This is a genomic window from Saccharopolyspora sp. NPDC003752, assembly GCF_053605825.1.
This window is the reverse complement of the sequence record NZ_JBSGJZ010000051.1, coordinates 1-55,744: the sequence shown is the minus strand read 5'-3', so window position 1 is coordinate 55,744 and position 55,744 is coordinate 1. Positions and strand designations below refer to the sequence as shown.

General features: G+C 70.3%; 53 protein-coding genes. 24 read left to right on the top strand and 29 right to left on the bottom strand.

Going from position 1 to position 55,744, the window contains the following annotated elements; translation table 11 throughout:
* Window positions 1–135: 135 nt before the first annotated feature.
* On the bottom strand, window positions 136–756 hold the full coding sequence (locus ACWEV3_RS38425; protein WP_452618619.1) for a TetR/AcrR family transcriptional regulator: 621 nt from the start codon (window positions 754–756) through the stop codon (window positions 136–138).
* A 124-nt stretch (window positions 757–880) separates the two neighbouring features.
* Between ACWEV3_RS38425 and ACWEV3_RS38420 the strand changes: the two genes are divergently transcribed.
* The 9 genes from ACWEV3_RS38420 (at window position 881) to ACWEV3_RS38380 (ending at window position 10,701) form a co-directional block, all read left to right on the top strand.
* Complete coding sequence (locus tag ACWEV3_RS38420) at window positions 881–1,891, top strand: ABC transporter ATP-binding protein (protein ID WP_452618618.1); 1,011 nt, start codon at window positions 881–883, stop codon at window positions 1,889–1,891.
* Window positions 1,888–2,871: an ABC transporter ATP-binding protein gene (locus ACWEV3_RS38415; RefSeq protein WP_452618617.1), complete on the top strand. Its 984-nt coding sequence runs from the start codon at window positions 1,888–1,890 to the stop codon at window positions 2,869–2,871. Before ACWEV3_RS38420 ends, ACWEV3_RS38415 begins: the two co-directional genes overlap by 4 nt.
* Window positions 2,868–4,376, top strand: coding sequence for an ABC transporter substrate-binding protein (locus tag ACWEV3_RS38410; RefSeq protein ID WP_452618616.1), 1,509 nt, complete (start codon window positions 2,868–2,870; stop codon window positions 4,374–4,376). Before ACWEV3_RS38415 ends, ACWEV3_RS38410 begins: the two co-directional genes overlap by 4 nt.
* The gene (locus tag ACWEV3_RS38405) at window positions 4,373–5,353 is read left to right on the top strand and encodes an ABC transporter permease (RefSeq protein WP_452618615.1); all 981 of its coding nucleotides are present in this window, start codon (window positions 4,373–4,375) and stop codon (window positions 5,351–5,353) included. The genes ACWEV3_RS38410 and ACWEV3_RS38405 overlap by 4 nt, the downstream gene beginning before the upstream one ends.
* 4 nt (window positions 5,354–5,357) lie before the next feature.
* Window positions 5,358–6,215, top strand: coding sequence for an ABC transporter permease (locus ACWEV3_RS38400; protein WP_452618614.1), 858 nt, complete (start codon window positions 5,358–5,360; stop codon window positions 6,213–6,215).
* 211 nt (window positions 6,216–6,426) lie between these two features.
* Complete coding sequence (locus ACWEV3_RS38395) at window positions 6,427–7,959, top strand: acyl-CoA carboxylase subunit beta (protein WP_452618613.1); 1,533 nt, start codon at window positions 6,427–6,429, stop codon at window positions 7,957–7,959.
* A 16-nt stretch (window positions 7,960–7,975) separates the two neighbouring features.
* Window positions 7,976–9,151 (top strand): CaiB/BaiF CoA transferase family protein, encoded by a 1,176-nt coding sequence (locus tag ACWEV3_RS38390; protein ID WP_452618612.1) that lies wholly within the window; start codon window positions 7,976–7,978, stop codon window positions 9,149–9,151.
* Window positions 9,148–10,470, top strand: coding sequence for an acetyl-CoA carboxylase biotin carboxylase subunit (locus tag ACWEV3_RS38385; RefSeq protein WP_452618611.1), 1,323 nt, complete (start codon window positions 9,148–9,150; stop codon window positions 10,468–10,470). The genes ACWEV3_RS38390 and ACWEV3_RS38385 overlap by 4 nt, the downstream gene beginning before the upstream one ends.
* 15 nt (window positions 10,471–10,485) lie before the next feature.
* Entirely contained in the window at window positions 10,486–10,701 is a 216-nt protein-coding gene (locus ACWEV3_RS38380; RefSeq protein WP_452618610.1) for a biotin/lipoyl-binding carrier protein, read from the top strand.
* A 158-nt stretch (window positions 10,702–10,859) separates the two neighbouring features.
* Here ACWEV3_RS38380 and ACWEV3_RS38375 read toward each other — a convergent pair whose 3' ends face one another.
* Window positions 10,860–11,651 (bottom strand): mechanosensitive ion channel family protein, encoded by a 792-nt coding sequence (locus ACWEV3_RS38375; protein WP_452618609.1) that lies wholly within the window; start codon window positions 11,649–11,651, stop codon window positions 10,860–10,862.
* A gap of 205 nt (window positions 11,652–11,856) precedes the next feature.
* Between ACWEV3_RS38375 and ACWEV3_RS38370 the strand changes: the two genes are divergently transcribed.
* A complete protein-coding gene (locus tag ACWEV3_RS38370; RefSeq protein ID WP_452618608.1) occupies window positions 11,857–12,237 on the top strand; it encodes a hypothetical protein in 381 nt (126 codons plus the stop codon).
* A 74-nt stretch (window positions 12,238–12,311) separates the two neighbouring features.
* Here the strand turns inward: ACWEV3_RS38370 and ACWEV3_RS38365 are convergent, their stop codons facing one another.
* From ACWEV3_RS38365 to ACWEV3_RS38335, 7 genes are all read right to left on the bottom strand, one after another.
* Window positions 12,312–15,557, bottom strand: coding sequence for a carboxyl transferase domain-containing protein (locus ACWEV3_RS38365; protein WP_452618607.1), 3,246 nt, complete (start codon window positions 15,555–15,557; stop codon window positions 12,312–12,314).
* A 115-nt stretch (window positions 15,558–15,672) separates the two neighbouring features.
* Window positions 15,673–16,575 carry an ATP-grasp domain-containing protein gene (locus tag ACWEV3_RS38360; RefSeq protein ID WP_452618606.1) on the bottom strand — a complete coding sequence of 301 codons (903 nt, stop codon included), beginning with the start codon at window positions 16,573–16,575 and terminating at the stop codon, window positions 15,673–15,675.
* A 38-nt stretch (window positions 16,576–16,613) separates the two neighbouring features.
* Window positions 16,614–16,985 carry a hypothetical protein gene (locus tag ACWEV3_RS38355; RefSeq protein WP_452618605.1) on the bottom strand — a complete coding sequence of 124 codons (372 nt, stop codon included), beginning with the start codon at window positions 16,983–16,985 and terminating at the stop codon, window positions 16,614–16,616.
* A 35-nt stretch (window positions 16,986–17,020) separates the two neighbouring features.
* Window positions 17,021–17,422, bottom strand: a complete 402-nt coding sequence (locus ACWEV3_RS38350) for a hypothetical protein (protein WP_452618604.1) — start codon at window positions 17,420–17,422, stop codon at window positions 17,021–17,023.
* A gap of 332 nt (window positions 17,423–17,754) precedes the next feature.
* Window positions 17,755–18,786 carry a LacI family DNA-binding transcriptional regulator gene (locus ACWEV3_RS38345; RefSeq protein ID WP_452618603.1) on the bottom strand — a complete coding sequence of 344 codons (1,032 nt, stop codon included), beginning with the start codon at window positions 18,784–18,786 and terminating at the stop codon, window positions 17,755–17,757.
* A gap of 49 nt (window positions 18,787–18,835) precedes the next feature.
* Complete coding sequence (locus tag ACWEV3_RS38340; protein ID WP_358565785.1) at window positions 18,836–19,171, bottom strand: DUF6385 domain-containing protein; 336 nt, start codon at window positions 19,169–19,171, stop codon at window positions 18,836–18,838.
* A gap of 10 nt (window positions 19,172–19,181) precedes the next feature.
* A complete protein-coding gene (locus ACWEV3_RS38335; RefSeq protein WP_452618602.1) occupies window positions 19,182–20,138 on the bottom strand; it encodes a DUF6772 family protein in 957 nt (318 codons plus the stop codon).
* Window positions 20,139–20,296: 158 nt separating this feature from the next.
* On the opposite strand from ACWEV3_RS38335, the gene ACWEV3_RS38330 reads away from it, so the two are divergent.
* Together ACWEV3_RS38330 and ACWEV3_RS38325 are read left to right on the top strand one after the other, a co-directional pair.
* A complete protein-coding gene (locus ACWEV3_RS38330) occupies window positions 20,297–21,610 on the top strand; it encodes an MFS transporter (RefSeq protein ID WP_452618601.1) in 1,314 nt (437 codons plus the stop codon).
* A gap of 124 nt (window positions 21,611–21,734) precedes the next feature.
* On the top strand, window positions 21,735–22,937 hold the full coding sequence (locus ACWEV3_RS38325) for a phospholipase D-like domain-containing protein (RefSeq protein WP_452618600.1): 1,203 nt from the start codon (window positions 21,735–21,737) through the stop codon (window positions 22,935–22,937).
* 175 nt (window positions 22,938–23,112) lie between these two features.
* Here ACWEV3_RS38325 and ACWEV3_RS38320 read toward each other — a convergent pair whose 3' ends face one another.
* The 7 genes from ACWEV3_RS38320 to ACWEV3_RS38290 all read right to left on the bottom strand — a co-directional run bounded on the left by ACWEV3_RS38320 (window position 23,113) and on the right by ACWEV3_RS38290 (window position 29,332).
* Window positions 23,113–23,595: a cupin domain-containing protein gene (locus ACWEV3_RS38320; RefSeq protein ID WP_452618599.1), complete on the bottom strand. Its 483-nt coding sequence runs from the start codon at window positions 23,593–23,595 to the stop codon at window positions 23,113–23,115.
* A 16-nt stretch (window positions 23,596–23,611) separates the two neighbouring features.
* Window positions 23,612–24,643 carry an Rrf2 family transcriptional regulator gene (locus ACWEV3_RS38315; protein WP_452618598.1) on the bottom strand — a complete coding sequence of 344 codons (1,032 nt, stop codon included), beginning with the start codon at window positions 24,641–24,643 and terminating at the stop codon, window positions 23,612–23,614.
* A gap of 117 nt (window positions 24,644–24,760) precedes the next feature.
* Entirely contained in the window at window positions 24,761–25,726 is a 966-nt protein-coding gene (locus ACWEV3_RS38310) for an ABC transporter substrate-binding protein (protein ID WP_452618597.1), read from the bottom strand.
* Between the two features lie 16 nt (window positions 25,727–25,742).
* Window positions 25,743–26,555: a class II aldolase/adducin family protein gene (locus ACWEV3_RS38305; RefSeq protein WP_452618596.1), complete on the bottom strand. Its 813-nt coding sequence runs from the start codon at window positions 26,553–26,555 to the stop codon at window positions 25,743–25,745.
* A gap of 109 nt (window positions 26,556–26,664) precedes the next feature.
* Entirely contained in the window at window positions 26,665–27,765 is a 1,101-nt protein-coding gene (locus tag ACWEV3_RS38300; protein WP_452618595.1) for an LLM class flavin-dependent oxidoreductase, read from the bottom strand.
* Complete coding sequence (locus tag ACWEV3_RS38295; protein WP_363810900.1) at window positions 27,762–28,499, bottom strand: ABC transporter ATP-binding protein; 738 nt, start codon at window positions 28,497–28,499, stop codon at window positions 27,762–27,764. The genes ACWEV3_RS38300 and ACWEV3_RS38295 overlap by 4 nt, the downstream gene beginning before the upstream one ends.
* Entirely contained in the window at window positions 28,472–29,332 is an 861-nt protein-coding gene (locus ACWEV3_RS38290; protein ID WP_452618594.1) for an ABC transporter permease, read from the bottom strand. The genes ACWEV3_RS38295 and ACWEV3_RS38290 overlap by 28 nt, the downstream gene beginning before the upstream one ends.
* Window positions 29,333–29,859: 527 nt before the next feature.
* Between ACWEV3_RS38290 and ACWEV3_RS38285 the strand changes: the two genes are divergently transcribed.
* Window positions 29,860–30,519, top strand: a complete 660-nt coding sequence (locus tag ACWEV3_RS38285; RefSeq protein ID WP_452618593.1) for a 4'-phosphopantetheinyl transferase family protein — start codon at window positions 29,860–29,862, stop codon at window positions 30,517–30,519.
* A 49-nt stretch (window positions 30,520–30,568) separates the two neighbouring features.
* On the opposite strand, the gene wrbA is transcribed toward ACWEV3_RS38285, so the two are convergent.
* Window positions 30,569–31,186 carry an NAD(P)H:quinone oxidoreductase gene (wrbA, locus tag ACWEV3_RS38280; RefSeq protein WP_452618592.1) on the bottom strand — a complete coding sequence of 206 codons (618 nt, stop codon included), beginning with the start codon at window positions 31,184–31,186 and terminating at the stop codon, window positions 30,569–30,571.
* Between the two features lie 161 nt (window positions 31,187–31,347).
* Here wrbA and ACWEV3_RS38275 point away from each other — a divergent pair, with 161 nt between their 5' ends.
* From ACWEV3_RS38275 to ACWEV3_RS38245, 7 genes are all read left to right on the top strand, one after another.
* Complete coding sequence (locus ACWEV3_RS38275) at window positions 31,348–31,821, top strand: MarR family winged helix-turn-helix transcriptional regulator (protein WP_452618591.1); 474 nt, start codon at window positions 31,348–31,350, stop codon at window positions 31,819–31,821.
* Window positions 31,822–32,315: 494 nt separating this feature from the next.
* A complete protein-coding gene (locus tag ACWEV3_RS38270; protein WP_452618590.1) occupies window positions 32,316–33,638 on the top strand; it encodes an MFS transporter in 1,323 nt (440 codons plus the stop codon).
* A complete protein-coding gene (locus ACWEV3_RS38265) occupies window positions 33,635–34,420 on the top strand; it encodes an SDR family NAD(P)-dependent oxidoreductase (RefSeq protein WP_452618589.1) in 786 nt (261 codons plus the stop codon). The genes ACWEV3_RS38270 and ACWEV3_RS38265 overlap by 4 nt, the downstream gene beginning before the upstream one ends.
* A complete protein-coding gene (locus ACWEV3_RS38260) occupies window positions 34,417–34,809 on the top strand; it encodes a nuclear transport factor 2 family protein (RefSeq protein WP_452618588.1) in 393 nt (130 codons plus the stop codon). Before ACWEV3_RS38265 ends, ACWEV3_RS38260 begins: the two co-directional genes overlap by 4 nt.
* Window positions 34,810–34,844: 35 nt before the next feature.
* Window positions 34,845–35,663, top strand: coding sequence for an SDR family NAD(P)-dependent oxidoreductase (locus ACWEV3_RS38255; protein ID WP_452618587.1), 819 nt, complete (start codon window positions 34,845–34,847; stop codon window positions 35,661–35,663).
* A gap of 87 nt (window positions 35,664–35,750) precedes the next feature.
* Window positions 35,751–37,184 carry an FAD-dependent oxidoreductase gene (locus ACWEV3_RS38250; protein WP_452618586.1) on the top strand — a complete coding sequence of 478 codons (1,434 nt, stop codon included), beginning with the start codon at window positions 35,751–35,753 and terminating at the stop codon, window positions 37,182–37,184.
* Window positions 37,181–37,669 (top strand): nuclear transport factor 2 family protein, encoded by a 489-nt coding sequence (locus ACWEV3_RS38245; RefSeq protein ID WP_452618585.1) that lies wholly within the window; start codon window positions 37,181–37,183, stop codon window positions 37,667–37,669. The genes ACWEV3_RS38250 and ACWEV3_RS38245 overlap by 4 nt, the downstream gene beginning before the upstream one ends.
* A 12-nt stretch (window positions 37,670–37,681) precedes the next feature.
* Here ACWEV3_RS38245 and ACWEV3_RS38240 read toward each other — a convergent pair whose 3' ends face one another.
* The 5 genes from ACWEV3_RS38240 to ACWEV3_RS38220 form a co-directional block, all read right to left on the bottom strand.
* Window positions 37,682–38,401, bottom strand: a complete 720-nt coding sequence (locus tag ACWEV3_RS38240; protein WP_452618584.1) for an IclR family transcriptional regulator — start codon at window positions 38,399–38,401, stop codon at window positions 37,682–37,684.
* A 744-nt stretch (window positions 38,402–39,145) separates the two neighbouring features.
* Window positions 39,146–39,943 (bottom strand): heparin lyase I family protein, encoded by a 798-nt coding sequence (locus ACWEV3_RS38235; RefSeq protein WP_452618583.1) that lies wholly within the window; start codon window positions 39,941–39,943, stop codon window positions 39,146–39,148.
* Between the two features lie 10 nt (window positions 39,944–39,953).
* A complete protein-coding gene (locus tag ACWEV3_RS38230) occupies window positions 39,954–40,961 on the bottom strand; it encodes a glycoside hydrolase family 5 protein (protein ID WP_452618582.1) in 1,008 nt (335 codons plus the stop codon).
* A 215-nt stretch (window positions 40,962–41,176) separates the two neighbouring features.
* On the bottom strand, window positions 41,177–42,337 hold the full coding sequence (locus tag ACWEV3_RS38225) for an acyl-CoA dehydrogenase family protein (RefSeq protein ID WP_452618581.1): 1,161 nt from the start codon (window positions 42,335–42,337) through the stop codon (window positions 41,177–41,179).
* Between the two features lie 201 nt (window positions 42,338–42,538).
* Window positions 42,539–44,083, bottom strand: coding sequence for a 3-hydroxyacyl-CoA dehydrogenase (locus tag ACWEV3_RS38220; RefSeq protein WP_452618580.1), 1,545 nt, complete (start codon window positions 44,081–44,083; stop codon window positions 42,539–42,541).
* Between the two features lie 186 nt (window positions 44,084–44,269).
* Here ACWEV3_RS38220 and ACWEV3_RS38215 point away from each other — a divergent pair, with 186 nt between their 5' ends.
* Window positions 44,270–45,478 carry an acetyl-CoA C-acetyltransferase gene (locus tag ACWEV3_RS38215; protein ID WP_358565852.1) on the top strand — a complete coding sequence of 403 codons (1,209 nt, stop codon included), beginning with the start codon at window positions 44,270–44,272 and terminating at the stop codon, window positions 45,476–45,478.
* Between the two features lie 72 nt (window positions 45,479–45,550).
* On the opposite strand, the gene ACWEV3_RS38210 is transcribed toward ACWEV3_RS38215, so the two are convergent.
* Window positions 45,551–45,706, bottom strand: coding sequence for a hypothetical protein (locus tag ACWEV3_RS38210; RefSeq protein WP_452618579.1), 156 nt, complete (start codon window positions 45,704–45,706; stop codon window positions 45,551–45,553).
* Window positions 45,707–45,724: 18 nt separating this feature from the next.
* Window positions 45,725–46,567 (bottom strand): PhzF family phenazine biosynthesis isomerase, encoded by an 843-nt coding sequence (locus ACWEV3_RS38205; RefSeq protein ID WP_452618578.1) that lies wholly within the window; start codon window positions 46,565–46,567, stop codon window positions 45,725–45,727.
* 85 nt (window positions 46,568–46,652) lie between these two features.
* On the opposite strand from ACWEV3_RS38205, the gene ACWEV3_RS38200 reads away from it, so the two are divergent.
* Window positions 46,653–47,543, top strand: a complete 891-nt coding sequence (locus ACWEV3_RS38200; RefSeq protein ID WP_452618577.1) for a LysR family transcriptional regulator — start codon at window positions 46,653–46,655, stop codon at window positions 47,541–47,543.
* A gap of 16 nt (window positions 47,544–47,559) precedes the next feature.
* Here ACWEV3_RS38200 and ACWEV3_RS38195 read toward each other — a convergent pair whose 3' ends face one another.
* Entirely contained in the window at window positions 47,560–48,435 is an 876-nt protein-coding gene (locus ACWEV3_RS38195) for a hypothetical protein (RefSeq protein WP_452618576.1), read from the bottom strand.
* A 341-nt stretch (window positions 48,436–48,776) separates the two neighbouring features.
* Here ACWEV3_RS38195 and ACWEV3_RS38190 point away from each other — a divergent pair, with 341 nt between their 5' ends.
* On the top strand, window positions 48,777–49,046 hold the full coding sequence (locus tag ACWEV3_RS38190; RefSeq protein ID WP_358595726.1) for a GlsB/YeaQ/YmgE family stress response membrane protein: 270 nt from the start codon (window positions 48,777–48,779) through the stop codon (window positions 49,044–49,046).
* A 7-nt stretch (window positions 49,047–49,053) separates the two neighbouring features.
* On the opposite strand, the gene ACWEV3_RS38185 is transcribed toward ACWEV3_RS38190, so the two are convergent.
* The 3 genes from ACWEV3_RS38185 to ACWEV3_RS38175 all read right to left on the bottom strand — a co-directional run bounded on the left by ACWEV3_RS38185 (window position 49,054) and on the right by ACWEV3_RS38175 (window position 54,093).
* Window positions 49,054–49,890 carry a VOC family protein gene (locus ACWEV3_RS38185; RefSeq protein WP_452618575.1) on the bottom strand — a complete coding sequence of 279 codons (837 nt, stop codon included), beginning with the start codon at window positions 49,888–49,890 and terminating at the stop codon, window positions 49,054–49,056.
* A gap of 188 nt (window positions 49,891–50,078) precedes the next feature.
* On the bottom strand, window positions 50,079–51,743 hold the full coding sequence (locus ACWEV3_RS38180; RefSeq protein WP_452618620.1) for a bifunctional metallophosphatase/5'-nucleotidase: 1,665 nt from the start codon (window positions 51,741–51,743) through the stop codon (window positions 50,079–50,081).
* Window positions 51,744–51,822: 79 nt separating this feature from the next.
* Window positions 51,823–54,093: an oxidoreductase gene (locus tag ACWEV3_RS38175; RefSeq protein ID WP_452618574.1), complete on the bottom strand. Its 2,271-nt coding sequence runs from the start codon at window positions 54,091–54,093 to the stop codon at window positions 51,823–51,825.
* 219 nt (window positions 54,094–54,312) lie between these two features.
* Here ACWEV3_RS38175 and ACWEV3_RS38170 point away from each other — a divergent pair, with 219 nt between their 5' ends.
* Window positions 54,313–54,576: a GlsB/YeaQ/YmgE family stress response membrane protein gene (locus ACWEV3_RS38170; protein WP_132485082.1), complete on the top strand. Its 264-nt coding sequence runs from the start codon at window positions 54,313–54,315 to the stop codon at window positions 54,574–54,576.
* A gap of 83 nt (window positions 54,577–54,659) precedes the next feature.
* Here the strand turns inward: ACWEV3_RS38170 and ypfJ are convergent, their stop codons facing one another.
* Window positions 54,660–55,586 carry a KPN_02809 family neutral zinc metallopeptidase gene (ypfJ, locus tag ACWEV3_RS38165; RefSeq protein WP_452618573.1) on the bottom strand — a complete coding sequence of 309 codons (927 nt, stop codon included), beginning with the start codon at window positions 55,584–55,586 and terminating at the stop codon, window positions 54,660–54,662.
* Window positions 55,587–55,744 lie beyond the last annotated feature (158 nt).

Below are 55,744 nucleotides of genomic sequence, written 5' to 3'. Positions count from 1 at the left end.
CCGCAATTTCCATTGAAATCGAACCTTCGATTTCAATGGAAATTGCGGGACGACCCGGCACCCGAACCTCGGGCAGAGCAAGATCGACACCGCGTCGGCGCGGGGCGGCGCGTGGCGGGTTCCGCCGAGCCCGCGTCAGGCGAGGGCGCCGTGGGCCCAGAAGTTCGCCAGTTCCCGGCTCACCTCGTGGACCTCGCGTTCCGGGTAGCGGTGGAGGACGAAGCGCGTGTAGGCGTAGTGCTCCGTCATGCCGCCCAGGAACGCCGCGCTGAGCTCCGGGTCGAGGCTCGGGCGGATCAGGCCCCGCTCGATGCCCTTGCGGGCCATCCGCGTGATGCGGTCGTGGAACTTGCGCCGGCCGTCGGCCTGCATCGCTTCGATCTCCGGGTCCGTCTGCGCCGTCTCGTGCAGGACCCCGAACAGGTCGGCGTTGTCCTCGTAGTAGCGGAAGTAGCGCTCCGTGCTGATCACCACCGACTCGATCGCGTCTCCCGGGTTCCACCGGGCGCGCGACTGGTCGAAGAGGCCGTCCAGCAGCTCCGTCATCAGCTCGACCAGCGCTTCGCGCTTGTCCGTGTAGTACCGGTAGAACGCGCCGTTGGACATGCCCGCCTCGGCCGCGATGTCTGCGACGCGCGACGCCGCGAAGCCCGACCGGCCGAACACCGTGCGCGCCGCGCGCAGCAAGGACTCCTTCGAGCCGCGCCCCTTCGGCGTCTTCGGGCTGGCTACCGGTTGCAGCCGCTCAACGGCCACCGCTACCTCCTGGTGACTCGGTACAGAGATGCGCCAACTTAGCGCACATCGAAAAACTGATATTGACGTCAGTTTTACACACAGCTTAGAGTGCCCGGCGTCACACACCCTCGGGAGGCCAGCGTTGACACTCCCCCGCACATCCCCGGACCGGGTGCTGGAAGTCGAGCACCTGAACATCTCCTTCCTCGGCCGGAAATCCCGCACCACCGCCGTGCGCGACGTGTCCTTCGACGTCGGCGCCGGCGAGATCGTCGGCATGGCGGGCGAAAGCGGCAGCGGCAAGTCGCTGACCGCGCTCGCCGTGATGGGCCTGCTGCCCACGCCGCCCGCGGTGATCGGCGGCCGGATCCGCTTCGCGGGCACCGACCTGCTCCGCCTCTCGCAACCGGAGCGGCAGCGGCTGCGCGGCAGCGAACTCGGCATGGTCTTCCAGGAACCGATGAGCGCGCTGGACCCGGTGTTCACCGTCGGCCACCAGCTCACCGAATGCCTGCTGGCGCATCGCGGCATGGGCAAGCGGGCCGCCCGCAGGGCCGCGGTCGAGATGCTCGAAGCCGTCGGGATCCCGTTGCCGGAGCGGCGCTTCGGCGAGTACCCGCACCAGCTCTCCGGCGGGATGCGGCAGCGCGTGATGATCGCGATCGCGCTGATCTGCCGCCCCCGGCTGCTGATCGCCGACGAACCCACCACCGCCGTCGACGTGACGATCCAGGCGCAGATCCTCGAACTGCTGCGGGACCTGACGCGGCAGCACGGCACGGCGGTCCTGTTCATCACCCACGACCTCGGCGTCGTCGCCGAGCTCTGCGACCGGATGGTCACCCTCTACGCGGGCGAAACGGTCGAGAGCGGGCCCGTTTCCGACGTGCTCGGCGCGCCCCGGCACCCCTACACCTCGCGGCTGCTGCAAGCGATCCCCCGGATCGAGGCCCGCCACGCCGAGCTCAAGGCGATCCCCGGCCGGGTTCCGCCGCCGGACGCCCCACCGCCGGGTTGCGTCTTCCACCCGCGCTGCGACTTCACCACCGACGACTGCCGGGACCACCGGCCCGAGCTGCTCCCGGTCGCCGGCGCGCGCACGGTGCGCTGCGGCCGCACCGCCGACCTGACGCTGCCGGGGGTCGCCCGGTGAGCGAGTTGCTTCAGGTCGATGACCTCGCGGTGTCGTTCGCGACCAAGCGCAAGGGCGAGCGGGTGCGCGCCGTCGACGGTGTGTCCTTCGCGCTGCGCGAGGGCGAAACGCTGGGCCTGATCGGCGAATCGGGCTCCGGCAAGTCCACGCTGAGCCGCGCGCTGCTGCAGCTGGTGCGCCCCAGCGGCGGCGAGGTGCGCCTCGCGGGCGCGGACCTGGCGGCGCTGCGCGGCCGGGCCAGGCGCGAGGCGCTGACCCGCTTGCAGATGGTGTTCCAGGACCCGAACGCGTCGCTGGACCCGCGGATGCGCATCGCGTCCAGCGTCGAAGAGCCGCTCGTGGTGCAGGGCAAGGGGAATCGCGCCGAGCGCAGGACCCGCGCGCTGGCGGCGCTGGAGTCGGTCGGCCTGTCGGCCGAACACGGCGAGCGCTACCCGCACGAGCTCTCCGGCGGCCAGAAGCAGCGGGTCAACATCGCCCGCGCGCTCGTCCTGGATCCCGCGCTGGTGGTCTGCGACGAACCGGTGTCGGCGCTGGACGTGGCGCTGCAGGCGGAGATCCTCGACCTGCTGCGCCGGCTGCAGGCCGGCCTCGGGCTGTCCTACCTGTTCATCACCCACGACCTGGCGGTGGTCTCGAACATCGCCGACCGGGTCGCGGTGATGTACCTGGGCCGGCTGATGGAGCTCGGCCCAGTGGACGAGGTGGTGGAGCGGCCGCTGCACCCCTACACCGAGGCGCTGGTCTCGGCGCAGCCGCGGATCGGCGCCCAGCAGCGGGACCGCATCGTCCTCGAAGGCGACATCCCGAGCCCGGTGGACCCGCCGTCGGGCTGCCGGTTCCGCACCCGGTGCCGCTACGCGCAGCAGCGGTGCGCCGAGGAGGTCCCGAAGTGGGCGGAGGTCGAACCGGGCCGCTGGTCCGCGTGCCACTTCCCCGAATCCCTGCCGCTGCGCGGCGTCGAAGGAGGCCAGCCGTGAAGCGCATCGCCGCAGTGGTCTGGGTGTTGCTGCTGGCGCTGACCGCGTGCGGCAGCGGAGCCGCCGAGGGCGGCCAGCACCTGCGGGTGGCGTGGCGGTCCAATCCGTCCTCTTTGGACCCACAGCGCGGCAACTCCGGTTCGGACCACGCGATCCTCTACACCATGTACGACACCCTGGTGTCGTTCGATCCGAAGACGCTGGAGCCCGCGCCGGGACTGGCCGAGTCCTGGAACCAGGACGACCCGACCGCGCTGGTGCTGCACCTGCGTCCGGACGTGCGGTTCCACGACGGCACGCCGGTCGACGCGCAGGCCGTCAAGTACAACATCGAGCGCGCCAAGGGCCCCGAGTCCAACATCAAGTCCGATGTGGCCGCCGTGACCGGCGTCGACGTGCTCGACGCGCGGACGGTGCGGCTGAACTTGGCCCGGCCGGACAGCTCGCTGCTGCTCACGCTCGCCGACCGCGCCGGGATGCTGGTCTCCCCCACCGCCGCCGAGCGCGAGGGCGACGCCTTCGAACGCAATCCCGTCGGCGCCGGGCCCTGGAAGTTCGTCGAATGGCGCTACGGCCAGCTGGTGCGGGTGGAGCGCTTCCCCGGTTACTGGCAACGCGGGCTGCCGCACCTGGACAGCATCGACTTCACGATCATGAAGGACGGCTCGACCGCGGTGAACGCGCTGCGCTCCGGCCAGCAGGACATGGTGTTCAACCCACCACCGCAGGACGTCGGGCTGCTCAGCGCGGCGAAGGGCACGAAGGTCGCCGCGGGACCGCAGCTGTACCAGCTGATCATTTACCTGGACCTGAGTGCGCCGGTGTTCCGCGACCAGCGGGTCCGCGAGGCGCTGAACCTGGCGCTCGACCGCGAGCAGATCCTGAAGGTGACGCAGTTCGGGCAGGGCGAACCGGGCTGGACCCCGCTGCCGTCGGACCACTGGGCGTTCCCGAAGTCCGCCGTGCCCACCTACCCGCACGACCCCGACCGGGCCCGGCGGCTGCTCGCCGATGCCGGTCACGCCGACGGCCTGCGGTTCCCGCTGCTCACCTACCCGGATCCGGTCAACGTGCGGCTGGCCGAGGTGCTGAAGTACCAGCTCGGCAAGGTGGGCGTGCAGATCGACCTGATCCCGACCGAGCTGACCCAGGCCAGCAGCGAGTTCTTCAACGAGCGCAAGTACCCGGCACTGCTGTCGGCCTGGACCGGGCGGCCGGACCCGGGCCTGACCTACAAGCTGATGTTCACCGAGCGCGGCTACTACAACGCCGGGCACGTCGCCACGCCCGGCATCGACGAGGCGCTCAACGCCGCGAACGGCACCGCGGATCTGGCCCAGCGGTCGGAGAAGCTGGGCGCGGTGGCCCGGATCGTGGCCGACCAGTCGCTCTTCGTGCCGCTGATCTTCCCGGACGCGGTCGCCGCCTACCGCGAGCACGTGCAGGGCTTCGAACCGAACTTGCTGGGCAAACCCAAGTTCACCACCGTGAGGATCGACCGATGACCGCGCTGGCTTTGCGACCGGGCCGGGACACCGCACTGCCGCGCATGATCGGCCGGCGGGTCCTGATGACCGTCCCGACCCTGGTGCTCGCGACATTCGTGGTGTTCGGCCTGCTGCACCTGATCCCCGGCGACCCCGCGCAGGCCATCGCCGGGGAGCACGCCACCCCGGAGCGGCTGGCCGAGATCCGCGCCCAGCTCGGGCTGGACCAGCCGTTCGCGCTGCAGTACCTCGACTGGCTGCGGCACGCGATCACCGGCGACCTCGGCGTCTCGCTGAGCACTGGCGAGAGCGTGGGATCGCTGATCTGGCAACGGCTTCCCACCACGCTGACGCTCGGCGCGGCGGCGCTGCTGGTGGCCGTCGGCCTGGGCGTTCCGCTCGGGGTGGCCGCCGCGCTGCGGCAGGGGCGGCCCGCCGACACCGCCATCACCGGCGCGGCGACGCTGGGCATCGCGGTGCCGAACTTCTGGATCGGCATGGTGCTGGTGCTGGTCTTCGCCGTCCAGCTGCAGTGGTTGCCCGCGACGGGATTCGTCGGCCTCACCGAGAATCCCGTGCAGACGGGGCAATACGTGGTCCTGCCCGCGATCGCGCTCGGCATGGTCGGGGCCGCCGAGGTGTGCCGCCAGCTGCGCAGCGCGCTGATCGAGGTGCTGCGGTCGGACTTCATGCGCACCCACCGGGCGAAAGGCCTGTCGCACCGGACGATGGTCTGGCGGCACGCCTTGAAGAACGCCGGGCTGCCGCTGGCGACGATCACCGGGCTGCTGGTCAGCCGGGTGATCGGCGCGAGCGTCGTGGTGGAGACGCTGTTCGCGATTCCCGGCCTCGGCACGCTCGTCGTGGAGGCGACCACCCAGCGCGACTACCCGGTGATCCAGGGCGTCGTGCTGATCACCGCACTGCTGGTGCTGCTCACGAACCTGGTGGTCGACGTGGCCTACCGGTTCATCGACCCGCGTATCTCGGAGTGATGCCATGACCACGCTTTCCCCACCGCGCCGGGAGAACCGGCTGTGGCTGGTCGTGCGGGACTGGCGCGGCCTGGCGTCCGCCGGCTACCTCGTGGTGCTGGTGGCACTGGCGCTGCTGGCGCCGGTGGTGACCGCGCACGAGCCCAACGCGCAGAACTTCGACGCCATCCTCGCCCTGGCCGGCACGCCCGGCTACCTGCTGGGCAGCGACGACCTCGGCCGGGACGTGCTCAGCAGGCTGATCCACGGCGCGCAGGCGTCGCTGCTGGCCAGCTTCCTGGCGGTCGGGGTGGCGCTGCTGATCGGCATCCCGCTCGGGCTGGCCGCGGGCTACCTCGGCGGCATCGTCGACAGCGCGGTGATGCGCGTGGTGGACACCCTGCTGTCGTTCCCGGCGATCATCCTCGCGATCGCGATCACGGCGGCCTTGCAGCCGAGCCTGGTCAACTCGATGATCTCGGTCGGCATCGTGTTCGCGCCTTCGGTGGCCCGCCTGATGCGCGCGCAGGTCCTCGCGGTGAAGGAGGAGACCTACGTCGAGGCGGCGCGCAGCTTCGGCAGCCGGGGCAGGCACCTCGTGCTGCGGCACCTGGTGCCGAACTCGATCCAGCCGGTGCTCGTGCAGTCCAGCCTGCTGCTGGCGCACGCGCTGATCGCCGAGGCCAGCCTGAGCTTCCTCGGCCTCGGCGTGCAGCCGCCCGACCCGAGCTGGGGCTCGATGCTGGCCCGCGCCTACACGTTCCTCTACCAGGCACCGCTGCAGATGCTGGTGCCCGGCATCGCGATCGCCGCGACGGCACTGGCGTTCAACGTCCTCGGCGACGTCGCGCAACAAGCCCTCGACCCGCGCCGGAACCGCTAGGAGCTGACCCGAATGCGCCGCGCAACGCTTCCGACACCACGCCGTCCACCCGTCCTCATTCCCGCTCGCGAGTTGGCGATTTCGCGCGAAATCGTCGCACGCCACGCGTACGGAACGCCGATTTCGCGCGAAATCGTCGCCCCCCTCGGCCCGCGTGCCGCGCGCTGACGCGCCTCCACCGACCGATCCACGTGACCACTTTGGAGGGACATTGTCCTGGCAGCCGGAAATCGACGAACTGCGGCGGCGCGAGGAGCTCGCGCAGCGCATGGGCGGGCCGGAGAAGGTCAAGCGGCAGCACGACCACGGCAAGCTGACCGTCCGGGAACGCATCGACGAGCTGCTGGATCCCGGCAGCTTCCACGAGATCGGCGGCATCGCCGGGAAGTTCCAGCCGGACGGCGCGTTCCAGCCCGCGAACTTCGTGTTCGGCCGCGGGCGGCTGGACGCCAGGCCGGTCGTGGTCGGCGGCGACGACTTCACGGTGCGCGGCGGCGCGTCGGACGCCTCGATCCGGGAGAAGCAGATCATGGCCGAACAGCTGGCCAACGAGCTGCAGATCCCGCTGGTGCGGCTGGTCGACGGCACCGGCGGCGGCGGTTCGATCCGCTCGCTGGAGACCATCGGCCGCACCTACGTCCCGGCCAACCCGGGCTGGGAGTGGGTCGCGGCGAACCTGGGCACCATCCCGGTGGTGGCGCTGGCGCTGGGCTCGGTCGCCGGGCTCGGCGCCGCGCGGGTGGCCGCCAGCCACTACTCGGTGATGGTGCGTGGCATCTCGCAGGTCTTCGCCGCCGGGCCGCCGCTGGTGGCACGGCTGGGGCAGGCCGTCACCAAGGAGGAGCTGGGCGGCAGCGACATCCACGGCCGCAACGGCGTGGTGTTCGACGTGGTCGACTCCGAGAAGGAGGCCTTCGACCGCACCCGCCGCTTCCTGTCCTACCTGCCGCCGTCGGTGCACCAGCTGCCGCCGCGCGCGGAGTGCGGCGACGACACCGAGCGCCGCGAGGACTGGCTGATCGAGGCCATCCCCCGCGACCGGCGCCGCCCCTACCGCATCCGCCCGATCATCAACGCCGTGGTGGACCAGGGCTCGTTCCTGGAACTGGGCAGGGGTTTCGGCCGGTCGGCGGTCGGCGGCCTGGCGCGGCTGAACGGCTGGCCGGTGGCGGTGCTGGCCAGCGACCCGATGGTCTACGGCGGCGGCATGACCGCCGACTCCAGCCGCAAGATCGAGTGGCTGGTGGACCTCGCCGAGACGTTCCACCTGCCGGTGGTGCACCTGGTGGACCAGCCCGGCTTCGTCATCGGCGTGGAGGCCGAGAAGGCGGGCACCATGCGATACGGCGTGCGCGCGCTCAACGCCGTCTACCAGGCGAAGGTGCCGTGGGCGTCGGTGATCCTGCGCAAGGTCTTCGGCGTCGCGGGCGCCGCGCACACCAACGCCGCGCGGGTGCACTACCGCTACGCGTGGCCGTCGGCGGACTGGGGCTCGCTGCCCATCGAGGGCGGCGTCGAGGCCGCGTACCGGGCCGACCTGGACGCCGCCGAGGACCGGCAGGCGCTGCTGGACGAGATCACCGAAAAGATGAACGCGATCCGCTCCCCGTTCCGCACGGCGGAGGCGTTCAACATCGAGGAGATCATCGACCCCCGCGACACGAGACCGCTGCTGTGCGAGTTCGCCGAACTGGCCGCACCGCTGCGCGCCGCAGGCCCTTCTAGCTGGCATTTCCGGGGGTGACGTGATGATCAGCGCCATGAGCGGGGTGCGCGTGCTGGAGATCGCGCACTACATCGCCGGACCGCAGTGCTGCCAGATCCTCGCCGACCACGGGGCCGAGGTGATCAAGGTCGAGCCGCCGGACGGCGAGATGGGGCGCCGCGCCCAGCCGGTCCACGACGGCGACAGCCTCTACTTCGCCGCGAACAACCGCACCAAGCGCGCCATCGCCCTCGACCTGCGCAGCGAGCAGGGCAAGGAGGTCCTGCACGAGCTGATCGGGCGGGCCGACGTGCTGGTGACCAACTACGCCAACGGCGTGCCGGACCGGCTCGGTTTCGGCTTCGACGAGGTGCACCGGATCAACCCGCGGGCCGTGATGGTGCACATCACCGGATTCGGCCGCACCGGGCCGTATTCGTCGTGGGTGGCCTACGACGGCATCATCCAGGCGATGAGCGGGCTGGCCGACATGACCGGCGAGCCCGACGGCGCGCCGACCATCGCGGGGCCGTTCGTCGCCGACAACGTCACCGGCATGCAGGCGGCGATGGCGGCCATGCTCGGCCTGCTGGCGCGGGAGCGCACCGGCCGGGGCCAGCTGATCGACGTGGGCATGCTGGATTCGATGGTCCCGCTGCTGGCGCACCACCTCTCGGTCGCGGCGGCGGGCATCGGCGAGCCGACGCGGTGGGGTTCGGCGCTGCCGACGAACTACTCCGGGCTGTACCCCGCCGGCGACGGCTGGGTGTACATCGCGCCGATCACGCCGAAGATGTGGGAGTCCTTCAGCGCCCTGCTCGGCCACCCGGAGTGGGCGGAGCAGGAGGCGGCCGAGAGCGGCTGGCGGGTGCGGGAGCGCGAGCGGATCGACGCGCAGGTCGTCGAGTGGACCCGGGGCCGCACGAAGGCCGAGGTCGTGGCGGCGCTGCAGGCCGACGGGGTGGTGTGCGGGCCGGTGCGGTCGGTGGCCGATCTGGTGTCGGATCCGCAGGTCCAGGCCCGGGGCATCGCGGTGGAGGTGCCGTTGCGCGACGGCGTGCACGCGACGGTGCCCGGCCCGGCGCTGCGGCTGGCGGACACCCCGGCCCGCTCCCCCGAACGCCCGCCGGGGCTGGGCGAGCACACCGACGAGGTGCTGGCGCAACTCGGGTACTCGGCGGAGCGGATCAGCGCGCTGCACCGGGACAACGTCACCGGGAGGGCCTCGTGATCGACGGCCTGCTGGTGGCCAACCGGGGCGAGATCGCGCGGCGGATCATCCGGACCGCCCACCGGCTCGGGGTGCGGACCATCGCGATCCATTCCGAAGTGGACACCGGGCTGCCCTACGTCGCCGAGGCCGACGAGGCGGTCCCGCTGGACTCGCCGCGCGACTTCCTCTCGGCGGAGGCGATCCTCGCGGTGGCGCGGAAGACCGGGGCGACGGCGCTGCATCCGGGCTACGGATTCCTGTCGGAGAACCCGGAATTCGCCCGCCGCTGCGCAGCAGCGGGCCTGGTCTGGGTCGGTCCGTCACCGGAGGCGATGGAGCTGCTCGCCGACAAGGCGGCGGCGCGGGCGCACATGGCGTCGGCCGGGGTTCCGGTGCTGCCGGGCAGCTCCGGGATCGCGTCGGCCGCCGAAGCCGACGCCGCCGCTTCGGAGCTGGGCTTTCCGTTGATGGTCAAGGCCGTTTCGGGTGGCGGCGGCATCGGGATGGGCGTCGCTCGCGATGCCGGATCCCTGGAACGCTCGGTGCGGACCGCGCTGTCGCGGGGCGGGAGCGCGTTCGGCGACGCCCGGATCCTGCTGGAGCGGTACGTGCCGCGCGCCCGGCACGTGGAGGTGCAGGTCGTCGGCATGCCCGACGGCTCGGTGCGCGCGTTCGGCGAGCGGGACTGCTCCGTGCAGCGGCGGCACCAGAAGGTCGTGGAGGAATGCCCTTCCCCAGCCGTGGATGCCGCGCTGCGCTCCCGGCTGTGCGCGGCCGCGGTCCGGGCGGCCGAGAGCGTCGGGTACCGCAACGCGGGCACCGTGGAGTTCCTGCTCGATCCCGGCACGGGAGAGTTCTTCTTCCTGGAGGTGAACACCAGGCTGCAGGTCGAGCACCCGATCACCGAGGAGGTGCACGGCGTGGACCTGGTGGAGCTGCAGCTGCGGATCGCCGCAGGAGCGGACGTCCCGGCGGACTTCCCCGCGCCGCGCGGGCATGCCGTCGAGCTGCGGCTCTACGCCGAGGACCCGGTCCGCTTCCTGCCCCGGCCCGGGCGGATCACCGGGTGGACCGAGCCGGCCGGGGTGCGGGTCGAGTCGGGCTACGCGGCGCACACCGAGGTGAGCCCGCACTTCGACCCGCTGCTGGCGAAGATCGTGGTGCACGGCGCCGACCGCGCGGACGCCCTGGCCCGGGCGCGGCGGGCGGTCGAGGAGTTCGTCGTGCGCGGCCCGAAGTGCAACCTGCCGTTCCTGGCCGAAGTGCTGGATTCCCCGGAGTTCGTCTCCGGGAACTACGACACCGGCGTGGTCGACCGGATCATCGCCGCCCGCTGACCTGAAGGGAACAACATGGAGATCAAGGCCGAAATGGTCGCCAACGTCTGGAAGGTGCTGGTGACCGAGGGAACGGCGGTCAAGGCGGATCAGGAGCTGGCCGTCCTGGAATCGATGAAGATGGAGATCCCGGTGCTCAGCGAAACCGACGGGGTGGTGACCCGCGTGGCGGTAGCCGAAGGCGACGCGGTCAACGAAGGCGACCTCATCGCCGTCATCGCCGCGGAGTGAACTGGTGAGCTCCGGTGTGCGGGGGCACTCTCGACCGAGGATGCCCCGCACGCCCGCCCCGGTCGGAGCCTGCCGCTCACCGGGGCCCGAACCCGGCGGCAGCTAGCTTTCGGCTGTGGGTTCCGCCGGCCCTCGCGGTCGCACTGGGATTCGAGCGTTCAATGGTCGGTTGTCGCTGGTTTGGACTTTTCGGTTTGAGTGCTGGCGGATGTGGTGCTCCAGCCAGTATCGCCCGACGGGGTGGCCGTGGGTTCCCGGGCGGCTTCGACCTGCTGGTCCCGCTGCACCTTTCGGTAGCCGGTGCGGAGCATCTCCGCGGCGATCTCCCTACCGCCGAGGCCGAAGGCCAGCGCGAGGCCCAACGCGAGGGCACCGATCATGCCCGTGTAGGTGATCACCACGATTTCCGGCGCGATGCCGAGTTGTGTGAGCACCATGAACACCGCGATGCCCATGACCAAGGCTGGACCCGCCGCAGCGACGACTTTGCCGGTGGGGGTCTGCCCCATGGTGCGGCGCGCGAGTCCGCCGACCGCCCCGGCGACGAGTCCGGCCACCACGACGATGGCAATAGCGGCGATCACGTTCGGCAGGTAGGCAAGGACCTGGTTCATGAACGTCGTCACGGAGGCGATCCCGAGCGCCCCGATCGCGGTGACCAGCGCGAAGATGAAGATCAGCCAGAACACCACCCGGCCGGTCAGCTGGGAGACGGTTAGCCTGCTGCCACCCCGTTCAAGCCAGCCGCCGACCTGCGTGTCCTGCATCCTTCTGTCCACCCCGGACTTCTGCAGCAGCTTCGCGACGCCCTTCTGCAACAGCTTCCCGATGATGTAACCGATCAGCAGGATCACCAGCGCACCGATCAGAACCGGAATGAACTGGACGAATGCCTGCAGACCGCTGAGCAGAGTCGGGATGATTCCTCCCGGTGCTTGGGCAAGAGACATGTCTACCCCCTTCCCTCGATTCCACCGTAGGCTCCCCCGATTGCGGATCGCCCAAACGGACCGCTCAAGCTGGGGAGGAAGCAGCGATCGAGATCGCGATCCGTCGTTTACGACACGGTGTCCCGGAGAAAGACCCTTTTGCTCGCTCACCCGCAAGCGTGCTATGCCAGTGCTCTCAGCAACTCGCTGCACTCTGGAGAGGCACGTGGTGGGAGTGGAGCACCCTTACGCCGCCACGGTCGACGCGCTCGAATTGCTGCGCGCCCGGTGGTCCGCAGAGGAGAAGCAAACCCCCGACGCGGCGCACGCCGCCGTACTGCGCGGACGACTGTTCGAGCTGGACGAGGCATTAGCCCGGCTCATCGCCTACGAGCTGTTCCACCTGTGGCAGGAACACGAGTTCCATCGCACGCCCGAGCGAAGCGCGATCCGGCCGGTGCAACCATCCCAGTTCGCATCGCCCCGTCAAACGCCGCGACGATCCCCGCCAGGCGGGACCACCGTCCCACCCCGCAACGATCAACTCGAACCGGTGTCAATGGCCAGTCGACGGATCGCTGAAACCTCAATTTCCCAAGCCGAGTGACGCACCTCCGGTGGCAGCCGAACGTCGCAGATCAACTGGCGGATCGCAGCACGCCGAACTGCGACAATCGATGTTCACCAGGCGTCGACGACGGCTCGGGCCTGGGGGTTGGTCCAGCCCGCTCGCGCTACCGGCGGGAGGGCGCGCAGGAGGAGGTCCCGGGTGTCGGCCGGGTCGATGACGTCGTCGATCTCCAGGTGCATCGCCGTGTTGATCGCGCTGCCCGTCTCGTACATCTGGGCCACCAGCTCTTCGTAGCGCCGCTGGCGCTGCTCCGGGTCGGCGATCGCCTCCAGCTCGCGGCGGAAGCCCAGGCGCACCGCGCCTTCCAGGCCCATGCCGCCGACCTCGCCGCTCGGCCACGCCACCGTCAGCGCCGGTTTGGTCATCGTGCCGCCCGCCATGGCCATCGCGCCGAGGCCGTAGCTCTTGCGCAGCACCACCGTCGCCATCGGCACCGTCAGGCGCGCACCGTGCACGAACATCCGGCCGAAGTGCCGCACCGTCGCCGTCTTCTCCGACTCCGGGCCGACCATGAATCCCGGTGTGTCGCAGAGCGAAACCACCGGCAGCCCGAACACCTCGCACAGTTGCAGCATCCGCGCCAGCTTGTCGCCGCCATCGGCGTCGATCGCACCGCCGAGCACCATCGGGTTGTTCGCGATCAGCCCCATCGGCCGGCCCGCGATGCGCACCAGCGCGGTGATCGTGCAGCGCCCGAACTCCGGCCGCAGCTCCAGCACCGAGCCCTCGTCGCAGAGGATGTCGATCGCGGCGTGCACGTCGTAGGCGCGCTTGCGGTTCTCCGGCACCACGTGGCGCAGTCCGCGCTGGTCCGGCTCGGAGTAGTCGGCGACATCGCCCTGGAAGTAGGACAGGTAGCGCTTGGCGACCGCGACCGCTTCCGCCTCGTCGTCGACCGCCACGTCGACCACACCGTTGGCCGTCTGCACGTCGATCGGGCCGATCTCCTCGGGGGCGAACACGCCGAGCCCGCCGCCCTCGATCATCGCCGGGCCGCCCATGCCGATGTTGGCGTCGCGGGTCGCGATCACCACGTCGCAGGTGCCCAGCAGCGCGGCGTTGCCCGCGTAGCAGCGGCCCGCCGCGATGCCGACCGTCGGAACCCGCCCGCTGAGCTCGCCCAGCGCCAGGAACGACGGGGTGATCAGGCCGCCGCCCTTGGGGATGTCGACGTCGCCCGGCCGGCCGCCGCCGCCCTCGGCGAACAGCACCACCGGGTACTGCCGCTGCCGCGCGATCTCCAGGATCCGGTCGGTCTTGCGGTGGTTGAAGTAGCCCTGCGTGCCCGCCAGCACGGTGTAGTCGTAGGCGAGCACCGCGCAGGTGCTGCGCTCCGGCCCGAACTGCGCGCCGTTGACCTGGCCGACGCCGGTGATCATGCCGTCGGCGGGCGTGTTGTGCAGCAGGTCGTCGAGCTCGCGGCGCTTGCGCTGCGCCGCGATGGCGAAGCCGCCGTACTCGGTGAAGGTTCCCTCGTCGACCAGGTCGGCCACGTTCTCACGCGCGGTGCGCATGCCTCGCGAGTGGCGTTTGCGCACCGCTTCGGGCCGGCTCTCGTCGGCCCACAGGCTCTTCCGCTCCAGCACGCGGGCCAGGTCGGGCCGGACGTGATCGGGGTCGATGCGCTCGTCCGCGAGGTCGGCCACGCCGGGCTCGTCGTTGCCGGAGACGATCACCACCGGTTCCCCGGCATCGACCACGTCGCCTTCCCGGAAGCGGACCTGCGTCACCGCGCCGCCGCTTTCCGCGCGGATGACGTGCTGCATCTTCATCGCTTCCAGCACCATCACGACCTGCCCGCGCGCGACCACGTCGCCGAGCGCCACCTCCACCGCGACGACCGAGCCGCTCATCGGCGCGACGGTGGCGCCGAGGGGCGCGTCCGGCACGGCGTTCGGCGCGGCCTCCAGCAGCTCGGCGCGATTGCTGTCCACATAGGACGTCGAGCAGCGTCCGGCGGCGAACTCGTCGGAGCGCAGGATCGCCTGCTGCAGCGTGAGATTCGTGGCGACACCGGTGATCTGCATCTCGTCGAGCGCATGGACCGCCAGCCTGCGGGCCGCCGTGAACCCCGCCGCGTCGTGCACCACGATCTTGGCCAGCAGGGAGTCGAAACCCGGGTTGGTGCGGTATCCCGGATAGCCAGCCGTGTCGACGCGAATGCCGCGCCCCGCCGGCATCTCGAACCGATCGAGGACACCCGACTGCGGCAGGACCTGCCCGTCGGCGGTCATCGTCTCGGCGTTGATCCGGATCTGGATCGCACTGCCGCGCGGGCACGGCACTCGATCCTGGTCGAGACCGAGGCCGGCGAGGCTCGCGCCGGCGGCGATCTCCAGCTGACTGCGCACCAGGTCCAGGCCGAGCACCTCCTCGGTGACGGTGTGCTCCACCTGCAGCCGCGGATTGACCTCCATGAAGAAGAATTCCTGGCCGCCGACCAGGAATTCCACGGTCGCCACGCCCCGGTAGCCGGCGGCGCCGACCAGCCGGGTCGCGGCCTGCAGCACGTTCTGCCGCAGCTGCCGGTCGAGCCCTTGGGCGGGCGCGACCTCGATCAGCTTCTGGTGCCGCCGCTGCACGCTGCAGTCGCGGTCCCAGAAGTGCGCGACCTCCTGGCCGTCGCCGATCACCTGGACCTCGATGTGCCGGGCGTCGGTGAGCAGCCGTTCGATGTAGAGCTCTCCGGAGCCGAACGCGGCGAGCGCCTCCGCCTCGCAGGCCCGGTACGCCCCGGCGAGCTCGTCCCGGCCGCGCACCACGCGCATGCCCCGGCCGCCACCACCGGCGACGGCCTTGATCACCGCCGCGCTGCGCCCGTGCGAGAGGTCCGGTTCGAGGGTGTCCAGGAAGCGTTCCATGTCGGCGAGCGTCGCCACCGCCGTGCCGGGCAGCGTCGGGATGTCCAGTTCGGTGGCGAGCGCGCGGGCCTTCGCCTTGTCGCCGAAGAGCTCCAGCGCGCCCGGGTCCGGGCCGACGAACGCGATGCCCGCGTCGGCGCAGGCCCCGGCCAGGGCGGGGTTCTCCGAGAGGAACCCGTATCCGGGGTGGATGGCCTGGGCGCCGGTCTTGCGGGCCGCTTCGATGATCGCGGCGACGTCGAGGTAGGCGGCGGCGCCGTTCTCGGGCAGCGGCACGGCCTCGTCGCAGCGGGCCACGTGCAGCGAGTCGGCGTCATCCGCCGCGTGCACGCCGACCGTGCCGATGCCCAGCACCGCTGCGGCGCGGAAGACCCGCAACGCGATCTCGCCCCGGTTCGCGACCAGCAACGTCCCGAACGGCTCCCCGATGCCCATCCACGCCTCCTCCGCGCCGCACTGCGCCTACCGGACCGCACCGACGCATACCGACCAGTCGGTTACTGGCGCCCAGCCTGGTGAAGAACCAGGCGGGTGTCAACACCGGGACGGGTCAGGCGCTGCGCCGGTCGCCGGCGAGGAGCCCGGCCATCGCGGAACTGATCCCCAGCCCTGTCAGGATCTCGATGTAGAGGAACTGGCCCTGCGGGTTCACCTCGAAGAAGACGTGCTCGCCCTGCTCGGTGATCTTCAGGTCGACGGTGCCGAAGCAGAGGCCGAGCGCGCGCATCAGGCCGAGCAGCCGCTCGCGCACTTCTGGCGGCAACGCGTGCGGGTGGCACGGAGCGTCCAGGTCGAGCCGGGAGTCCAGGTCCGATCGTCCCTCGGCCGTGTCGATGCGCGCGGCGAAGACCTGGCCGCCGACCACGGTGACGCGCACGTCGCTGGGGCCGGTGATCTCCTCCTGGAAGATCGTCGGCGCGAGCGGGAGATCGGGCAGCGCCGCTCGGTCCGCATCAGCCCAGCGCCGGGTGTCGACGAAGTGGTTCGCCGGGGCGCTCATGGCCTTGTGGACGACCCGCCCGCGGTGGCGTTCGAGGAAGCCTTCGAGACGATCCGGATCGTTGGTGATCAGCGTTTCGGGAACGCGGAGGCCCGTTCGCCGCGCCAGTTCCAGCTGCCTGGGTTTCGTCGCGGCGAGCTGCCCCAGAAGTGGGTTGATGCTGCGGCATTTCAGGCCGAGGAAGATGCCGTTGAGGGCGTCCTGCCACTCGTGCCGCACGAACGCCCGGTCATCCGCGTCGCCGACGTCCGGCGGAATGGCGAGCTCGTGGAACCGCCGGTACCAAATCGCCTCGACGTCCCCGAAATCGACCACGCGCCCATCGGCGGCGGTGATGCGCGGAGCGACGCCCGCGTGGCCTATCGGATACGAGAGGAATTCGTCCGCCGCGAGAGTGCTCATGTCGAGGATGGCCACCGGCTTCCCGCGCCGCCGGAGGCGATCCTCGACCACGCGCGCATGTACATCGTGCGGACTGGAAACGACGAGGATCACCGGGGCGGATCCAGCCCGTGCCGCCGGAGGAATTCCCTTTCCCTGGCGCGGAATCGGTCCGCAGGAACCTCGTCGACCGAGGTCCGGCAGGCGATGGCGAACGGCCGGCGCGCCGGGAACAACCAGTTCAGGTAGGCCGCGCCCGGCGACACCCCCCACAGTCCGGCGCCGCGGCGGAGTTCGAGCCGCACGCGGATGCCGAAGCGCGGCGAGGGCTCGCCGGGAGCCGGAACTTCCGCGATGGCAACCAGATCGGCCGGATCCAGGTCCAGGCACAGGTCCCCGACCACGATGCGCAGCATCCCGGACGGTGCGCCGAGCAGGATTCCGTCCAGCCGGCACGACGTTCGCCGGTCCGCGCGCGGCACGCGTTCGAGCCACCTCCGGAGCGGAGACGATGAGTTCACATCGGCCTGCAGCAGTAGTCGTCGGTGGCGTCGTACCCCTGCGCCGACGTGCAGGTCGCGGTGTCGCCGCAGCGCATCGCCCGCAGCACCGCGCCGTCGGAATCGCTCGCGGTGACGGCGGCGTCCTTCGCGAAATCCTCCGTTCGCCGCAGGTATTCGATGTGGTCGGCGTTGCGGACCACGACCGTCACCGCCTCCGCCCTGCCGAAGATCGGGTGGAGCTCCTCGATCTCCTTCACCGGGATGGCGACGACGCCCGATTCGATCGCGAGGTGGATGTTGCCGTCATCGCGGCTCACCGGCCGCCCTTCCAGCACGACTCGCTTCCACAGGTCGGAAGACTGCTTGTCGAGCCGCTCCAACAGTTCCGAAAGTTCGTTGGTCTTCTGCGCGCTCATGACGATCCCCCTGGGACGCTTGCACGACTCCCAGAGCGGGATGCTGGCCACAGCGCCACCCCGCGGCGACTACGGCCGTCCGCACCTGGGGTCGAGACCATCGTAAACCCGGACCAGTACACCCGAAATGCCCGATTGGTCGAGAAAGCCCCGTGTTTGCGCCAGAAAAGCAACGGTCGGCCACCGCACGTGACGACTCGCGCCGAACGCGACCTCGTTCCACATCGGCCGACCACACCGCGTGGTCGACCAGGAGCGGTGGCCCGAGCCGGCCCCCGACCACCCGCACGCGTCAACTCCTCCCCGCTCCAGGTGGTAGAACGCTCAGGGAGCTAAGCGGACCGCGGGCGCCGGGTTGAACCTCGCTCCACCAGCTCGGGGCTGAGCAACCGGGTCTTGCGCGGTCCGGCCGGATCGGCGATGCGTTCGAGCAGGTAGTCCACGGCGGTGGCACCCACTTCCTCCGCGGGCAGCCGGAGCGTTGTCAAAGCGGGCTCCAGGTACGCCGCGAACGGGTGGTCGCCGTACCCCACGACCATCACGTCGTCCGGCACGGTCAGGCCGCATTCCCGCAACGCCTTGAGAATTCCGAGCGCGAAGTAGTCGTTGCCCGCGACGATGAGATCGGGGAAGTTCTGCGCGGTGATCAGGTTCGCCGCCATCTGGTACGCGTCGTCCGGCCGCCACGGCAGGCTCGCGCCCGCCGTGCGCCGGGTCTGCACCTTGATCACCAGCGAGCGCTGCTGATCGATCTCAGCGGATTCCAGCGCACGGCGGAACCCGGCGATCCGCGCCTCCGTCGTGCTGATCCGCAGGTCCTCTTCGAACAGCCAAGCCCGGGCGATCCCACCGGAAACTCGCTCGACGGCATCGGCGATCCCGGTTCCGGCATCGATGCCCACGAAGTCGAAGCCGAACTCGGGGATGTCCCGGCTGACGAAGACCACGGGGACCTTCGCGGCCGCCAGCCGGGACCAGCTGTCGCCCTTGTCCTGCACCGGAATCCCGATGATTCCATCGACGCCGTAGGTCAGCAGCTGCTGGACCGCCTCCCCCTCGTTCCCCTCCGACTCCTCGGTGACCAACAGCAGCACCGAATAGCCGGACCTGCGGCAGCGCTGCTCCACGGCCGAGATCAACGCGGCGTAGAACGGGTTGGAGGGATTGGTGATGACCAGGCCGATGACCATCGTCCGGCCGGACACGAGCGAGCGGGCGTGGCTGTTGGGGACGTAGCCGAGCCGGCTGGCTTCGGCCCGGATGGCGTTGCGGGTCTGTTCACTCACCTGGCTCTTGCCGGCGAGCGCGCGCGAGACCGTGTTGACCGACAGACCGACCTTGTCGGCAACATCCTGAAGCGTCACGCGCCGCGAACGAACCATGAACTCCCCTGCACCAAACCCCGCCCGCTGATCAGCTCTTGCCGACCAGGTAGATCCGCACCGTCGCGGCCGGCTCCGGACCGGTCACTCGACAGCTTAGCCGCAGCCACTGGCCGAACCCGGTGACCAGCCAGCTGGTGACACCGACCGAGTCCACCCGGTGCTGCACGTCGTCGAGATCGCACCAGTGCAAGCCGTCCGGCGAGATCTGCGTGATGAACTCCAGACTCGTATCGTCCCCGTCGAATTCCAGCGCGTGGACGAAGAAGCGAGCCTCGGCGGCCCACGGCAGCTCGTAGGGCTCGGTGGTGAACGACGTGCGCACCTTGGCCTTGCGTTCCAGAACCGCCGTCGTCGTTGATCGCATCGTCAGCATGTCACCAGTCCACCGAGATGAGGACCGAGTCGAGGAACAGGAAGTTCCGGACATCGGCGTGGGTGCGCACGGAGAAGTAGAAGTTCAGCAGGTTGTCCAGCGTCCGGTACCGATCCGGGTACACCGGGACCGGGACGTCCCGCATGTCCATGATCTTGTCGTTGATCTGCAGTTCGACGTTCGTCCTGGACTCGGTGTCGATCTGCCAGCGCAGGTAGTGCCAGTTGATCTTGGTCGGGACCTCGTTGACGCACAGGTCGAGGGGCTCACCGAAGGTGCGCCAGTCGTTCGGGTCCGGCGCGGTGAAGTCGCTGGCGTAGGGCAGCGCGAACTTGCCCTCGAAGTGGTCCCTCGGGGTCGGCTCGGGCACGGTGGGGTACATCCACCGCTGGGTCATCTCGTTGTCCATGTTGGTGTTCTGGTAACGAGCGACGTTGTGGTAGCGCACCCCGTTGTCGGCGCAGATGTCGGTCGCCACGGTGAACGCGCCGAACTCCGCCTCCGAGGGGTGGTGGTTGCCGTCCCAGCTCACCGCCTGCGCCGACCGCCTCGGCGCGCCGACGTTCGCCTCCGCCTTGAACGCGAAGTGGGTCTCGATCTGCACCAGTCCCCGCCCGGCCATCGTCAGCCGGCGGATGGCGACGGCCGTGTGCCCCTTGTGCGGACGGGTGGCGAGCTTGAGCGCGTAGTCCCCACTGAGAGTGCCGTGCGTACCCACGTCGAAGAACGAGCACGTGGACAACTGCGGCGGGCGGAAGTCCCACATGTGGTCGTCGACCGTGTCGAGATCACCGGTGCCGTCGTAGTTGCCGAGGAGCTCGGTCCACCCATGCGTGCCCGAGTCGAACTTGTCGTAGCAGAGGACGCGAGGCAGCGGGTTGAACTTGGACAGCTCCACGTCGTGCCCAGGAGGAAAGGGGCGCTGGGCGCCCTCCCGCCGAACTGAGGCGGTGGTCATCTGATCTCCATCTCGTGTCGTGTTCGAAGCGCCATCAACATTAACGTTCATGTCGACGAATGAGAAGCTAATCCCTTGTTCTGCATGATGTCCATCCGTACTCTCATCGATCAACATGAACGTTTAGAGCTCTTCCGCACCGCTACGTGAGGTACTCGATGGCACGAAGAATCAGCCGAGCGACGGTCGCTTCCACGATCGGCACAGCTCTGGAGTGGTACGACTTCTCCCTCTACGGCACGGCCGCCGCACTCGTGTTCCCGGCCGTGTTCTTCCCGGCGGGCGACGGCTTCGCCGCCACGTTGTCCTCGCTGGCGACCTTCGCGGTCGGCTTCCTCGCCCGCCCGGTCGGGGGCGTGCTCATCGGCATCATGGGCGACCGCATCGGACGCAGGACCATGTTGTTCCTGACGCTCGTGCTGATGGCGGTTTCCTCAACGCTGATCGGCTGCCTGCCCAGCTATGCGAGCATCGGCGTCGCTGCGCCCGTCCTGCTCATCGCCCTCCGCGTCCTGCAAGGCATCGGCGCGGGTGGCGAATACGCCGGCGCGATGCTGATGTCGGCCGAGCACGCCGACCGCCGCTCACGAGGTCTGAACGCCAGCGCTCCGACGCTCGGCAACGCGGTCGGGGCGCTGATCGCCACGGGCGCCTTCGGGCTGACCGCCGCGGTCATGTCCGAAGAGCAGTTCCTCTCCTTCGGCTGGCGAATTCCCTTCCTGATCAGCTGCTTCATCGGGGTCGCCGGCCTGCTCATCCGCCTGAAGATCTCCGACAGCCCCGAATTCGACGAAGCCAAGGAGGACTACGGCGTCTCCCGGACGCCGCTGCGCGACCTGCTGACGACCTCCCGCCGTCAGGTCTTCGCAGGCATGCTCATCAGCGTCGCGCCGAACGTCATCAGCTACGTGCCGTCGGTCTACGCGCTGACCTACCTGGCCAAGAACGTCGGCGCACCGGCGTGGATCGGGCTCACCGGCATCGTCATCGCCAACCTGGTCAAGCTGGTGACCGTACCCACCGCGGGATGGCTGTGCGACCGGTTCGGCCGGCGGCCGGTGATGATCACCGGCTCGGTCGCCGGCGCGGCGATGTTCTACCCCTTCTTCGTCATGCTCGACACCGGCACCCCGGTGCTGGTGTGGGCCGCCTTCGTCCTGGTGTTCACGCTCTGCAACGACCTGACCCTCGCCTCCCAGGCGACGATGCTGTCCGAGCTCTTCGACGTGCGATACCGCTACACCGGAGTCACCTTCAGCCGTGAACTCGTCGGCGCGGTGGTCGGCGGCTGCCTGCCGTTCGTCGCGGCGCAGCTGAGCGAGTGGACCGCCGGCTACTGGAGCATCGTCGTTCTGTGTGCGGCGCTCTGCCTGCTTTCCACACTCGGCGCTCTGCTGGTCGTGGAGCCGGAACACCTGCGCGAACAGCGCGCCGCAGCAGCGACCGCTGGTCGCGGACGTTCCGCCAACTGACTCGGCGAGAAGCGCCCATCGGCCACCTCGACGTCCACTTTGGTTCATCGGAAGCACTTAAGTTCTGCTCGCAGCATCCCCGATGCACGAGGGAGTGTCCGTGTCACGCCTCAAAATGCTCTGCTTGTCCACCGGTTTGGCCATCACGGCGGCCACTGGAACCGGTGGCTTCTCCACCGCGGCAGCAACTCCGGATCCGGCCCGGCTCAGCGCACCGGCGGCCACAGTGGAGAACGACCCGATGAAGGCCTGCACGAACGCCGAAGAGGCACCCGTGCGAACCACGGCCGTGTTCAACGACCCTGCGGCCGGCGAACCGGCGACGATCATGAGCCAGCTGTGCTCGCTCATCAAGCAGGCACCGGCCGGATCCCGGATCCGGATCGCCCACTTCGTGGTGAGCGGCAAGGCGGGGGCCGACTTCGCCGAGGTGCTCGGCGACGCTCACCGTCGCGGCATCCAGATCCAAATGGTGCTCGACGGCTGGCAGGACGACAAACCCCCGGCGCAGGCCATCCTGGCGGAACTCGGCACCGATCAGGAGCAGCCCTCCTGGCTCCACGTGTGCAGCAACGTCTCGCCGGAGGGCAACACCTCCTCCTGCCTGGGCACCAAGGGAAACCACAACAAGTTCGCGCTCTTCTCCGAGACGGGAGGGCAGCGGAACGTGGTGATGCAGTCGTCGTCCAACCTCACCGACGTCAACTCGCAGACCTACTGGAACAACGCCGTCGTCCTGCGGGACAACCCGCAGCTCTACCGCGTGTACGACCGGTACTTCAGCGAACTCGCTGCGGAGAAGCGCACGCCCGCCACCACGGGGACCTTCCACACCGGCATGCCCGAGGGCCCGGTCGACGTGTACTTCTCGCCAGTACCCCAGGGGGACCCCGTCGCCGAGCAACTCGCACGTGTCCGCTGCACGCCGGCCACCCGGATCAGCGTGGGGATGTCCGAGATCGACGACACCCGCCTGGCCGCGGTGGAACAGCTGGTCCGCCTGTCCAACGCCGGTTGCCAGGTCCGCATGGTCCACGGCAGCCTTGAACCCGAGGGGCAGGCACTGATCGACGCCACGCCCGCTATCGAGGTCCGCGAGCTGAAGAGCGGTACCTTGCCCGGCACCGTCCACTCCAAGTACGTCGTGGTCGACCACGGCCGCGACGGCGCTGCCGCCGGCTGGGTGACCACCGGCAGCCAGAACTGGACGCACACGTCGCTGCGCCGCAACGACGAGGCCACCCTCACGTTGCACCAACCCGCCATGGTCGCGGCGTACTCGGCCGCCTTCGACCGGATGTTCAGCGTCGCCGAACGGGCCGAGTGACGCCGCCTCGGTCGCGCGATCGACCCGGCTGCGGGACGTGCCCTCCGCGGTAGGAGGGCACGTCCCCCGTGGCGTGCCTCGACACGTAACCGGATCAGCCGGCGGGGACGGCACCGCGCACCGCCCTGCATGGGCGTCGGCAAGCGGGCGGTCGACGAGGTGGCCGGAGACGCGATCAGCTCTCCCCCGGCTCCAGGTGGTAGAGCTCCGGGAGGTTGACCACGATCGCCTCCTGCGTGCTGCGGGCGATCACTACCTCCGCCGGGTCGTTCGGGTCCGGGTTCTCCTCGCGGTGCGGGACGAACGGCGGCACGAAGATGTAGTCGCCCGGCTCCGTCTTGATCCGCACCTCCTCGGCGCCGTCGTGGAAGACGAACTCCGGGTGGCCGCTGACCACGTAGATCGCCGTCTCCGACTCACCGTGGTGGTGGTTGTCCGAGGCCGTCGACGGGCCGACGTGCGTCTCGCCCATCCAGATCCGCTCCGAGCCGACCAGGTCGCCGCTGATCGCCGCGAGCCGCCGCATGCCCTCCGTCTGCGCAGTCTTGTTGTCCAGATCGGCGGCCCGGACGTGGTGCAGCCGGGTGCGCAGCGAGCGGCGCTGCTCCTCGGACACCCGGGTCGAGAGATCCGGGTGGAACGCGTCGTGCTGGGTCATCAGGATCCTTCCTTGTTCACCGATCGCCGACCAGCGGCACCCCGTCGAGGAACTCGCCGACCTGCCGGCCGAGTTCGCGCCACACCTCGGCGCCGGGTGAATCGTTGTGCACCGAGGTAACCCCACCCTCCACCGCGCGCACAACCTCGCCGATCGTGATTTCGCCGGCCGGTCGCGCCAGCGAGTAACCCCCGTCGCAGCCGCGCTGGCTGGTGACCAGCCCGGCCCGCCGCAGCTCGATCATCAGGTTGACCAGCGAGTTCAGCGGGATGCCCTGCCGCCGGGCGATGACCTCGCACTTGACCGGCTCGGGGCCGCTGCCCGCCAGGTCGCGCAGCGCCCGCACCGAGTAGTCGGTGCGCGCCGAGATGTGCACCGGGGCCGACCGGCGGGCCCGCGGCGCGGCCGGCGTCTCGGGCAGCAGCACCGCGCCCTTGGCGACCTCCTCGCAGAACAGCACGATGCGTGCGGCCACGCTCCGGTGGAACTTGTCGTTGAGGATGTCGTGCACGCCGTCCTTGAACACCGCCACCGAGCTCTGCGGGTGCTTGGCCGCCAGCGAGGTCACCGGGGCGACCGGCGCGAGCGTGTCCGCATCGCCGTGCAGCAGCAGGGTCGGCACGTCCGGTAGCCGCTTCGGCGGCTCGGGGACGTCGTCGGTCAACCGGCCCCACTGGAACTCCGGATCGTTCTCCAGCAGTTCGCGGTGCACCGGGCACGACGTGCGCACCCCGATCTCCTCGTCCCGGCCGGTGGGCTGCTGCCCCTGCGCGAGCGGGGTGCCCGCCAGGACCAGGCCGTCCACCTCGACCTCCAGCGCGAGCGCCCAGGCGCGCAGCGCCCCGGCATCGGTGCCGGCCAGGAACCGCGCCGCCCCGGGCCGGAACCACGTCTCGGGATCGGTGTGCGGGTCCGGCACCACCACGGCGTAGCCGTCCGCGGACAGCCGCCGGCCGAAGCGCTGGTAGACGGCGGGGTTCTCGCCCCTGCCCGGCAGCACCACCACGGTGCCGCGGCAAGGCCCGTCCGGCTCCCAGTTCCGGGTCATCTCAGGCTCCTCTCACTGAACTGTTTCGAAAGCGGCTTGCGTGGCGGTGCAGGTAGCGGAACAAGTCGAGTCCCACACCGCAAGCGGCTGCCGCCGCTTCTTAAACAGAACAAGGATTCACTTGCCGGGGTACAGATCCCGCTCGCAGACCTTCGCCACGTCCACCTTCTCGCGCAGCACGCCCGCCTGGAGGTAGCGATCCGCCACGGCCTGCAGGTCGGCGACCACATCATCGGTCAACGGCCGCACCTCCTGCTTGGTCCGGGTCAGGATCTGGTGCGCCACCGGCGGGTCCAGCGACGTCAGCTTCTCGTAGACGCGCTGGTACTCCTCGGGATTCTCGTCGCTCCACCGCCACGCCACCTCGAACCGCCGCATCGCGTCGGCCAGCGCCTCGCGCTTGAGCGGATCGGCAGCCGACGCCGTGGACACCGACAGGATGCCGTTTCGGCCGTTGATGCCCTGGCCGTCGCGGATCACCCGGGCCCCGGCGTGCTCCGCGATCGACAGGTACGGGTCGAAGGTCGCCCAGGCGTCGATGTGCCCGGCGCTGAAGCCCGCTTGCGCGTCGGTCGGCAGGCTGAAGGTGATCTGCACGTCCTGCTGCGTCAGCCCGGCCTCCTCCAGCGCTCCGAGCGCGGTGTAGTGCGAGACGCTGCCCGGCGCGGTGGACACCACGAGGTGCTTGCCGCGCAGGTCGGCCACGGTGCGGATCGGCGAGCCCGGCGGCACGATGATCGCCGTCGATGACGGGGACGCCGCGGTCGCCACGGCCGGTCGCGCCGGCACGCCGCCGGCGATGGCCTGCACGGTGGGCGCGTCCGCGGCGGTCGCGGTGTCCACGTCGCCGGAGCGCATGGCCTCGAAAAGCGGTGCCGCGCCTTGGAAGTTGGCCCAGCGGATCTTGTACGGGGCGTCCTCGAACGCCCCGGACGCTTCCACCCTGGCTCGCAGCCCGCCGGCCTGGTCACCGAGCACCAGGGTCACGTCGGACAGCGACTTGGGCGAGCTGCCCCCGGCGCAGCCGGCCACGGCGAGCAGCACCGCGGCCAGCACCGACACCAGGATTCTGGTCGTACGCACTCCGTTGTCTCCAGTCTCAGTCGAGCAGATCCGGCTGCTCGTGCACGATCTCTTCGAAGAGCGGGGCGAAGGTCACCCAGCCCGGGTCGCGGTGCTGCTGGTACTGCTGCCTGGTGTGCCGCGCGATCTCGTGCGGGATCAGCTGCAGCTGCCCGGCCGCCTGGGCGACAACCTGCACCTTCGAGTTCCGCTCGGCGGCCACGTACAGCGACACCGCCTCCTCCAGGCTCCGGCCGACGGTGAGCAGCCCGTGGTTGGCCAGGATCGCCAGCCTGCGCTGCCCGAGCGTCGCGGCGATCCGGCGGCCCTCCTCCAGGTCGAGCACGACCCCGGAGAAGTCCGGCACGATCACGTTGTCCTCGTAGAACTGGGCGCTGTCCTGCGAGATGGGCAGCAGTTCGGTGCCCAGCGCGGCGAGCGCCTTGCCCCAGACGGAGTGGCTGTGCGCGGCCGCGTCGACGTCCGGGCGGGCCTGGTGGATCTGCGAGTGGATGGCGAACGCGGCCTGGTTCACCGGGAGGTCCCCGTGCACGATCTCGCCGTCGTGGTTGACCAGCAGCAGCTCGGACGCCTTGATCCGGCTGAAGGCCCGGCCCAGCGGGTTGACCCAGAAGTGGTCCGGCAGTTCGGGATCGCGGACCGTGATGTGCCCGGCGGCGCCCTCGTTGTAGCCGAGCTTGCCGAAGATCCGCAGCGCCGCGGCCAGCCGCTGCTTGCGGAACCGGCGTTCGTCCTCGACGTCGTCGAAGACCGGGCGGGCGGGGAAGCTGTTCTGCCGTGGGGAAAGCGATCGGGCGAACTCGGATCCCCCGGCTGCGACGGTGGTCATGGTGTTCTCCTCCTGATGTCTCGGCGCCGATCGATGGCGATTTCGCGCTAAATCACCGTTCGGCGCGCCTGGCAAGCGGCGATTTCGCGCGAAATCGCCGCACCGCGGGTCAGGCGGCGGCGCGGCGGGCGACTTCCTGGCGGACCAGCGGGATCAGCTCGCGGCCGTAGTCGACCGCGTCGTCGAACGGGTCGTAGCCGCGGATGAGCAGCGTCGTCACGCCGATGTCGACGTAGTCCAGCAGCGCCGCCGCCACCGTCTCCGGGGTACCCACCAGTGCGGTGGAGTTACCCGCCGCGTTGGTGGCCGCCGCCGTGGGTGTCCACAGTGCACGGTCGTGCAGCTCCCCCGCCGCTGCGGCGGCGAGGAGCCGCTGCGAACCGACGTTGGCGACCTGCTGGCCAGGGTTCAGCGTCTTGGGCCCGGTGAAGGACGCCAACCCACCGCGCGCTGCGTTGATCCGGTCGAGGATGCGGTGCGCCCGCTCCCACGCCTGCTCCTCGGTCGCGCCCAGGATCGGCCGGAACGACACGCTGATCCGCGGCGGTTCCGACCGCCCCACTTCTGCGGCGGCCTTCCGGACCGCGGCGATCTGCTCCGCGGTCTGCGCCAGCGGCTCGCCCCACATCGCGAAGACGTCGGCGTGCTTGCCGCCGACCCGCAGGGCGGCCTCCGAGGAACCGCCGAAGTACAGCGGGATCCCGGACTGCCGCACCGGGCGGACGGCGGCGTTGTAGTCCTGGAAGCGGTAGTGCGCGCCCTCGTGGCTCACCGGTTCCTCGGCGGCCCACACCCGGCGGAGGACGTCCAGGTACTCGTCGGTGCGCGCGTAGCGCTCGTCCTTGCCCAGGTAGTCGCCGTCGCGGCGCTGGTCCGCGTCGTTGCCGCCGGTGATGATGTGCACCGCGATCCGGCCGCCGGTGAGGTGGTCGGCGGTGGCGAAGGTGCGGGCCGCCAGCGTCGGGGCCACGAAGCCCGGGCGGTGCGCGATCAGGAAGCCCAGCCGCTCGGTGTGCGCGGCGGCGTGGGCGGCGAGCTGGGTGTTCTCCGGGCTGCTCGACCCGTAGCCGATCAGCACCCGGTCGAACCCGGCCGCCTCGTGCGCCTGTGCGAACTTCCGCAGGAACGCCGGGTTGACCGCCGGTCCGTCCGCGGCGTGGATCTCCGAGACGTGCTGCGCCCCGATCATCCCGATGAACTCGACGGTCATGACGAACTCCCCTCTCCGGTCCCGACACCCAGCCAGGACAGCAACTCCGCGCGCAGCGCCAGGAAGGCCGGGTCGGTGACATCGCGCGGGCGGTCCAGGTCCAGCACCTGGTCGTAGCCGATGCGGCCGTCGCGCATCACCAGCACCCGGTCGGCCAGCAGCAGCGCCTCCTCCACGTCGTGCGTGACGAGCAAGATCGCGCAGCCGTGGCGCTGCCACAGCTCGCCGACCAGCTGCTGCGCCTTGATGCGGGTCAGCGCGTCCAGCGCCGAGAACGGCTCGTCGAGCAACAACAGGTCCGGTTCGCGCACCAGCGCACGCGCCAGCGACGCCCGCTGCGCCTCGCCGCCGGAGAGCACCTTCGGCCAGACGTCCACCCGGTGGCCGAGGCCGACCTCCTCCAGCGCGGCCACCGCCCGCTTCTTGTCCGGGCGGCCGGGCAGGCCGAGGATCACGTTGCGCCACACGCGTTTCCACGGCATCAGCCGCGGCGCCTGGAACGCCACCGCGCGCCGCACGGCCACCTCGACCTCGCCGGTCACCTCGCGGTCGAGGTCGGCCAGGATCCGCAGCAGCGTGCTCTTGCCGCAGCCGCTCGGGCCGAGCAACGCCACGAACTGGCCGGGCTCGATCTCCAGGTCGAGGTCGTCGAGCACGGTGCGGTCGCCGAAGCGGCGGCTCAGGCCGCGCACCGAGGCGGGTTTCACTACGCTCCGCTGAACGCCGGTCGCCATGCCAGCAAGGTCCTTTCCAGCAGTCGGACGATGAAATCGGCGACGAGGCCGAGCAGTGCGTACAGCACCAGGCAGACCACGATCACGTCGGTCTGGAAGAACTCGCGGGCCATGTTCATCTCGTAGCCGATGCCCGCGGTGGCGTTGATCGTCTCGCCGAAGACCAGCGCCAGCCACGCCGAACCCAGCGAGTACCGCAGCCCCACCAGGGCGTTGGGCATCGCGGCGGGCAGGATGATGTGCCGCACCTGGGCGAACCAGCCGAGCCCGAGCGTCTTGGCCGCCTCCACCAGGCCCGCGTCGACGTTGCGGATGCCGCCGTAGATGTTCATGTACAGCGGGAAGGTCACGGCCAGCGCGATCAGCACGATCTTGGGCTGCTCGCCGATGCCGAACCAGATGATCAGCAGCGGGATGAGGCCGATCACCGGCACCGTGCGCAGCATCTGCATCGGCGCGTCGATGAGGTCCTCGCCGCGCCGGAACAGGCCGGAGAGGGTCGCCAGCACGATCGCGACGACGACGCCGATCACCAGGCCGGCGCCGACGCGTTGCAGCGAGGCGGCGATCGCCTCCTGCAACCGCCCTTCGTCCCACATCTCCACGGCGGTCCCGGCGACCGTGGCGGGCGAGGCGAGGGTGTCGTCGCTGAGCACCCCGGTGCTGCTGAGGACCTGCCAGATCACCACCAGCGCGATCGGGCTGATCAGCTTGAAAACCCAACGGGGAACGCGGTTCTCGCGCCGCGCGGTGCGGGTTTGCACGGTGGTGACGGGGATCGGATCCCGATCGGTCGGCGCGCCGGTGGGCGCGCGTTCGGTGGATACAGTCATCTGCACTCTCCGGCGGGCATGAGGGCGCAGCACGGCCACGACGGATGGGCCGCGCTGGAGGATCACCGGAGCCCCGGTTCCGCTGCTCAGGTGCCGTGCGCACTTTTCGCTGCTATGGCGACGAAAACCAGGCACGGGTGTTGACCAGCGGAGACGCTGTGCGGGGGAGCTCCGGCGAAGCTGCAAGCGGTCGCGCTACGACGCGCGAGAAAAAGAAGAAGCGGAGAAAACCGTTACCGGCAACAGAGTGCGGAGGACACGCGCACGAAGTCCACGTAACCTCGTGTCGTCAGGGCCGCTGTCCGGATCATGCCCAAGACCGTAACCGGACACCCGGATCGTGTAAACCCAACTCCACGGATTGGGATTGTGATCGGATCCGCACCGGCGGAGGTCCTTCGCACGACCCGCGGGCGCCTCGCGCGGTTCGCCCGGCGCTACCGTGGACCGGTGCAGCCGGAACTTTCCAGCGGGTCGGGCCGACCCGTCATCGCGATGCGAGCGGGCAGGCGCCCTGGAGGCCGTTCGTGATCGAGGAACTGCTGCCCGCCGAGGTCAGCTCCGCCGAAGCCTTCGCCGATCCACCGGACGTGGTCCTGTTCCCCGAAGAGGAAGCGCTGATCGCGCGCGCCCGGGACAAGCGCCGCCGGGAGTTCACGACCGGGCGGTGGTGCGCGCACCAGGCGCTGAGTCGGCTCGGCGTGCCGCCCGCTCCCCTGCTGCGCGGCGAGCGCGGAGCGCCGCAGTGGCCGGCCGGGATCCTCGGCAGCATCACGCACTGCGCCGGCTACCGGGCCGCCGTCGCCGCGCGCGCCGGGCAGGTGCACACCGTCGGCATCGATGCCGAGCCGCACGCCCCGCTGCCCGACGGCGTGCTCAACGTCGTGTCCCTGGAAGCGGAACGCGCCGACCTGGCCCGGCTGTCCGCGGCGCGGCCCGACACGCATTGGGACCGGATCCTGTTCAGCTGCAAGGAAACCGTCTACAAGGCGTGGTATCCGATCACCGGCCGCTGGCTCGGCTTCGAAGACGCCCGGCTCGAACTCGGCACCGGAACGTTCACCGCGCACCTGCGCAAGGAGGGCGCGGAACTGGCGGGCCGCCCGCTGACGGCGTTCACCGGCCGCTGGCTGGTCCGCGACGGCCTCGTCGTCTCCGCCATCGCCGCGACCCGGTCGAACACGTGAAGGGCGCCTCCCGACGGGAGACGCCCTTCATTCCTGGGCCCGAGATGGATCAGGCGCCGGCGCCGGCCTTGAGGGCCTTGGCGACCGCCACGACCCGCTTCGCCTGGACGGCAGCCGCCGCACGGGTGACGTCGTCGACCTTGTTCGCACCCTGGGCGTCGACGTGACTGGTGCCGTACGGGTTGCCGTCGGCGAACTTCGCGCCATCGGTGTAGCCCGGGGCGACCACGATGCCGCCGAAGTGGTGGAACGTGTTGTACAGCGCCAGCAGCGTCGACTCCTGGCCGCCGTGCGCGGTCGAGCTGGAGGTGAAGCCGCTGTAGACCTTGTCCGCCAGCTGCCCCTGCGCCCACTGGCCGCCGAGGGTGTCGATGAACTGCTTGAGCTGCGAAGCGATGTTGCCGAAGCGGGTCGGCGAGCCGAACAGCACCGCGTCGGCCCACACCACGTCGTCCGGGGTGGCCTCGGGGATGGGCTTGGTGGCCTCGACGTTGGCGCGCCACGCCGGGTTGCTGTCGATCGCCGCGTCGGGCGCCAGCTCCGGGGCACGCCGCACCCGCACCTCGGCGCCGGCCGCCTCGGCCTCGGCGGCCAGGGTGTTGGCGATCTCGGTGCCGGTTCCGGTGGCCGAGTAGTAGATGACGCTGACCTTCACGGGGGTGCTCACTGTCGGACTCCTATTCAAGGGGCTGGGCGGCTGCGTCGGAACCAGTCGCTCATCTCTTCCACGGAAGACAATACTCGGACTGCATCTTCTGCGCAAGAGATTTCCTTGCGAGCTGTTTCAGGTAGACTGGTGGGGCCGCAATCGCAGGAGGGAGCATCCCGGTGAACAGCAAGACCGGCCCGGATCCGTGCACCGATGACGACGAGATCATCACCTGGTGGGGACTGGTGATCGAGGGCTACCACGTCACGCAGGGGCACATCGAGGCCGAGATCAGCGAGCACTTCGGGCTCCCCCCGGCCTCCTTCGACATCCTGCTCCGCCTGGTCCGCACGCCCGACCACCGGATGCCCATGACCAAGCTCGCCCGCGAGGCGGCGCTGAGCAGCGGCGGCTTCACCAAGGTCGCCGACCGCCTCGCCAAGGCCGACCTGATCCGCCGCGAGCCGTGCGATACCGACCGCCGGGTCACCTACGCGGTCCTCACCGACCACGGCCGCGACATCGCCGAGCGCTCCCGCGCGGCGTGCGCCGAGATCCTTCGCAAGCGCGTCCTGGCCCCGCTCGGCAAGGCCGACTCGGCAGCCCTCGCCGAGGCCATGCGCACCCTCCGCGCCGCCAACGCGCCGGACTGAACCCGACTCGATCCCGCCTGAGGGGTCGCGCCGGGAAGACCTGACGGGGTGGCGGTTTCGCGCGAAACCGCCACCCCGCCCTCACGCCGAGCGCCGTTTCGGTTCGACAGGTGGACCGGGGCCAAGTCGTAACCGGTGGACACGCCGCTGCCGGCCTGCTCCTGCTTCGACTGGGGTAGGCCGCGAACTCGTCCGACTCGACCACCTCACCACCACTGGTGCGGCCGGTCGCCCCCTCCGGCACTGGATGTTGCCGGGCTGCTGCCCGTCCACGCAATGCGCGGCGGCGACCAGCCACTGCTTGTCGATCAGCGAGGCGCCGCGGTGGCGCTTGCGCTGGAGCATTCACCTTCGTGCTGCCCCACGGTTGCGCCCGTTGACCGTTGCCAAGGAACGGGACGGATCCATATACTCCCATTTAGTGAGCATCGCGCTCACTATTTGAGCATATGCGCTCATTCGTCCCGGACGAGGGCCGCACCGAAGGACATTCAATGGCGAATTCCACCACCGACGGCGTCACAGCCACCGACCAAGCGGGCGCGCGACCCGCGCAGTCGCACGCCAAAGTCATCCGCGCCGCCATCCTGGGCACCGTCGTCGAGTACTACGACTTCGGCATCTACGGCTACATGGCGACCATGGTCAGCGCCCACTTCTTCGTCCAGGACGATCCGACCGCGGCGCTGCTCGGCACCTTCGCCGCGTTCGCCGTGGCGTTCTTCCTCCGCGTGCCGGGCGGGATCTTCTTCGGCCACATCGGCGACAAGTACGGCCGCAAGAAGGCGCTGACCTGGACGATCCTGCTGATGGCAGTAGCCACCGCGCTGATGGGCCTGCTGCCCACCTACGCCACGCTCGGCGTCTGGGCGACCGCGCTGCTGACGCTCTCGCGCTGCTTGCAGGGCTTCGCCGCCGGCGGTGAGCTCGGCGGCGCCAACTCGTTCGTCTCCGAGCACGCCCCGCCCAAGTGGCGCGCCTTCCAGACATCGATGGTCAACTCCGGCACCTACATCGGGTCGCTGTGCGCATCCCTGATGGCGCTCGCGCTGACCACGGGGCTGTCGGCCGAGCAGATCGCGGCCTGGGGCTGGCGAATCCCGTTCCTGCTGAGCCTGGTCATCGGCGTGGTCGGGCTGTGGATCCGCAACTCGCTGGACGAGACCGAGCAGTTCGCGGACGTCCAGCAGCAGAGCGAGGTCGTGAAGGTCCCGCTGTTCGCGGTGCTTTCGACCGCGTGGCGGCAGGTCCTCACCATCATCCTGCTCGGCGCGGTGATCACCGGCGGCTACTACATCGCCTCGGTCTACGCCGCGACCTACCTGCAGACCGCCGGGCAGCGCTCGCCGCAGTTCGCCTTCGCCGCGACCTGCATCGCGATGGTCCTGGGCGTGATCACCCTGCCGATCTCGGGCTACCTCGGTGACCGGATCGGGCGCAAACCGGTGTTCATCGGCGGATCCGCGGCCGGGGCGCTGCTCGGGGTGCCGATGTTCATGCTGATGGCCGACGGCCCAGCGCCGCTGGCGATCCTGGGCCCGGCCGTGCTGTTCATCTGCGTCTCGGTGGTCAACGGCGTCTCGTTCGCCACGTACGCCGAGATGCTGCGGGCCCGCTTCCGGTACAGCGGAATCGCGTTGGGCAACAACGTGACCAACATGCTGCTCGGCGGCACTGCGCCGTTCGTCGCGACGCTGCTGGTGAGTTCGACCGGCAACAAGCTCGCTCCGGCCGGGTACTTCGTCGCCTGCGCCCTGATCAGCCTCGTCACGTCCTTCTTCCTCAAGGAGACCAAGGGAAGGGAACTCGCACTATGACAGCCAGGTTTCGAGATCGCCGGATCGTGGTGACCGGCGCCGGAAGCGGCATGGGCCGGGCGGAGGCGCTCTGCCTCGCCCGGGAAGGCGCCGACGTTCTGCTCGCCGACATCGATCTGGCCGCCGCCCGCGCCGTCGCCGACGAAATCACCGCGGCGGGAGGAACCGGCCGGGCTCACCACCTCGACGTGGCCGACCCCGATGCGTGGCGCGGACTCGCGACGGCGCTCGACGGGAAGCCGTTGCACGGCCTGGTGAACAACGCCGGTGTGAGCTTCCGGAAAGGCATCGCCGAGACGTCGGTCGACGACTGGCGCCGGGTCGTGGACATCAACCTGTCCAGCGTCTTCTTCGGGATGAAGTTCCTCTCCGGCCCGCTGGCGCGAGCCGGGGGCGCGTCGGTGGTCAACGTGTCCTCGATCGCCGGGATGGTCGGCTACTTCTCCGCTTCCTACGGGGCGAGCAAGTGGGGTGTGCGCGGGCTGTCCAAAGTGGGCTCCCTGGAATTCGCCGCCAAGGGCGTCCGGGTGAACTCCGTCCACCCGGGGCTGGTCGACACTCCCCTGCTGCATTCCGGTGACCACCGGTTCGTCGACGAGAGCCTCCGGTCCGTGCCCGCCGGCCGGGTGGCCGCGCCCGAGGAGATCGCCGGGGCGGTCGCCTTCCTGCTCTCCGACGAGGCGTCCTACATCAACGGCACCGAGCTCGTCGTCGACGGCGGACTGGTGTCCGGCGGCACCTACCACCGCATCACCACCGCCCTCGCCGAGGACGCCTCATGACCGGCGCACTCCTCGAAATCCTGAACCTGCTGGGAAAACAGGCCCACGCCATCGACGGCGGGGCGGCCCGGCAGTGGGCCGAGACCTTCACCCCCGACGGCGTGTTCCGCTCCCCCACCTATCCCGAACCCGTCCGCGGACGGGAAGCGCTCACCGAGTTCGCCGCGGCCTTCGCCGCGAACAACCCCCGAGCCCACCACATCGTCACCAACGTCTGCATCGACCGCGAGATCAGCGCGGACGAGTGCCACGTCAAGGCCAACCTGCTCATCGTGCGGACCACGAGCTCCGACGCGGTGGCCATCGACCGGGTCACCACCATCGACGACAGCTTCGTCCGCCGCGGCGGGCTCTGGCTGATCGCCGAGCGGGTCGTCACCCGCGACTGAACCACCTCTTCCTGCGAACACCTGGAGAATCCCCGATGACGGCACCGAACGACCAGGCCAACCCGACGCGCGCGGACGACAGCCCCATCGCCGCGAGCTACCCCGAACTCGTCGGCAAGGTCGCCGTCGTGACCGGTGCGGGTCGCGGCATGGGCGCGGTCTTCGCCACCGAGCTCGCCCGGCGCGGCATCAACGTCGTGGCCGGCGACCTCACCGGCGCGCCCGAGGTCGCCGAGCAGGTCGGCCGGCAGATCACCGACGGCGGGCGGGTCGTCGGCCACCGCGCCGACGTCACGGACCCCGCCGGCCACGACGGCCTGCTGCGCGCCGGGCTCGACGAGTTCGGCCGAGTCGACTTCTGGGTCAACAACGCCGGGATCTTCCCGCAGGCCGAGTTCACCGAGATCCCGCCGGAGCAGCTCACCGCCACCTACCAGGTCAACGTCAACGGCGTCGTCTACGGCGCGCAGACCGCCGCCAGGCACATGCGCGAACACGGCGGCGGCGCGATCGTCAACATGGCCTCGGTGGCCGGGGTCCGGGTGCGCGCCACCCGCGCGGCCTACAACTCGTCCAAGGCCGCCGTGCGGCACCTGACCAGCTGCATGGCCGTGGAACTGGGCTCGGACAACATCCGGGTCAACGCGATCGCGCCCGGCTTCGTCGACACCGAGATGACGCGATGGGTGCGCGAGGACCCGGCGGCGCTCGACCGCGCGCTCAGCACCGTGCCGCTGCGCCGGGTCGGCGCGCCCATCGAGGTCTTCGGCGCCCTGTACTTCCTGCTGTCCGACAGCGCGCGGTACATCACCGGCGCGGTGATCCCGGTCGACGGCGGCTCCCAACACATCTGAGGGGGACTGCCTTCTCGTGGCTGTGCAAGCGCCTGCGGCGCATCAGGACAAAAGATCGAGATCGAAGACAGGCACTGAGGTAGATCCATGGATTACGACTACGACCTCGTCGTCATCGGCGCCGGGGGCGCCGGGCTGGCGGCGGCGGTATCGGCGGCGCAGCACGGGCTGCGGGTGCTGGTGCTGGAATCCGAGGCCGAGATCGGCGGGTCGACGCAGCTCTCCGCCGGGATGCTGACCGCCGCGGCCACCGGCGTGCAGCGGGCGCTGGGTGTCGAGGACTCGCCGGAACGCATGTTCCAGCACTACATGGACCTCAACCAGTGGCGCGTGCTGCCCGGCCCGACGCGGATGTTCTGCGAGCAGTCGGGCACGCTCATCGACTGGCTGCTCGACCTCGGCGTCGAGATCCCCGCCCAGCTGTCCCGCAACGCGCACATGCCGGGGTTGACCCGCGCCGGCGTCGAGGACGTCTGGCGCGGCCACGTGCCGAAGGACCAGGGATACGGGCTCGTCCAGGCCCTGGACCGCGCCCGGCGACGACTCAAGGTCGATCTCGCGCTCGGCAGCCGCGCCACCGACCTGCTCCGCGACGGCCCGGCGGTGCGCGGGGTGGTCGTCGACGGCGCGGAGGTCACCGCGCCTTCCGTCGTCGTGGCCTGCGGTGGGCTGGCGCAGAACCCCGAGCTGGTGCGGGAGTACTTCCCGGACGCCGGCATCGCCGGCGACAGCCTGTTCGTCGTCGCCGCCCCCGGCAGCCGGGGCGATCACATCGCGCTGGCCGAGCGGCACGACCTGTCGCTGTTCGGGCACGGCTGGGGTCTGCTGCTGGTCACCGCCGAGTTCCAGCGGTTCCACCACTGGCAGAGCGGATTTCCGCCGGCGTCCCGGATCCACGTCAACGCCGACGGCCACCGGTGCATGGACGAGGACGCCCCATATGCGGTCAGCCCCGGAATCCTCAAGGACCACGGCGGATTCGTCTGGGCGGTCTTCGACGAAGCGGCCCGCACCGGCCTGCCGCCCGGTTACACCGACTGGGCGGCGGACCGGGTCCTCGAAGAGGTCGGCAAAGGCGTCGTCCGGTGCGCCGGCACGCTGCCCGAGCTCGCTGCGCGGATCGGCGTGCCGGCCGCCAACCTCATCCAGAGCGTCGAGCGGTTCAACGCGCTGTTCGAGCGGGGCCACGACGAGGACTTCCTCCGGCACGAGTCGCTGGCCGCCAAGCAGGTCGACCCCCGGCTGCCACCGGTGGGAACCGGTCCGTTCTACGCGGTCCGGATGCTCCCCGCGGAGCTGGTGTGCACGCACACCGGCCTGCGCATCGACAGCCGCGCCCGCGTGCTCGACATCGGCGGCCACGTCGTTCCGGGGTTGTACGCGGCGGGCGAAGCGGCCGGGGGAATCCTCGGAGAACGCTACGTGGGTGGCGGGAATTCCGTGGCCCACGCCCTGGTGCTCGGCCGGCTCGCCGGGCAGGAAGCAGCACGACGGCTCAACGACGCAGGGAGCGGCGAATGACCACATCGGACGATCGGGTCGCCATCGAGCAGGTGCTCTACCGCTACGCGAGGGCGGTGGACCGGCTCGACTACGACGGCATCCGGGACTGCTACTTCCCCGACGCCATCGACAACCACGGTGGTTACCACGGGCCGGTGAGCGGCCTGATCGAGGACATCCGGCGGCGGCACACCACGATCGACTCGTCCCAGCACTTCATCAGCAACGTGCTCATCGACTTCACCGGCGACGACGCGGCCGAGGTCGAGTCCTACTGCCTCTGCTACCTCAGGCAGGCGCCGGTCGACGGCGCGACCGAGCAGGAACTGGCCATCATCCGATGCCGCTACGTGGACCGGTTCGAACGGCGCAGCGGCCAGTGGCGCATCGCCGACCGGGTCGTCGTCTTCGACGAGTTCCGCGCGGAAACCATCACCGACAGCCTCGACCCCGGCTGGGTCCGCTCCAGGAGGGACGGCACTGATCCGGTCTACCGGCAGTGATGGTCTGCGGTGTCAGCGCACCCGTGAGCGCGAGGCGAACAGCTGCGCGCTCACCTCGCGGGCTGCCGCCACCACCCGCGGCGCCACCTGCTCGACCGCAGCGGGATCGACCAGCGACACACCGATGCTGACGTCCGACATCGTCGGAGGTGTCTCCACCGGCACCGAAACGCCGATGACTCCTGGGATCACGTGACCGGTGGAAACGGCGTAGCCCTGCTCGCGGGCCGCCACCACCTCGGCCGGGTCGTCATCACGGGGTGGGCGGCCCGCCAAGATCGCAATACCGCCTGAGCCGCGGTCTATCGCGTGGCGCTGACCTGTCCGGAAGGCGATGTGCGCCGCGGCGAGCCGCGGCTCGACCACCAGCACCGCTTGTACCTCGGCATCGCTGACCGGCACCATCAGGTGCGCCGTCGCATCGACGGCGTCGGCGAGCCCCGCCATGATCGGGTAGGCCAGGCCGCGCAGATCACTGTCCACCGCCGACGCCAACTCCACGAGACCGTAGGCCAGGTGGTACCGCTTGTCCTCGGTCCGCCGGACCAGGTTGTGCGCGGTGAGCGCCTCCAGCATCCGGTGCAGCGCATTGCGGTTGAGCCCCAACGAGCGCGCCATCTCGGTCAGCGTCTCGCCGTCCGGCCGTCGGGCGAGGTGCCACAGGACCCGGATTCCCCTGTCGAGGGTCTGGGCCCCCGAAACCGAGGATCCTCGGTTGTCTTCCACGCTCATCCGCCGCCTTGCCGATCGCACTTCCCGCGCAATCCTATCCAACCGGCGACGACCACGCGAAGGCCAGCTCAGCGCGCCGATGGACTTCTGGTGGCGAGCGTCGACGAGAACGTGCTCCGCAGCGGAAGCGGTCGGCCGGGCTGGACCCGCGGCCGGAGCTACATCGCCGGTGTCCGGCCGCGGAAGGTGTCGCCGGACTGAGCGCCCTCAAGTCCGTCCAGGCTCCAGCAGTGAGAGCCGTCTGGCACGAGTGCGCGGACGACGCGGGCCTCGCTTCTCATCCCGAGACCCGCCCCAGCACCCGGACACCCATGCAGCGAAGCCGGCCGTTCCGCAGCAGTTCCAAGCAGATATTCCACAGTGGACACATCGCTCACCGGATTTCCCAAGGATTTCACAGAATTCACATTCTTGAATGTGCGTCACATACTTGACGCGACCCGATCGACTGCCCTACTTTTGACACCAAGGTCGGGGGTGACGCGGAATCCGCGTCCACCAGCCGGGGGTTCGTTCATGTCTGGCGGCGGGAGCGAACCCCCACCCGACCACCTACCGCCTCGGTTCCGGCGTGAAGACCCCGCCACCGACGGCAGAAACCCCTGTGCACCAGCCGTTTCACCCAGGCGCATGGCCGACCGATGTGGACTCCAACGCACCCGTGCGACAGACGGATCCGACGAGCCGTGCGTGGTTTGTGCTGCCACAGCAACACAAACCACGCACGGCCCTATTGCCCGGACGTCACCCGGCCACGTCCGCGTACGACCTCCCGACCTTGGCGCCGGCGAGGTAGGCCGTGGCCTCCCCGGTGATGCCGTCGGAGCGGTACACGCCCCACTTGTCGGTCACGAAGTCGGCGCGCAGCGTCGCCGCCGGGAACTGCTTCTGTCCATTGAGGACCTGTTCTTCGCCGTCGTGCCAGAACCTGACCCAGCCCTTGCCCGGATCGCTGGAGACGTGCACCCCGACGACGAAGCTGTTCCAGCTGTCCCTGGGCAGCGGGATCTTCCACAGCTGCGTCGTCTTCATGTCCGGGTCGCAGTACTCCAGGTCGAGCACGTCGCCGCGGGCCCGCAGCGACAGCGGCGGCGTGGCGGCACCCGAGCCGTAGTCCTTGAGCTGCCACAACGCCACCCATTCCCCGGTCTTCGTCGGCAGCGGGTCCCACATCGAACGCCACCCGATGTAGTAGGTGTCGCCCTCGGTGAACCGCAGCCGGCCGCCGTCCGGCGTCTTGTGGCCGCGCGACTCCACCCGCACCCGCTCCGAGCCCTCGGGCACGCCGGAGGTGTGCAGCCGGTACACGTCGCCGTGCTCGCCCTTCGGATCGGCCACCACCTCGACGCTGCCGGGCTTGGTCTCGATCCCCTCGAAGACCGAGGTACCGCGGTCGGTCTCGGCGGTCCAGACGGGCGCCTGGGCCTGCGGGGCCGCCGCGACGGCCGGCGCCGGTCCCGGCACCCGCAGCTCATCCGCCGCGGTGACCGCCAGCCCCAGCGCCGCGGCGAGCGCCGTGCCCGCGCGGAGCAGTTTCCGCACCGGGATCACCTCACTTGACCCGCTCGCGGACCCACTCGCCCGCGGGCTTGAGCTGGCCGGTGCCCGGGTACGGCCCGTTCTCGCAGGTGCCCTCCTTGAACACCGCGCCGGAGCGGGAGTCGTCGGAGTAGTTCCAGTTGGTCCAGCTGATGTTCTTCGAAGCCATCAGGTCGATGTACTTCTGGGCCATGTCGAAGTCGTTCCCGCCGTCGCCGGTGGCCTCCTGCGTGCCGAACTCGGTGACGAACATCGGCAGCTCGTCGGCCGCGCGCGACAACGTGTCCAGGTACTCCTGCCCGTGCGACGCCGCGTAGAAGTGGAACGTGTACATGATGTTGTCGGCGTTGACGGGGTTGTCGACGATCTCCTGCTCGTTGGAGTCCTCCGAAACCCCCAGTGACGACCAGGCACGGGTGCCGACCAGCACCACCGAGTCCGGGTCCTGCTCGCGGATCACCGGGATGAGCTCCTCGGCGTAGCTCTTGATCTGCGACCACTCGACGCCGCTGGGCTCGTTGGCGATCTCGTAGAGGACGTTGGTCTTGTCCTTGTGCCGCTTGGCCATCTCGGTGAAGAACGTCTTGGCGCGGTCCAGGTTGTAGTTCGGGTCACCGGGATCGAGCATGTGCCAGTCGATGATCGCGTACATGCCGCGCTGGCTGGCCGCCTCGACGTACTTGTCGACCAGTTCGGTGAACTTGGCCGGATCGTCCTCGTAGCCGCCTTCCTGGATGTACATGGAGATCCGCAGCACATCGGCCTGCCAGTCGTCGGCCAGCGCGTCCAGCGACGCGTCGTTGACGCACTGGCTGTACCACTGCAGGCCGTGCGTGCTCATGCCGCGCAGCTGCACCGGAGCCCCGCTGCTGTTGCACAGCGTCTTGCCGCAGACAGACAAAATCCCGTTGGCGACAACGGGATCCAGTTCCGGCTCTTGGGTTGTGGCCTGGGCCGCGGTGCTGGTCAACAGCAGGGCCGCGGCGATGGTGACGGCGCGTGCGGAGTTCTGCCACCTCATCGAAATCTCCTCGGTCGAAGAGCAGAGCCGCGGTGGCGGCTCCCGATCCTGGCGGCGGGAAACAGGAAACTTAGTTTCCAGTTCGCGTCACGATAGCGATACCGGCAAAACACCGTCAATACCCCGGAACAGGGACTTGCCACCCATGCGAAAAGGGCACCCCCGGTCGGCGATGCCGACCGGGGGTGCTGTTCGTTCAGATTCGTGAACGCAGATCAGGTGAGGGCGTCGACGCCGGTGAGGGCGCGGCCGATGATCAGCTTCTGGACCTGGCTGGTGCCCTCGTAGAGGGTCAGCACGCGCGCGTCGCGGACGTACTTGCCCACCGGGTACTCGTCGATGAAGCCGTACCCGCCGAAGACCTGCAACGCGTTGTTGGACACCCGCACGGCCGTTTCGCTGGCGTGCAGCTTCGCCATCGACGACGCGGTGGTCAGCTCCTGGCGGGACACCTCGCGCTCGGCCAGCGACGCGGCCCGCAAGGTCAGCAGCCGGGCGGCCTCGACCTCGACGGCGGAATCGGCGAGCAGTTCCTGCACCAGCTGCCGGGCCGCGATGGGCTTGCCGAACTGCACGCGCTCCCCCGCGTACCGGGTTGCGGCGGACAACGCGGCCTGCGCCACGCCGACCGCGCCGGCCGCGACCGAGATCCGGCCCTTCGTCAGCGCGCCCAGCGCGATGCCCAGGCCCTTGCCGACCTCGCCGAGCCGCGCCGAATCCGGCACCCGCACCTCGTCGAGCACCAGCTCCGCGGTGGCCTGCCCGCGCAGGCCGAGCTTGCCGTGCACGGTGTTCGCGGTGAAGCCGGGCGAGTCGGTGGGCACCAGGAACGCGGTGATGCCGCGGCCGCCGTCGTCGCTGGTGCGCGCGAACAGCAGCGCGACCTTGGCCCAGGTCCCGTTGGTGATGAACATCTTCTGGCCGGTGATCACCCAGTCCCCATCGTCTCGGCGGGCGCGGGTGGTCAGCGAGCCGGGGTCGGAGCCGGCGTCCGGCTCGGTCAGCGCGAAGCAGCCCAGGCCCTCACCACTGGTCAGCATCGGCAGCCAGCGCCGCTTCTGCTCCTCGGTGCCGTAGGTGGCGATGGACTTGCTCACCAGGCCCAGCGACACCGAGACGATGCCGCGCACCGAGGAATCGCCGCGGCCAAGTTCCTCGATGACCAGCGCGTAGCTGACCATGTCGGCCTCGACCCCGCCGTACTCCTCCGGGAGCGTCAGCCCGAGGAAGCCGAGTTCGCCGAGCTTGCGCACGATCCCGAGGTCGACCTCCTCGCGGCGGTCCCACTCGCGCACGTGCGGCACGATCTCGGCGTCGACGAACTGGGCCGCCATCTCCCGGAAGGCGACCTGGGTGTCGGTCAGTTCAAAGTCCACAGTGGTCCTCTTGCATCTCGCGCTTCGTGTTGTTCGGCCGCGCGCCCGTCCACCGCTCCGAGGCGAACGGACCGTTCGTCCCGCTGGACGAGGTGAACAGGCCGTTCGCGCCGCCGGTTCCGACGGGCCGCTTCAGGGAGTCGCTTGTGAGAGGTGAACGGACCGTTCGTCTCGATCTACGAGGCGAACAGGCCGTTCGCGTCAGCTGCTCGCGGGGGCCGCCGGTCCGGCGAGCAGGTCTTGCGGCGTGGTGCCGGTTTCGGTGAGGCCGAGGCCGAGTTCGGCCCGTTCGACCAGCCAGCGGCTGGGCCGGTAGCGCGGGTCGCCGGTGGCCGACTGCAGGGCGCGCAGCACCGCCAGCACGCGGCGCGGGCCGACGTGCTGTCCCCATTCCAGGGGACCTCGCGGGTAGCCGAGCGCGAGGCGCACTGCCGTGTCGATGTCGCCGGGCGTGGCGAGGCGTTGTTCAGCGATGAAGCAGCTGGTGTTCACGATCGACGCCAGCAGCCGCTGCGCGATCATGCCCGCGCCGTCGCGGACGACGGTCACCGCCCGGCCGGTCGCGGCCAGCGCCGCCCAGGCCGAGCGCGCGAGTGCCGGATCGGTCGCCGGGTGCACGGTCAGCGTGAACCGCTTCTCCGTGCTGAGCGGATCCACGCCGCACACCCGCGCCGGAGGCAACCCGGCCGAGAGCGCGGCGGTCGCGGCGCTGTGGCCGTACGGGGCGAGGAGGATGACGGCTGCTTCGGAGGGCTCGTCGCCGCGCTCCACCGGCACGCCCGCCGCGCCCAGCGCGTCGAGCAGCTCCGCGTTGTCCGACCAGATCGGGTGCGTCTCCGCCTGCGGCGCCTGCGGTTCGGGCGACTCCTGCTGCGCGCCGTCGGCGTAGGCGTAGAAGCCTTCGCCGACCTTGCGGCCGAGCAGCCCCGCTTCCAGCCGGGATCGGGTGATCGGCGACGGCCGCAGCCGGGGATCGCCGTAGTAGCCGGACCAGATGCTCTCCGTCGCCGGGTGCGTGACGTCCAGCGCGGTGAGGTCCATCAGCTCGAACGGGCCCATCCGCAGGCCCAGCACGTCGCGGCAGATCCGGTCGACGTCGGCGGGCGCGGCCAGGCCCTCGCCCAGGATCTGCAGCGCCTCGGTGATCAGCCCGCGGCCGGCGTGGTTGACCAGGAAGCCCGGCGTGTCGGTGGCCCGCACCGGCTGGTGGCCCAGCCGCCGGACCAGGTCGACGAGCGCGGCCGGGATCCACTCGGCGGTCCGGGCGCCGGGGATCACCTCGACCAGGCGCATCAGCGGGACGGGGTTGAAGAAGTGCAGGCCGGCCAGCCGGCCGGGGTCGGCGAGCGCGGTGGCGATCGAGGTCACCGACAGCGAGCTGGTGTTGGTGGCGAACACGGTGTGCGCCGGGCAGATCTTCTCCAGCTCGGCGAACAGCTCGCGCTTGGTCGGCAGGTCCTCGCGGACCGCCTCGATCACCAGGTCGCACCCGGTGGGCGCCAGCGGGCTGCCGACCGGCTGCAGCCGGGCCCGCGCCGCGGCGGCCTCGGTGCCGGTCATCCGGCCCTTGCCGGCGAGCTTGTCGAACATCTGCCCGATCTGGTCGACCGCGGCGGACACGGCCTCGGGGCGGGCGTCGGCGAGCTCCACGGTCAGCCCGGCGGCCGCGGCCAGCTGCGCGATGCCGCGCCCCATCACGCCGGTGCCGATCACCCGCACGGTGTTGACCTGCTGCGCCCACTGCATGGCCGACCTCCCAAGGTTTCCTCCGACGCACCATCGCACGGCTTGCCGATACCGTCCAATACTGAATTGCCCTGCCAGTAAGACGTGATCGAACATAATCGCCGAGCGTTTCCGCGCCCCGCGACGCTGTGCTACGAACGAAACGGCGGCGGAGCGGCCGCCCACCGGGACTCGAAGGAGCAAGCGATGCGCGAAGCGGTGATCTGCGAACCGCTGCGGACCCCGATCGGCCGGTTCGGCGGGGTGTTCAAGACCGTGCCGGCCGTGGAGCTGGCGGCGACGGTGATCGAGGCGCTGCTGGCGCGCACCGGGCTGCCCGGCGAGGCGGTCGACGAGGTGATCCTCGGCCAGTGCTACCCGAACTCCGACGCCCCGGCGATCGGCCGCGTCGCCGCGCTGGACGCGGGCCTGCCCGTCGAGGTCGGCGGCACCCAGGTGGACCGCCGCTGCGGTTCCGGCCTGCAGGCCGTGCTGGACGCCGCGATGCAGGTGCAGACCGGCGTCAGCGACGTGGTGCTGGCCGGCGGCGCGGAGAGCATGAGCAGCGCGCCGTTCTACACCACCGAGGCCCGGTGGGGAATCCGCGGCAGCGGGCTGGAACTGCACGACGCGCTGGCACGCGGCCGGGTGACCGCGGGCGGCAAGAACTTCCCGGTGCCGGGCGGGATGCTCGAAACGGCCGAAAACCTGCGCCGCGAATACGGAATCTCGCGCACCGAGCAGGACGAGCTGTCGGTCCGCTCGCAGCAGCGCGCCGGCGCCGCGCAGCAGGCCGGGCTCTTCGCCGACGAGATCGTGCCGGTGACGGTGCGCTCCCGCAAGGGAGACACCGTGGTCGACGTCGACGAGCACCCGCGTCCGGAGACCACAATGGACACCCTGTCGGCACTGAAGCCGGTGCTGGGCAAGGCCGATCCGGAGGCGACGGTCACCGCGGGCAACGCCAGCGGGCAGAACGACGCGGCCGCGGTGTGCGTGGTGACGACGCCGGAGCGCGCGGCCGAGCTCGGACTGCGGCCGCTGGTGCGGCTGGTGTCCTGGGCGCGGGCCGGGGTGCCGCCGCGCACGATGGGCATCGGACCGGTGCCGGCGACCGCGAAGGCCTTGCAGCGCGCCGGAATCGGGCTGGCCGACGTCGACCTGATCGAGCTCAACGAGGCGTTCGCCGCGCAGGTGCTGGCCTGCACCCGCGAGTGGGAGTTCAAGCCCGCCGACTTCGAGCGGCTCAACGTCAACGGTTCGGGGATCTCGCTGGGCCACCCGCTGGGCGCCACCGGCGGCCGCATCCTCGCGACGCTCTCGCGCGAGATGCACCGCCGCGAGGCCCGCTACGGCCTGGAAACGATGTGCATCGGTGGCGGCCAGGGCCTCGCCGCCGTCTTCGAACGCATCTGATCAAAGGCGACGGGCACCCGTGACGTGAACGGGTGCCCGCACCGCCAAGCAAAGCGAGCCTGGAAACAGGCTTCAGCTGTGGTGCACCGACGCCACCTCGTAGCGGAACGGCTCCGCGCCGGCGATCTCGCGCGCCGCCGACATGTGCTCATGGCACGCCGGGTCCGCCAGCATCTCCTGGAACGCCTGCACGCTCTCCCACTGCGCGCTCGCCAGATGCGCGGACAACCTCGGCGGCTGATGCGGCTACCGCACGATCGGCACGGCGGCGCCGGTGACGGTCACCCGCGGGTCCTCGGGGTCGATGTCGACGATGAGCTCACTGCGCCGCCCCATGTCCTGCCCCTGCACGATGGTGATCCGCTCCGGCTCGGAGACCTTCCCCAGGGTCCGGAGGTAGCCGCCGAAGGCGGCCGCCGCAGCGCCGGTCGCCGCGTCCTCGACCACGCCACCGATCGCGAACGGGTCGCGGGCGTGCACGACTCCCGCCTCGTCCTGCCAGAACAGGTGCACCGTGGTCCAGTCGTACTCGCGCATCAGGCCGGCGAGCGCGTCGAAGTCGTAGTCGAGATCGGCCAGGCGCTCGCGCGACCGAGCGGCGAGCACGAGGTGGTTGTTGCCGCCGAACGCGACGTGCGACGGCCAGGCCGGGTCGAGGTCGTCGGCCGACCAGCGCAGGGCCTCCAGGGCGCGGCCGAGCTCGTCGGCGGTCGCCGGCCGCGAGCGGGCGGGCACGCTGGTGAGGCTGGCGACGATCGATTCCCGCTCGTCGGTGCTCACCTCGATGGTGCCCGCGGGCGTTTCGAAGGTGATGTCGCCGATCCCGTCGCGCTCGGCCAGCGCGACGGCGGTGGCGACCGTGGCGTGACCGCAGAAGGCGACCTCGGCCAGCGGGCTGAAGAAGCGGAGCCGGTAGCGGCGCTCGGTGGCCTCCATCGGAGCGAGGAAGGCGGTTTCGGAGTAGCCGACGTCGGCGGCGATCCGCTGCATGGTGGCGTCGTCGAGCCCGCGGGCGTCGAGCACGACACCGGCCGGGTTGCCGCCGCTGGGGTCGGTGGTGAATGCGGAGAAGCGCTGCACATCGGTCATGCCAAGAACTCTGCCACCAGGTAGTTATCGCGTCCAACGATTGATTTCGATGGACCCTATTTCAAAACTCGATAGACTCCTACCCGTGGACACCCGCCTCCTGCAGACTTTCATGGCCCTGGCCCGCACCGGCAGCTTCACCGCCGCCGCGGCGGAACTGCACGTCGTCCAATCCACCGTCACCAGCCACATCAAAGCGCTGGAGGGCGAGCTCGACGTGCGGCTGTTCGACCGCCTCCCGCAGGGGGCACGCCTGACCGACGCGGGTCGGCGCGTCGCGACGCACGCCCGCGACCTGCTGGACGTCGAGCGGCGCCTGCACGACTCGGCCGGCAGCGGCGGCACCATCGGCGGCGAGGTCGTCATCGGGGCCACCGAATCGCTGTGCGCGTACCTGCTTCCGCAGGTGATCTCGGCGCTTGCCACGACGCACCCCGACATCCAGGTGCACCTGAAACCACTGAGCACCGCGAACGCGTTGCAAGGTCTGGGGCGCCCGGAAGGCGGCCTGGACATCGCGCTGCTGCTCGACGACGACGTCGCGACCGAGTACTCCGCGCGGACGATCGGCGGGCAGGCCATCGAGCTCGTCGCAGCTGCGGGGCACCCGGCCGCCGGTGGACACCACGACTGGCAGGACCTCGCGGCGTACCAGTACTTCCTGCTGGAGGAAGGCTGTTCCTACACGGACCGGTTCCTGCGCGATCTCACGTCGGCGTCGGCGGCGCGGCCGCGGATCACCCGCTTCGGCAGCATCGAAGCGGCCCGCTCCTGCGTGGCCGCCGGGCTCGGCCTGTCCGTGCTGCCCCGCCTCGCCGTCGTCGACCAGCTGACGAACGGGTCGCTGTGCCGCGTGAACGGCCCGGAACTGGCCGAAACCCCGCTGCACCTGGTGACGAACCAGCGCAGGTGGGCCTCCCCCGCCGTCACCACCACCGCGGAAGCCATCGCGCAGGCCGGGCGGCAATCCCGTTGACCGGCAAGGGGATCCGCTAGGCCGTCCCGGCAGCGGCCTCGATCTCGGCCAGGGCGAGCTCGAAGATGTGCTGCTGCTCCTCGGTCACCGGCACGTCCCCCTCGCCAGCCTCCTCGGCCGCCTCGATCCACCCGCGGATGATCACCTCGATGATGTCCGGCACCCCGGTGCCCAACAGCATCTCGATCAACGGCCAGGCGTGCATCCCGTGGGGAAACCGCGCCGCCCGGAAGTGGGTTCTGGCTTCCTGCCACGTCTTCCGCGCCGCCTCCGGGCCGTCGACGTGGGCCGCGTCGTGCAGCAGGCGGCACCAGCCGACGCCGATGAGGTCGGAACAGCCGCTGAAATCGGAGTCCCAGGGGGAGGTTTCCGCGACCTCGCGGAACAACGCGACCGCCGCGGCGCGATCGCCGGCGGCGTAGAGGTCGTTGGCCGGACCCAACTTCGCTTCCAGCCGCCCGCGCGGAGTCGCCCCGTGCTTGGCGACGTAGGCTTCCATCTCCTCGATGTACTCGCGCATGCCGTCCGCGGACGCCCGCAGGTGGTCGGAGTACCACCACAGCTCGGCGGTCTCGTCCTCGTCGGCGCCGCCGGCTTCGGCTGCCTGCAACAGCTCGACGGCCCGGTCGTTGTCCTCGTCCATCTCGTCCGGGTCCACGCAGTCTTCGAGCTCGTCCAGGCGGCCGTACGCGCCGGCGAGCGCCAGCACGCCTCGAACGTCCTCGGCCACGTCCCCGGCCGCCAGCAGCTCCTCCACGGCCGACGAGACGTGCCCCCAACCCGCTTCCTCGGCCAGTCCTCCGGAAGCGGTGAAGAACGCGGCGATTTCCGGCGGCAGCTGCCCGGAGCCGATCAGGGTGGTGACGCTGGCGGGAACCGACGGTAGGTCCATGCTCCTCCTTCGACGAAGTCGCCATCGTGCCAGGCCCACGCGCCCGGAGACCGGCGAAAGCGGGAAGTGGGCCCCGCCGCGTTCGGCGGGCCCACCCGCGGCTCTTGGCGTCGTCCGCGGCCACCGGGTCGGCCTGGGCGACCGGGATGAACAGCCGAGCAAGGGCTGTTACCTCCCCCACGTTCGTCCGCGGATGCCCGTTTGACGTGGGAAATCGCCGGGCGTGCGCCGGATCACCACTGTCGAAACAGGACGGTCGGCGGCCGCGACGGCGCCTCGTGGTTGCGCGATCCGGTAGCGTTGATCCGGCAGGGTGGACCACCGACGACGGGGTGAGTGCGATGTTCTGGACGATCATCGGGTGGATCGTGTTCGGGCTGATCGCGGGCTTCATCGCCCGTGCCGTGGTGCCGGGCAAGGACGACATCGGCCTGCTGATGACGATCGTGGTCGGCGTCGCCGGATCGGTCGTCGGCGGCTTCCTGTTCGGCCTGCTCACCGTCGGCTTCCGCGGCTTCCAGCCCGCCGGGTGGATCGGCTCGATCATCGGCGCCGTCATCGTCCTGGTCGTCTACAACAAGGTCACCGGGCGGAAGCGCCTCAACCGCTGACCCGGTCTCAGTCGTCGTAGGGATCGTCGTTGGCCGCGGTGCCGTACTCGCTGGCCTGGCTGGGGTCGACCAGCGCGAAGCGCGCCCCGGTCGGATCCCGCAGGACGGCCGCGCGGCCGAGGCTCGAATCGTAGGGATCGACCCGGACCCGGCCGCCCAGGGCGATCGCCCGGTGCACCACGTCGTCGGTTCCGACGGCTTCGTCGACGCCGAGGTAGAGCAGCCAGTGCGGCCGGGCCTGGGTGCTCATGAGCTCGCGGATCATGCTGACGCGGGCGAGCATCGACTCGTCGTCGAGGTACCAGACGGCGTACCCGGTGCGGTGTTCCGTGCCGAACTGCTCCGCGGTGTAGCCGAACAGCTCGCCGTAGAAGTGGTCCGCGGTCTGGGCCTTGATGGTCACCAGCTCCGCCCACACCAGGGTGCCCGGCAGGCCGACGTCGAACTGCCAGGCCTCGTCCGGCTCCAGCAGGCCGAATTCGTCGTCCGCGGGGCTGGACAGCACCAGCTTCACGCCCAGCTCCGGCACCCGGCTGCGCGGCACGATGATCCGCGCGCCCAGCCTCCCGGCAGCGGCGGCGGTGGCCGAGCTGTTGCCGGTGGAGAGGAACAACCGCCACTGCGAGCGGTCGTCGGCGGATTCGCGGATGCTCGCCACGGGGAAGCCCTCCTGCAGGGCGATCACGTGCAGCCCGGCCCGCGGATCGCGGTGCGTCTCGTACTCCCAGCCGAACAGCCCGGAGTAGAACTCGCAGGCCTTGTCGACGTTGGTGGTGATCAGTTCGATCCAGCACGGCGTCCCGGCGCGGAGGTCTTCGCGCGGCGCATCCGATCGGGTTCCCACGACAGGCCCACCCCCCAGTGGTCGGCTCATGATCATCAATCCCATTATCGCGCCGGTTCGCGCGGCAACGGGTCGACGAAGATCACGATCCGGCCAAGCAGCCGGAGAATTCGGACATCATGGGCCGAAACGCGTTGTCCCCGAACGACTCCCGTGGGGCCCGCGGTGCGCGGGCCCCACGAGCGGCGTTACGGGGCGACCGCGATGCGATCCGCCGGCGGCGGCGCCAGCCCGGCGTGCGCGCCCAGGTAGCCGACGAGCGCGTCGAGGTCCACCGGCCCACCTGCGATTTCCGTTCCCCCGGCGAACTCGGTGAACCCGTCCCCGCCGGAGGCGAGGAAGTTGTTCACCGACACCCGGTAGGGCGCGTTGGGGTCGACCTGCTTGCCCGCGATGGTGATGCCGGAGACTTTCGAACCGACGGGCGCGGACGCGGAGTAGGTGTAGTGCAGCGTCGAGGAGACCTGCAGGATCCGCGTCGCGTTCGGCTGCCACTGCTGTTCCAGGACGTTCTTCAGCTGCGCCCCGGTCAGCGTCATCGTCTGCATGACGTTGCCGAAGGGCTGCACCGCGTAGGTCTCGCCGTAGGTGACCACCCCGTCGCCCTCGCCCTCCGGCGAGGATGCGTGCACCAGGTCCGTCCTGATCCCGCCCGGGTTGGTGATCGCCACCTGCGCGCCGTTGCCGGTGGTGGCCTCCAGTTGCGCGTCGGCGAGCACGTCGCCGAGCGCGGACTCGCCGGAGGGCGCGGGCTCCCGCAACAGATCCGCGGTGATCGTGCCGACCTGGCGGTTCGCGATGGGCCTGGCCTTCCCGGCGGCCTCGTCGATCAGCTTCTGCGCGGCGGGGTCCGGCGGCACGTCGCGGGTGACGATCTCGTTGTGCGCCTTCGTCGCCGGTCGCACGACGTCCTTGGTGAGCCGGTCGATGGTCAGGTCCGCCACCGACAGCAGCCGGCCGTAGGAGCCGCCCTGCAGCACGGTGCGCGGGTTGCCCGCCGGGTCGTCGATCACGCAGTTGTACTGCTGGTGGCTGTGCCCGGTGAAGATCAGGTCGACCTTCGGCGAGGCGTTGGTGGCGATCTCCGTCGCCGGACCCGGCGTCACCCGGCAGTCGTCCGGGCCGCCTCCCTCGGTGTTGTCGCCCTGGTGCAGCAGCACGACCTGGGCCTTCACCCCGGCGCTGTCCAGCAGGTCCGCAGTGCGGTCGATGGCCTCGACCTCGTCGCCGAACTTCAGGCCCTTGATCGCCTCGGGCGTGACCATCGCCGGCAGGTCCTCCAGCGTCACGCCGATGATCCCGATCGGCACCCCGCCGACGCGTTCGACGCTGAACGGCGCCAGGGCGGGCCGGCCGTCGTCGAAGGCGACGTTCGCGCCGAGGTACGGGAAGTCCGCGCCGCCGTAGGAATCGCGGAACTGGCACCCGTCGGCCGGGTGGCAGCCGCCGGACTGGACGCGCTGGAGCTCAGGGTAGCCCTCGTCGAACTCGTGGTTGCCGACGACCGCCGCGGCGATCCCGATCTCGTTGAGGAACTCGACGGTCGGCTCGTCGTGGAACAGCGCCGAGTTCACCGGCGACGCGCCGATGTTGTCGCCCGCCGAAAGCACCAGCGAGTTGCTCTTCTCGGCGCGCAGCCGGGCGACGTGGGTGGCCAGGAACGCGGCGCCACCGGCATCGACCGTGCCGCCGTCGGGCAACGTCACCTTCCCGGACGAACCGGCCGGCGGCTCCAGGTTGCCGTGCAGGTCGTTGAACGCGATCAGCCGGACCTCGGTGGTGGGCTCCGGCTGGGCGTTCGCCGACACCGGCAACGCCGCGGCGACCAGCGCCGCCGTCCCGATCGCCGCGATGCGGCGGCCAACCCGATATCGTTTCACTGGCTTCCCTCCGGTTTCCTGCTCCTCCGGCGGCCGTCGTCCGGTCCGCCGGTCAGCGTTCCCGGTGCAGGCCCCTGCTGATGCCCGCCGCGACGGTCGTCGCCAACGTCCAGCCGACGGCCACGAGGATGACGGTCACCCACTGCGAAACGCCGCGGGCCTGCCACATGTCGTCCTGGCCGAGGGTCACCACCGGCAACATTTGGTCCAATGTGTACAGCAGCGGGTTCCACACCGGGTGGTCCTGCTCGTTGACCGGGATCAGCGGGTGGACGGCGAACCAGGCCGTGCCGGCGGTCGCGAACAGCAGCATCCAGGCCAGCGCCCGCAGCGGTCGGTAGCCGTAGCCGACGGTGATCCGCTGCAGCAGGCTCCACAACCGCACCGTCCACCGGAGCCCGGGCCGGGTGGTGGCGCTGGTCGCCGCGTAGCGGTGGCGCTGCTTCTCGATGAGCGCCGTGACGGCGTGCTCTTCCAGGCCGTTGGCCCGGAACACGTTCGCGAGCTGGTCGTACGGGCCCGGCTGGTAGGCGCCGCCGGAGGCGGCCCGCAGCCAGCCCAGCCGCTCCTGCACTCGGTCCTGGTCGGTGAGCTCGAAGGACTCGGAGAAGTTCTCGTAGCCGAAGTCCTCGAAGTCGAGCCCTCCCCTGGCCGACCAGAGCACGGCGTTGTCGGCGAGCAGCTCGCACCGCGCCTGCCGCAACGTGATCCGCCCCTGCGGCGCGCTGTGCGGGAGCAGCGTCAGCTCCTGCGTCACCACGCCGAAGGCGTTGAGCGCCGCCGGGGAGAAGCCGTCGCCGAGTTCGCAGCCCCAGAAGTTGAGGTGCCGGCCGATCGTGGCCCAGCGCAGCTCCACCGCGCCCTCCGCGCGGAACGTCCGCGAGCCCTCGGCGCACACCAGGTCGCGTTCGATCCGGGCCGCGCGCAGGTCCAGCGACGCCTTGTAGCCCTTGCGGTGCTGGTGCCAGGCGGGCTTGGTCAGCCGCGCCGACCGCAGGTCGACGTTCGCGCCGACCCGCACGCCCTGCAGCTGCAGCGACCCGATGATCTCGGCCTCGCGGCATTCCAGGTTGCTGCCCACCACCGCCCGGCTGGCCCGCAGGACGTCGGTGCGCGGCCCCACCAGCTTCGCGTTGTTGAACTGGATGCTGCCGTTGACCGTGACGTCGGTCATCCGGAACTGGCCTCGCACGACGACGTTGCGGGCGTCGAGGTTGCCGAAGATCTGCATGCCGTCGAGGTGCGCCGCGCGCAGCGGCTGCTCCACCGACGCGGCGGGCGGGCGCAGCCAGCGCAGATCGATCTGCGCGCCCGCCATCCGCAGGTTGCCGCCTACGGTGGCGCTGACCAGCCGGAGGGTTCCGCCGCTGCGGAAGTTCTGGTCGAACTGGATGTCACCGCGGATGTCGGCGCGGTCGGCGACCAGGGTGGCGGCCGGGTCGTCGTGCTGGGAGTCGCCGCGGCGCGGCGGCTGAACGCCCGGTTCGAGCTGCGCGTTCCGGAGCCGCAGATCACCGGCGATGCGCGCGCTCGGCAGCATGAGCCGGCCGGCCGCGGTGAACGCCCGGTCGGTGTTCCGGTCGACGTCGAACCGCAGCGAGCCGCCGATCTGGATGCCGGTGGCGTTGAGCGCGTTCCGGCCGCGGTTGCGCAGGGTTCCGCCGGAGAGCGTCAGGTTCCCGCCCACCTGCGCGCCGGGGATGCGGATCTCGCCCGCGACCTGCAGGCGGATGCCCAGCAGAGCGCCCGACACCTTGAGCCGGTCGCCGTAGATCGCGCGCCGCCCGGGATTGCGCAGCTCGCTGTCGTTGAGCAGCAGCGAGCCGCCGAGATCGGCGTCGGCCAGGTCCACGACGCCGATGCTCCGGCACCGGCGGAGCACGGTGTCGTTGCTGACCGAGAGGTTGCGCGCGTTGATCCCGGGGAACCGGCAGTTCCACATCACCAGCCCGGCCAGCCGTGCCTGCCGCAGGTCCGGGGCCGTCTCGAACCGGCAGCCGACGAACTCCAGCAGGTAGGGCAGGTCGGCGTTGCGCAGATCGACCCGGCCGGTGAACAGCGCGTTCTCGACCGCGATCACCAGCGGCTGGGCGCCGCGCCGGTTGAACAGCCGCCAGCCGCCCTCCTCCAGGGAGTCGATCAGCCGCTGGGTGAAGTACTCGCCGCGGATCACCCGCTCCGCGGGCGCGACCTGGCCGTTGCCCTCGCCCGGGGCGGGCTCGCCGGCGGGCTGCGCCGGCGCCCTGCTGGGCCTGAGCAGCTCGTCGAAGCGCCGCTCAGCGGCGGTCTGCGGTCCACCGTTGTCCCACGGTCTGCCCGGCACGGCGTGCTCTCCATCGCTGTCGAACCAAGTGATCCACACGCACCGTAGCCGATCGGACACCACGACAACGCGACTTTCGGACGGACGCCGCATCAGGTCCACAGTGGATCGCACGGATCGCTGAGATCAACATCACGACGGGCCGATCGGGGGCGTACCCCGATCCGGCGATCTGGAATGCTGCGGCCGCCGTAGAACGAAACGTCAGGGAGGACGCCGATGGGCATCATCAGCTGGATCGTGCTGGGACTGATCGCGGGCGGTATCGCCAAGGCCCTCATGCCGGGCCGGGACCCGGGCGGCTGCATCGTCACCATCCTGCTCGGCGTCGCGGGCGCCTTCGTGGGCGGCTGGGTCGGCAAGACCCTCTTCCACGTCGAGCTCGGCACGTTCTTCGACCTGCGCACCTGGGGCCTGGCGGTGCTGGGAGCACTGATCCTGCTCGTCGGCTACCGCCTGATCTTCGGCAAGCCCCGGAGCTGAGCCCCACCCGAACGCGGCGCCCGAGTGCACCAGTCCGCAATTTCCATTGAAATCGAAGGTTCGATTTCAATGGAAATTGCGGATCAGCCCAGGTTCACCTTCGGGTCGAAGGTGTTGCAGGCGTTCGGGTTCCCCGTCCGCAGGCCGGTGGTGAACCACTTCTCGCGCTGCGCCGAACTGCCGTGGGTGAACTTGCTCTCGTCGACCCGGCCGCCGCCGAGGCGCTGCTGGATGTAGTCGTCGCCGATGCGCCCGGCGGCGTCCAGGGCACGGCGGACGTCGTCCGCGGAGATATCCTGGATCAGCGGTTTCCCGGAGCGCGTGGGCACCGTCGTGGCGTGGTTTGCCCACACCCCGGCGTAGCAGTCGGCCTGCAGTTCCAGGCGCACCGCGCCCGAGGTCGGCCCGGTCTGCCGGGAATCGACCTTCGAGTTGGTGCCGAGCAGGTTCTGCACGTGGTGGCCGTACTCGTGGGCAAGCACGTAGGCCTCCACGAAACGCCCGCCCTGGGCGCCGAACCGCGTCTGGAGCTCCTTGAAGAAGTCCAGGTCGATGTAGACGTCCGCGTCGGCCGGGCAGTAGAACGGGCCGACGTCGGAGGTCGCGCCGCCGCAGGCGGTGTTCACCGCGCCGCGGAAGAACTTCGTCGGCGCGGCCTGGTACTTCCGGCCCGAGCTCTGGAACTGCTCGCCCCAGTAGCCCTGGATGGAGTTGATCGACGCGACCAGCGCGCACTCGTCCCGCCTGTTGGCGTCCGCACCGGTCCGGCATTCCCGCGCCAGGCGCTGGTCGTCCGCCTGCTGGCCGGCGGGCAGCTGGTCGAGGCTCAGCGGCAACTGCACCTGGCCACCGCCGCCGGTGAAGTTGCCGAGCAGGAAGTAGAGCACGATCCCCACGAGCGCCAGTCCCCCGCCGCCGACGGCGATGGTGCCGCCGCCGATCCCGCCGCCGGAACCACCGACGTCCTCGACCTGCGAGGCGTCCAGCTCCGCATCGTCGTTGAACCGCACTGCGCCCTCCCGGGACCTCCGCACCGACCGGCCGCGAAGCGGCCACGGACCAAGATATCCGGCCCACCCCGGCAGCCGAAAACGCGCACCACGGCGGGAAATCGCCGAGAGAGCGGACAATCCACACCAACCGCACATCCACACCCGCATCGCCCACC

Bases quoted from the DNA above. Each gene is read 5' to 3' on its own strand.
- ACWEV3_RS38405 (WP_452618615.1), top strand. From the start codon at position 4,373: ATGACCGCGCTGGCTTTGCGACCGGGCCGGGACACCGCACTGCCGCGC.
- ACWEV3_RS38400 (WP_452618614.1), top strand. From the start codon at position 5,358: ATGACCACGCTTTCCCCACCGCGCCGGGAGAACCGGCTGTGGCTGGTC.
- ACWEV3_RS38390 (WP_452618612.1), top strand. From the start codon at position 7,976: ATGAGCGGGGTGCGCGTGCTGGAGATCGCGCACTACATCGCCGGACCG.
- ACWEV3_RS38380 (WP_452618610.1), top strand. From the start codon at position 10,486: ATGGAGATCAAGGCCGAAATGGTCGCCAACGTCTGGAAGGTGCTGGTG.
- ACWEV3_RS38375 (WP_452618609.1), bottom strand. From the start codon at position 11,651: ATGTCTCTTGCCCAAGCACCGGGAGGAATCATCCCGACTCTGCTCAGC.
- ACWEV3_RS38365 (WP_452618607.1), bottom strand. From the start codon at position 15,557: ATGGGCATCGGGGAGCCGTTCGGGACGTTGCTGGTCGCGAACCGGGGC.
- ACWEV3_RS38350 (WP_452618604.1), bottom strand. From the start codon at position 17,422: ATGAGCGCGCAGAAGACCAACGAACTTTCGGAACTGTTGGAGCGGCTC.
- ACWEV3_RS38340 (WP_358565785.1), bottom strand. From the start codon at position 19,171: ATGCGATCAACGACGACGGCGGTTCTGGAACGCAAGGCCAAGGTGCGC.
- ACWEV3_RS38335 (WP_452618602.1), bottom strand. From the start codon at position 20,138: ATGACCACCGCCTCAGTTCGGCGGGAGGGCGCCCAGCGCCCCTTTCCT.
- ACWEV3_RS38330 (WP_452618601.1), top strand. From the start codon at position 20,297: ATGGCACGAAGAATCAGCCGAGCGACGGTCGCTTCCACGATCGGCACA.
- ACWEV3_RS38320 (WP_452618599.1), bottom strand. From the start codon at position 23,595: ATGACCCAGCACGACGCGTTCCACCCGGATCTCTCGACCCGGGTGTCC.
- ACWEV3_RS38315 (WP_452618598.1), bottom strand. From the start codon at position 24,643: ATGACCCGGAACTGGGAGCCGGACGGGCCTTGCCGCGGCACCGTGGTG.
- ACWEV3_RS38305 (WP_452618596.1), bottom strand. From the start codon at position 26,555: ATGACCACCGTCGCAGCCGGGGGATCCGAGTTCGCCCGATCGCTTTCC.
- ACWEV3_RS38300 (WP_452618595.1), bottom strand. From the start codon at position 27,765: ATGACCGTCGAGTTCATCGGGATGATCGGGGCGCAGCACGTCTCGGAG.
- ACWEV3_RS38295 (WP_363810900.1), bottom strand. From the start codon at position 28,499: ATGGCGACCGGCGTTCAGCGGAGCGTAGTGAAACCCGCCTCGGTGCGC.
- ACWEV3_RS38290 (WP_452618594.1), bottom strand. From the start codon at position 29,332: ATGACTGTATCCACCGAACGCGCGCCCACCGGCGCGCCGACCGATCGG.
- ACWEV3_RS38270 (WP_452618590.1), top strand. From the start codon at position 32,316: ATGGCGAATTCCACCACCGACGGCGTCACAGCCACCGACCAAGCGGGC.
- ACWEV3_RS38265 (WP_452618589.1), top strand. From the start codon at position 33,635: ATGACAGCCAGGTTTCGAGATCGCCGGATCGTGGTGACCGGCGCCGGA.
- ACWEV3_RS38260 (WP_452618588.1), top strand. From the start codon at position 34,417: ATGACCGGCGCACTCCTCGAAATCCTGAACCTGCTGGGAAAACAGGCC.
- ACWEV3_RS38255 (WP_452618587.1), top strand. From the start codon at position 34,845: ATGACGGCACCGAACGACCAGGCCAACCCGACGCGCGCGGACGACAGC.
- ACWEV3_RS38250 (WP_452618586.1), top strand. From the start codon at position 35,751: ATGGATTACGACTACGACCTCGTCGTCATCGGCGCCGGGGGCGCCGGG.
- ACWEV3_RS38245 (WP_452618585.1), top strand. From the start codon at position 37,181: ATGACCACATCGGACGATCGGGTCGCCATCGAGCAGGTGCTCTACCGC.
- ACWEV3_RS38240 (WP_452618584.1), bottom strand. From the start codon at position 38,401: ATGAGCGTGGAAGACAACCGAGGATCCTCGGTTTCGGGGGCCCAGACC.
- ACWEV3_RS38230 (WP_452618582.1), bottom strand. From the start codon at position 40,961: ATGAGGTGGCAGAACTCCGCACGCGCCGTCACCATCGCCGCGGCCCTG.
- ACWEV3_RS38220 (WP_452618580.1), bottom strand. From the start codon at position 44,083: ATGCAGTGGGCGCAGCAGGTCAACACCGTGCGGGTGATCGGCACCGGC.
- ACWEV3_RS38215 (WP_358565852.1), top strand. From the start codon at position 44,270: ATGCGCGAAGCGGTGATCTGCGAACCGCTGCGGACCCCGATCGGCCGG.
- ACWEV3_RS38205 (WP_452618578.1), bottom strand. From the start codon at position 46,567: ATGACCGATGTGCAGCGCTTCTCCGCATTCACCACCGACCCCAGCGGC.
- ACWEV3_RS38195 (WP_452618576.1), bottom strand. From the start codon at position 48,435: ATGGACCTACCGTCGGTTCCCGCCAGCGTCACCACCCTGATCGGCTCC.
- ACWEV3_RS38190 (WP_358595726.1), top strand. From the start codon at position 48,777: ATGTTCTGGACGATCATCGGGTGGATCGTGTTCGGGCTGATCGCGGGC.
- ACWEV3_RS38170 (WP_132485082.1), top strand. From the start codon at position 54,313: ATGGGCATCATCAGCTGGATCGTGCTGGGACTGATCGCGGGCGGTATC.